This window comes from Azospirillum sp. B2RO_4 (assembly GCF_051124815.1).
Classification (GTDB): Bacteria; Pseudomonadota; Alphaproteobacteria; order Azospirillales; family Azospirillaceae; genus Azospirillum.
In genome coordinates, this window is record NZ_CP118489.1 from 337,365 (window position 1) to 393,215 (window position 55,851).

General features: G+C 66.9%; 53 protein-coding genes (2 of these 53 running past the window's edge). 28 read left to right on the forward strand and 25 right to left on the reverse strand.

The features are described from left to right. The 4 genes in view from PWS46_RS25145 to PWS46_RS25160 are tightly spaced (at most 3 nt apart) and all read left to right on the forward strand, a layout consistent with a single transcriptional unit that may run on beyond the window. Positions 1-981, forward strand: the 3' portion of a protein-coding gene (locus tag PWS46_RS25145; protein ID WP_434623578.1) for an MBL fold metallo-hydrolase. It extends 639 nt beyond the left edge of the window; the window shows 981 of its 1,620 coding nt (coding positions 640-1,620); its start codon lies off the left edge, out of view; it ends in the stop codon at positions 979-981. Next, positions 978-2,201, forward strand: coding sequence for an HlyD family secretion protein (locus tag PWS46_RS25150; protein WP_434623579.1), 1,224 nt, complete (start codon positions 978-980; stop codon positions 2,199-2,201). Before PWS46_RS25145 ends, PWS46_RS25150 begins: the two co-directional genes overlap by 4 nt. Beyond that, the gene (rbbA, locus tag PWS46_RS25155; RefSeq protein WP_434623580.1) at positions 2,198-5,005 is read left to right on the forward strand and encodes a ribosome-associated ATPase/putative transporter RbbA; all 2,808 of its coding nucleotides are present in this window, start codon (positions 2,198-2,200) and stop codon (positions 5,003-5,005) included. Before PWS46_RS25150 ends, rbbA begins: the two co-directional genes overlap by 4 nt. Before the next feature lie 3 nt (positions 5,006-5,008). Continuing rightward, a complete protein-coding gene (locus PWS46_RS25160) occupies positions 5,009-6,136 on the forward strand; it encodes an ABC transporter permease (protein ID WP_434623582.1) in 1,128 nt (375 codons plus the stop codon). Positions 6,137-6,280: 144 nt separating this feature from the next. Here the strand turns inward: PWS46_RS25160 and pgmG are convergent, their stop codons facing one another. From pgmG to galU, 3 genes are all read right to left on the reverse strand, one after another. After that, the gene (pgmG, locus tag PWS46_RS25165) at positions 6,281-7,684 is read right to left on the reverse strand and encodes a phosphoglucomutase/phosphomannomutase PgmG (RefSeq protein ID WP_434623583.1); all 1,404 of its coding nucleotides are present in this window, start codon (positions 7,682-7,684) and stop codon (positions 6,281-6,283) included. A 38-nt stretch (positions 7,685-7,722) separates the two neighbouring features. Further along, positions 7,723-9,054 (reverse strand): UDP-glucose dehydrogenase family protein, encoded by a 1,332-nt coding sequence (locus tag PWS46_RS25170; protein ID WP_434623585.1) that lies wholly within the window; start codon positions 9,052-9,054, stop codon positions 7,723-7,725. Positions 9,055-9,255: 201 nt separating this feature from the next. Further along, positions 9,256-10,125 (reverse strand): UTP--glucose-1-phosphate uridylyltransferase GalU, encoded by an 870-nt coding sequence (gene galU, locus PWS46_RS25175; RefSeq protein WP_434623586.1) that lies wholly within the window; start codon positions 10,123-10,125, stop codon positions 9,256-9,258. Positions 10,126-10,537: 412 nt separating this feature from the next. Here galU and PWS46_RS25180 point away from each other — a divergent pair, with 412 nt between their 5' ends. Together PWS46_RS25180 and PWS46_RS25185 are read left to right on the forward strand one after the other, a co-directional pair. Then, on the forward strand, positions 10,538-11,320 hold the full coding sequence (locus PWS46_RS25180; protein WP_434623587.1) for an RluA family pseudouridine synthase: 783 nt from the start codon (positions 10,538-10,540) through the stop codon (positions 11,318-11,320). 92 nt (positions 11,321-11,412) lie between these two features. Next, entirely contained in the window at positions 11,413-11,685 is a 273-nt protein-coding gene (locus PWS46_RS25185) for a GNAT family N-acetyltransferase (RefSeq protein WP_434623588.1), read from the forward strand. Positions 11,686-11,781: 96 nt separating this feature from the next. On the opposite strand, the gene PWS46_RS25190 is transcribed toward PWS46_RS25185, so the two are convergent. From PWS46_RS25190 to PWS46_RS25200, 3 genes are all read right to left on the reverse strand, one after another. Further along, on the reverse strand, positions 11,782-12,222 hold the full coding sequence (locus PWS46_RS25190) for an STY0301 family protein (protein ID WP_434623589.1): 441 nt from the start codon (positions 12,220-12,222) through the stop codon (positions 11,782-11,784). Then, positions 12,219-12,695: a BPSL0067 family protein gene (locus PWS46_RS25195; RefSeq protein WP_434623590.1), complete on the reverse strand. Its 477-nt coding sequence runs from the start codon at positions 12,693-12,695 to the stop codon at positions 12,219-12,221. The genes PWS46_RS25190 and PWS46_RS25195 overlap by 4 nt, the downstream gene beginning before the upstream one ends. A 144-nt stretch (positions 12,696-12,839) precedes the next feature. Beyond that, positions 12,840-13,256, reverse strand: a complete 417-nt coding sequence (locus tag PWS46_RS25200; protein ID WP_434623591.1) for a hypothetical protein — start codon at positions 13,254-13,256, stop codon at positions 12,840-12,842. A gap of 111 nt (positions 13,257-13,367) precedes the next feature. Between PWS46_RS25200 and PWS46_RS25205 the strand changes: the two genes are divergently transcribed. Together PWS46_RS25205 and PWS46_RS25210 are read left to right on the forward strand one after the other, a co-directional pair. Beyond that, complete coding sequence (locus PWS46_RS25205) at positions 13,368-14,672, forward strand: O-antigen ligase family protein (protein ID WP_434623592.1); 1,305 nt, start codon at positions 13,368-13,370, stop codon at positions 14,670-14,672. Beyond that, positions 14,669-15,607, forward strand: coding sequence for a glycosyltransferase family 9 protein (locus PWS46_RS25210; RefSeq protein WP_434623593.1), 939 nt, complete (start codon positions 14,669-14,671; stop codon positions 15,605-15,607). Before PWS46_RS25205 ends, PWS46_RS25210 begins: the two co-directional genes overlap by 4 nt. On the opposite strand, the gene PWS46_RS25215 is transcribed toward PWS46_RS25210, so the two are convergent. Beyond that, on the reverse strand, positions 15,604-17,229 hold the full coding sequence (locus tag PWS46_RS25215) for a phospholipid carrier-dependent glycosyltransferase (protein ID WP_434623594.1): 1,626 nt from the start codon (positions 17,227-17,229) through the stop codon (positions 15,604-15,606). The two genes, PWS46_RS25210 and PWS46_RS25215, sit on opposite strands and share 4 nt — an antisense overlap. A 259-nt stretch (positions 17,230-17,488) precedes the next feature. On the opposite strand from PWS46_RS25215, the gene PWS46_RS25220 reads away from it, so the two are divergent. After that, entirely contained in the window at positions 17,489-17,926 is a 438-nt protein-coding gene (locus PWS46_RS25220) for a DUF2934 domain-containing protein (RefSeq protein WP_434623595.1), read from the forward strand. Positions 17,927-18,007: 81 nt separating this feature from the next. Further along, entirely contained in the window at positions 18,008-18,352 is a 345-nt protein-coding gene (locus PWS46_RS25225; RefSeq protein WP_434623596.1) for a four-helix bundle copper-binding protein, read from the forward strand. A 26-nt stretch (positions 18,353-18,378) separates the two neighbouring features. On the opposite strand, the gene PWS46_RS25230 is transcribed toward PWS46_RS25225, so the two are convergent. Genes PWS46_RS25230 through PWS46_RS25240 form a run of 3 tightly spaced genes read right to left on the reverse strand, consistent with a single transcriptional unit; the run spans position 18,379 to position 21,558 of the window. Next, positions 18,379-19,923, reverse strand: coding sequence for a DHA2 family efflux MFS transporter permease subunit (locus tag PWS46_RS25230; RefSeq protein ID WP_434623597.1), 1,545 nt, complete (start codon positions 19,921-19,923; stop codon positions 18,379-18,381). A 12-nt stretch (positions 19,924-19,935) separates the two neighbouring features. Next, positions 19,936-21,057, reverse strand: coding sequence for an HlyD family secretion protein (locus PWS46_RS25235; protein WP_434623598.1), 1,122 nt, complete (start codon positions 21,055-21,057; stop codon positions 19,936-19,938). A 36-nt stretch (positions 21,058-21,093) separates the two neighbouring features. Beyond that, on the reverse strand, positions 21,094-21,558 hold the full coding sequence (locus PWS46_RS25240; RefSeq protein WP_434623599.1) for a MarR family winged helix-turn-helix transcriptional regulator: 465 nt from the start codon (positions 21,556-21,558) through the stop codon (positions 21,094-21,096). Positions 21,559-21,839: 281 nt separating this feature from the next. On the opposite strand from PWS46_RS25240, the gene ilvD reads away from it, so the two are divergent. Next, entirely contained in the window at positions 21,840-23,705 is a 1,866-nt protein-coding gene (ilvD, locus tag PWS46_RS25245; protein ID WP_434623600.1) for a dihydroxy-acid dehydratase, read from the forward strand. 238 nt (positions 23,706-23,943) lie between these two features. Then, positions 23,944-27,084 (forward strand): ATP-binding protein, encoded by a 3,141-nt coding sequence (locus PWS46_RS25250; RefSeq protein ID WP_434623601.1) that lies wholly within the window; start codon positions 23,944-23,946, stop codon positions 27,082-27,084. 25 nt (positions 27,085-27,109) lie between these two features. Here the strand turns inward: PWS46_RS25250 and PWS46_RS25255 are convergent, their stop codons facing one another. Next, positions 27,110-27,409, reverse strand: a complete 300-nt coding sequence (locus PWS46_RS25255) for a ribbon-helix-helix domain-containing protein (RefSeq protein ID WP_434623602.1) — start codon at positions 27,407-27,409, stop codon at positions 27,110-27,112. A 164-nt stretch (positions 27,410-27,573) separates the two neighbouring features. On the opposite strand from PWS46_RS25255, the gene PWS46_RS25260 reads away from it, so the two are divergent. From PWS46_RS25260 to PWS46_RS25280, 5 genes are all read left to right on the forward strand, one after another. Then, on the forward strand, positions 27,574-27,771 hold the full coding sequence (locus PWS46_RS25260) for a hypothetical protein (protein WP_434623603.1): 198 nt from the start codon (positions 27,574-27,576) through the stop codon (positions 27,769-27,771). A gap of 120 nt (positions 27,772-27,891) precedes the next feature. After that, positions 27,892-29,163 (forward strand): YcaO-like family protein, encoded by a 1,272-nt coding sequence (locus tag PWS46_RS25265; RefSeq protein ID WP_434623604.1) that lies wholly within the window; start codon positions 27,892-27,894, stop codon positions 29,161-29,163. Beyond that, positions 29,160-29,912 (forward strand): TfuA-like protein, encoded by a 753-nt coding sequence (locus PWS46_RS25270; protein WP_434623605.1) that lies wholly within the window; start codon positions 29,160-29,162, stop codon positions 29,910-29,912. The genes PWS46_RS25265 and PWS46_RS25270 overlap by 4 nt, the downstream gene beginning before the upstream one ends. Positions 29,913-29,989: 77 nt before the next feature. After that, a complete protein-coding gene (locus PWS46_RS25275; RefSeq protein ID WP_434623606.1) occupies positions 29,990-30,700 on the forward strand; it encodes a Crp/Fnr family transcriptional regulator in 711 nt (236 codons plus the stop codon). Positions 30,701-30,807: 107 nt separating this feature from the next. Continuing rightward, positions 30,808-31,188 carry a ribbon-helix-helix domain-containing protein gene (locus PWS46_RS25280; RefSeq protein ID WP_434623607.1) on the forward strand — a complete coding sequence of 127 codons (381 nt, stop codon included), beginning with the start codon at positions 30,808-30,810 and terminating at the stop codon, positions 31,186-31,188. A gap of 70 nt (positions 31,189-31,258) precedes the next feature. On the opposite strand, the gene PWS46_RS25285 is transcribed toward PWS46_RS25280, so the two are convergent. From PWS46_RS25285 to PWS46_RS25300, 4 genes are read right to left on the reverse strand one after another with little or no spacing between them, the layout of a single operon-like run. After that, a complete protein-coding gene (locus PWS46_RS25285; RefSeq protein ID WP_434623608.1) occupies positions 31,259-32,047 on the reverse strand; it encodes a 3-hydroxybutyrate dehydrogenase in 789 nt (262 codons plus the stop codon). Positions 32,048-32,053: 6 nt separating this feature from the next. Continuing rightward, positions 32,054-32,707 (reverse strand): 3-oxoacid CoA-transferase subunit B, encoded by a 654-nt coding sequence (locus tag PWS46_RS25290; RefSeq protein ID WP_149198832.1) that lies wholly within the window; start codon positions 32,705-32,707, stop codon positions 32,054-32,056. A gap of 17 nt (positions 32,708-32,724) precedes the next feature. Continuing rightward, complete coding sequence (locus PWS46_RS25295; RefSeq protein WP_434623609.1) at positions 32,725-33,384, reverse strand: CoA transferase subunit A; 660 nt, start codon at positions 33,382-33,384, stop codon at positions 32,725-32,727. Between the two features lie 2 nt (positions 33,385-33,386). Further along, positions 33,387-34,778, reverse strand: coding sequence for a GntP family permease (locus PWS46_RS25300; RefSeq protein WP_434623611.1), 1,392 nt, complete (start codon positions 34,776-34,778; stop codon positions 33,387-33,389). A gap of 428 nt (positions 34,779-35,206) precedes the next feature. Here PWS46_RS25300 and PWS46_RS25305 point away from each other — a divergent pair, with 428 nt between their 5' ends. Further along, positions 35,207-35,407: a heavy-metal-associated domain-containing protein gene (locus PWS46_RS25305; protein ID WP_109073298.1), complete on the forward strand. Its 201-nt coding sequence runs from the start codon at positions 35,207-35,209 to the stop codon at positions 35,405-35,407. A gap of 91 nt (positions 35,408-35,498) precedes the next feature. On the opposite strand, the gene hemP is transcribed toward PWS46_RS25305, so the two are convergent. The 4 genes from hemP to ftsE all read right to left on the reverse strand — a co-directional run bounded on the left by hemP (position 35,499) and on the right by ftsE (position 38,082). Then, complete coding sequence (gene hemP, locus PWS46_RS25310; RefSeq protein ID WP_085091948.1) at positions 35,499-35,666, reverse strand: hemin uptake protein HemP; 168 nt, start codon at positions 35,664-35,666, stop codon at positions 35,499-35,501. 140 nt (positions 35,667-35,806) lie between these two features. Next, positions 35,807-36,448, reverse strand: coding sequence for a YdcF family protein (locus tag PWS46_RS25315; protein WP_434623613.1), 642 nt, complete (start codon positions 36,446-36,448; stop codon positions 35,807-35,809). A gap of 10 nt (positions 36,449-36,458) precedes the next feature. Then, positions 36,459-37,352, reverse strand: a complete 894-nt coding sequence (locus tag PWS46_RS25320) for a cell division protein FtsX (protein ID WP_434623615.1) — start codon at positions 37,350-37,352, stop codon at positions 36,459-36,461. A gap of 4 nt (positions 37,353-37,356) precedes the next feature. After that, on the reverse strand, positions 37,357-38,082 hold the full coding sequence (ftsE, locus tag PWS46_RS25325; RefSeq protein WP_434623617.1) for a cell division ATP-binding protein FtsE: 726 nt from the start codon (positions 38,080-38,082) through the stop codon (positions 37,357-37,359). Between the two features lie 172 nt (positions 38,083-38,254). Between ftsE and PWS46_RS25330 the strand changes: the two genes are divergently transcribed. The 4 genes from PWS46_RS25330 (at position 38,255) to PWS46_RS25345 (ending at position 42,372) form a co-directional block, all read left to right on the forward strand. Then, positions 38,255-39,037, forward strand: coding sequence for a lysophospholipid acyltransferase family protein (locus tag PWS46_RS25330; RefSeq protein WP_434623619.1), 783 nt, complete (start codon positions 38,255-38,257; stop codon positions 39,035-39,037). A gap of 123 nt (positions 39,038-39,160) precedes the next feature. Continuing rightward, complete coding sequence (locus PWS46_RS25335) at positions 39,161-41,008, forward strand: DUF2491 family protein (RefSeq protein ID WP_434623621.1); 1,848 nt, start codon at positions 39,161-39,163, stop codon at positions 41,006-41,008. 25 nt (positions 41,009-41,033) lie between these two features. Further along, a complete protein-coding gene (locus PWS46_RS25340; RefSeq protein WP_434623623.1) occupies positions 41,034-41,459 on the forward strand; it encodes a DUF350 domain-containing protein in 426 nt (141 codons plus the stop codon). Positions 41,460-41,601: 142 nt separating this feature from the next. Continuing rightward, a complete protein-coding gene (locus PWS46_RS25345) occupies positions 41,602-42,372 on the forward strand; it encodes a hypothetical protein (RefSeq protein WP_434623625.1) in 771 nt (256 codons plus the stop codon). A gap of 118 nt (positions 42,373-42,490) precedes the next feature. On the opposite strand, the gene PWS46_RS25350 is transcribed toward PWS46_RS25345, so the two are convergent. Beyond that, positions 42,491-43,207 carry a hypothetical protein gene (locus tag PWS46_RS25350; RefSeq protein WP_434623627.1) on the reverse strand — a complete coding sequence of 239 codons (717 nt, stop codon included), beginning with the start codon at positions 43,205-43,207 and terminating at the stop codon, positions 42,491-42,493. A gap of 184 nt (positions 43,208-43,391) precedes the next feature. Here PWS46_RS25350 and PWS46_RS25355 point away from each other — a divergent pair, with 184 nt between their 5' ends. The 3 genes from PWS46_RS25355 to PWS46_RS25365 all read left to right on the forward strand — a co-directional run bounded on the left by PWS46_RS25355 (position 43,392) and on the right by PWS46_RS25365 (position 45,812). Further along, entirely contained in the window at positions 43,392-43,535 is a 144-nt protein-coding gene (locus PWS46_RS25355; protein ID WP_434623629.1) for a hypothetical protein, read from the forward strand. Positions 43,536-43,549: 14 nt separating this feature from the next. Next, positions 43,550-44,068, forward strand: a complete 519-nt coding sequence (locus PWS46_RS25360) for a DUF2442 domain-containing protein (protein ID WP_434623631.1) — start codon at positions 43,550-43,552, stop codon at positions 44,066-44,068. Between the two features lie 451 nt (positions 44,069-44,519). Then, a complete protein-coding gene (locus PWS46_RS25365) occupies positions 44,520-45,812 on the forward strand; it encodes a hypothetical protein (protein WP_434623633.1) in 1,293 nt (430 codons plus the stop codon). A gap of 424 nt (positions 45,813-46,236) precedes the next feature. Here PWS46_RS25365 and PWS46_RS25370 read toward each other — a convergent pair whose 3' ends face one another. Next, positions 46,237-47,637 (reverse strand): replication initiation protein, encoded by a 1,401-nt coding sequence (locus tag PWS46_RS25370; protein ID WP_434623634.1) that lies wholly within the window; start codon positions 47,635-47,637, stop codon positions 46,237-46,239. Positions 47,638-48,347: 710 nt separating this feature from the next. Next, complete coding sequence (locus PWS46_RS25375; protein ID WP_434623636.1) at positions 48,348-49,100, reverse strand: TSUP family transporter; 753 nt, start codon at positions 49,098-49,100, stop codon at positions 48,348-48,350. Positions 49,101-49,216: 116 nt separating this feature from the next. On the opposite strand from PWS46_RS25375, the gene gcvA reads away from it, so the two are divergent. From gcvA to PWS46_RS25390, 3 genes are all read left to right on the forward strand, one after another. Further along, entirely contained in the window at positions 49,217-50,092 is an 876-nt protein-coding gene (gene gcvA, locus PWS46_RS25380; protein WP_434623638.1) for a transcriptional regulator GcvA, read from the forward strand. Positions 50,093-50,380: 288 nt separating this feature from the next. Next, positions 50,381-51,589 (forward strand): MFS transporter, encoded by a 1,209-nt coding sequence (locus tag PWS46_RS25385; RefSeq protein WP_434623640.1) that lies wholly within the window; start codon positions 50,381-50,383, stop codon positions 51,587-51,589. Between the two features lie 24 nt (positions 51,590-51,613). Then, positions 51,614-52,567, forward strand: a complete 954-nt coding sequence (locus tag PWS46_RS25390; protein WP_434623643.1) for an aldo/keto reductase — start codon at positions 51,614-51,616, stop codon at positions 52,565-52,567. 21 nt (positions 52,568-52,588) lie between these two features. Here the strand turns inward: PWS46_RS25390 and PWS46_RS25395 are convergent, their stop codons facing one another. The 3 genes from PWS46_RS25395 to PWS46_RS25405 all read right to left on the reverse strand — a co-directional run. After that, positions 52,589-53,959 (reverse strand): chloride channel protein, encoded by a 1,371-nt coding sequence (locus PWS46_RS25395; protein WP_434623645.1) that lies wholly within the window; start codon positions 53,957-53,959, stop codon positions 52,589-52,591. Between the two features lie 136 nt (positions 53,960-54,095). Further along, positions 54,096-54,293, reverse strand: a complete 198-nt coding sequence (locus PWS46_RS25400) for a hypothetical protein (RefSeq protein WP_434623647.1) — start codon at positions 54,291-54,293, stop codon at positions 54,096-54,098. A gap of 525 nt (positions 54,294-54,818) precedes the next feature. Further along, on the reverse strand, positions 54,819-55,851 hold the 3' end of the coding sequence (locus tag PWS46_RS25405; protein ID WP_434623649.1) for a right-handed parallel beta-helix repeat-containing protein. 1,223 nt of this gene lie beyond the right edge of the window; only the last 1,033 of its 2,256 coding nucleotides appear in the window; its start codon lies off the right edge, out of view; the stop codon is at positions 54,819-54,821.

The window sequence follows — 55,851 nt, forward strand, 5'->3', positions numbered from 1 at the left end:
TGGATGGTGCTGGAGACCACCTACGGCGACCGCGACCGCACCGACCTGGACGAGGCCGGACGGCAGGCGGTTCTGCGCGCCGAGGTGTCCACCGCCCTGGCCGCCGGCGGCGTCCTGCTGATCCCGGTCTTCGCGGTGGAGCGCACGCAGGAACTGCTCTACGACCTCGACTGCCTGTTCGACGGCGGCCAATTGCCGGCGGTGGACGTCTTCCTCGATTCGCCGCTGGCGGATGCGGTGACCGGCGTCTTCCGCCGCCATCTCGACGATCTGGAAACCGACGGCGACCCCTTCACCCGCGCCAACTTCCACCATGTCCGCAGCGTGCCGGAAAGCCAGCGCCTCAACACCCTCTCCGGCGGCGCCATCATCATGGCGGCCAGCGGCATGTGCGACGCCGGCCGCATCCGCCACCATCTGAAGAACCGCCTGTGGCGTCCGCAGGACACGGTTCTTCTGGTCGGCTATCAGGCCCCCGGCACGCTGGGCCGCCTGCTGCAGGAGGGCACCCCCCGCGTCCGCATCCATGGCGAGGAGATCGCGGTGAAGGCGAAGGTCCGCTCCATCGACGTCTATTCCGGCCATGCCGACCGCTCCACGCTGCTGGACTGGGTGGAGGCCCGCCATGGCGTCGGCCACGGCCTGTTCCTGGTCCATGGCGAGGAAGCCGCCCGCGCCTCTATCCGGCAGGCCCTGCTCGACAAGGGCTGGCCGGCGGAGCGCATCGCCCAGCCGGCGCTGGACGACCGCGTCGACCTCGCCGCCCCGCGCCCGCTGGTGCCGGCCGACCGTCACCCCCGCCTCGGCCCCGCCGATCTCGCCGCCGGTCTCGACTGGCACAACCATTATGCCGAGGCTCTGCTGGCGCTCCGCCGCACGCTCGACGCCGCCCCCGACGATGCGGCGCGCGAACGCATCCTGGCCGGCGTGATGGGCGCTCTCGACACCAACGAGAAAGCCGGGAAAGGAACCCAGCCATGACCGTCAAGCGCATCCTCATCGCCCTGGCCCTGCTGGCGCTGCTCGGCGCCGGGGCGGCCTATGGCTGGCGGGCGATGCAGGGCAACCGGCTGCCCGCCGGCTTCGCCTCCGGCAATGGCCGGATCGAGGCGAACGAGATCGACATCGCCACCAAATACGCCGCCCGCGTCCTGACCATCCCGGTGCAGGAGGGCGATCTTGTGGAGGCCGGCGCCGTCATCGCCACGCTCGACACCCGCGACCTCGAAGCGCAGCTCCGCTCCGCCGAGGCCCAGCTGCGCCAGTCCCGCCGCAGCCGCGACGAGGCCGTCGCCCTGGTCGCCCAGCGCGCCAGCGAGGCCGATTTCGCCGCCAAGGAGATGGAGCGGGCGCTGGTGCTGTTCGGCAAGGGCCATGTCTCCGAACAGCGCGTCGATCAGGCCCGCAACAGCCGCCGCACCGCCGACGCCGCGCTCGACGCCGCCAAGAGCCACCTCGCCAGCGCCGACGAGGCGATCACCGCCGCGGCCGGCGATGCCGACCGCCTGACCACCCTGGTCGCCGACGGCGTTCTGAAGGCGCCGCGCAAGTCCCGCGTCCTCTACCGTCTGGCCGAACCCGGCGAGGTTCTGGCCGCCGGCGGCAAGGCGGCGACGCTGCTCGACCTGTCGAATGTCTACATGACCTTCTTCCTGCCGACCGACACGGCGGGAAACCTCGCGCTCGGCGCCGACGCCCGCATCCTGCTGGACGCCGTTCCCGACACCGCGATCCCCGCCGCCGTCACCTTCGTCGCCCCGCGCGCCCAGTTCACGCCCAAGCAGGTGGAGACCAAGTCCGAACGTGACCGCATGATGTTCCGCGTCAAGGCCCGCGTTCCCGAAGCCTTGGTGACCCGCTACATCGAGCGGGTGAAGACCGGCCTGACCGGCATGGCCTATGTGAAGCTGGACGACAAAGCGGTCTGGCCGGACTGGCTGGAATCGAAGCTGACGCGGGAAGCGGCCTCTTCCCCCGCCTTATCCCCCTCTCCCCCCCAACACAAGCAAAGCTTGTGTTGCCGACAGGCGAAGCGCAGCTTCGCCGAAAGGCGGGGAGAGGGTCGGGGTGAGGGGGACGCACAGCATGATTTCGCCGAAAATCAGCCCCTCTCCGCCCCCCAATCCACCCCACGCTCCCCCCTCACCCTAACCCTCTCCCCGGGGGGGAGAGGGGACAACCCTGGGGACATGCGATCATGACCCCCGCCCCCGCCGTCTCGCTGTCGGGCGTGCGGCACCGCTATGGCGGGACGGTGGCGCTGGCGGACGCTTCCCTCGACATCCCCGCCGGCACCAGCGTCGCGGTGATCGGCCCGGACGGCGTCGGCAAATCGACCCTGCTCGGCCTGATCTCCACCGCCAGGAAAATCCAGCAGGGCAGCGTCCGCGTGCTCGGCACCGACCTCGCCGACCGCGTTGGCCGCGCCGCGCTCCAGCCGCGCATCGCCTACATGCCGCAGGGTCTCGGCCGCAACCTCTACGCCAACCTCAGCGTCGCCGAGAATCTCCAGTTCTTCGGCCGCCTCTTCGGCCTCGACGCCGCGGAGCGCCGGCACCGCATCGCCGACCTGCTGGACGCCACCGGCCTCGCCCCTTTCCCCGACCGGCCGGCCGGCAAGCTGTCGGGCGGCATGAAGCAGAAGCTCGGCCTCTGCTGCGCCCTTCTGCACGACCCCGACCTGCTGATCCTCGACGAGCCGACGACCGGCGTCGATCCGCTCTCCCGCCGGCAGTTCTGGGATCTGATCGCCCGCATCCGCGCCGGCCGCCCCGGCATGACCGTGCTGGTCGCCACCTCCTACATGGACGAGGCCGAGCGGTTCGACAGCGTGGTGATGATGAACGCCGGCCGCCTGCTCGCCCACGACACCCCCGCCGCGGTGAAGGCGCAGACCGGGGCCGCCGATCTGGAGGAGGCCTTCGTCGCCCTGCTGCCGGAGGATGCCAAGCGTGGCCATGAACGCCTGACCGTCCCGCCCCGCCCGCCCGAGCCCGCCGGCGCCGAACCGGCCATCGAGGCGATCGGCCTGACCCGCCGCTTCGGCGATTTCACCGCGGTGTCGGACATCAGCTTCCGCATCGGCCGCGGCGAGATCTTCGGCTTTCTCGGCTCCAACGGCTGCGGCAAGACCACCACGATGAAGATGCTGACCGGCCTGCTGCCCGCCAGCGCCGGCGAGGCGCGGCTGTTCGGCAAGCCGGTGGATGCCGCCGATCTGGAGAGCCGCCGCCGCGTCGGCTACATGGCGCAGGCCTTCTCGCTCTACGGCGAATTGACGGTGCGCCAAAACCTCGACCTGCACGCCCGCCTGTTCGACCTTCGCGACGCCGAAACCCGACTGACCGAACTGGTGGAGCGCTTCGGCCTGTCGCCCTACATCGACGCGGTGGCCGACCGCCTGCCGCTCGGCGTGCGGCAGCGGCTGTCCTTGGCCGTCGCCATCCTGCACGATCCGGAGCTGCTGATCCTCGACGAGCCGACCTCCGGCGTCGACCCGGTGGCGCGCGACCAGTTCTGGCGCGACCTGATCTCGCTATCGCGCGACCAGGGGGTGACGATCTTCGTCTCCACCCACTTCATGAACGAGGCGGCGCGCTGCGACCGGGTGGCCTTCATGAACGCCGGCCGCGTCATCGCCGCCGGCCCGCCCGACGAGCTGCGCCGCCAACAGCAGGCCGACAGCCTGGACGACGCCTTCATCGGGTTCATGGAGCAGGCGGAGGGCGCCCCCCCTCTCAACCACCCTATTCCCCCTCTCCCCCCCGGGGAGAGGGTCGGGGTGAGGGGGATGCGTGGCGGGCCTTCGACAAAAATCCAGCATGTGCGCCCCCCTCACCCTAACCCTCTCCCCGGGGGGGAGAGGGGACTTAACTCCTCTCCCCTCTCCCGCCGCCGCCTGCTCGCCTACGCGTGGCGCGAAACGCTCGAACTGCGCCGCGACCCCGTTCGCCTGACCGTCGCCCTCCTTGGCACCGTCCTGCTCATGCTGGTCTTCGGCTTCGGCATCACCATGGACGTCGAGAACCTGACCTTCGCCGTGCTCGACCACGACCGCACGCCGGAAAGCCGCGCCTACATCGAGCAGTTCGACGGCTCGCGCAGCTTCCGCGCCACGCCGCCGGCCATCGACGCCCGCGATCTGGCGCTGCGCCTGCAACGGGGCGAAGCGTCGCTGACCATAGAGATTCCCGAAGGCTTCGGCCGCGACCTCCGCCGCGGCAGAACCCCGGAGGTGGCGGTGCGCATCGACGGCGCCATGCCCTTCCGGGCGGAAACCATCCAGGGCTATGTCGCCGGCCTGCACCAGCGCTTCATCCAGGATGCCGCCACCGCCGCCGGAGCCACCCTGCCCGCGTCGCCCGCCAATCTGGAGATGCGTTACCGGTACAACCAGGCCTTCCGCAGCCTGGACGCCATGGTGCCCAGCACCATCGGCCTGCTGCTGGTCTTCATCCCCGCGATCCTCGCCGCCCTCGGCGTGGTGCGGGAGAAGGAGTTGGGCTCCATCACCAACCTCTACGTCACCCCGGTGACGCGGCTGGAATTCCTGCTGGGCAAGCAGTTGCCCTACATCGCGCTGGCTGCCTTCAACCTGCTGCTGATGGTGGCGATGGCCGTCACCCTGTTCGGCGTGCCGGTGAAGGGCAGCCTTGCGGGGCTTTTGCTGGGCGGGCTGGTCTATGTGGTGGCGACCACGGCCTTGGGGCTGCTGATCTCCGTCTTCACCGCGACGCAGACAGCGGCAGTGTTCGGCACCGCCATCGTCACCATGCTGCCGGCCACCCAATTCTCCGGCATGCTGCAGCCGGTGGCGACGCTGGAAGGCGGGGCGTGGCTGTTCGGCACGCTGTTCCCGACCACCCATTTTTTGAAGATCTCCGTCGGCGCCTTCACCAAGGGTCTGGCCTTCCCGGAGCTTCTCCCCTTCATCCTGGCGACCGCCGCCTTCATCCCGGTCTTCCTGGCGCTCGGCGTCGCTTTCCTGCCGAAACAGGAGCGCTGAACCATGACGCGCTTCCTCCGCAACAGCCTGACATTGGCGCGCAAGGAGTGGATCAGCCTGCTGCGCGACGTCTTCATGCTGGGCTTCGTCGTCTATTCCTTCACCTTCTCCGTCTACAGCGAGGCGACCGGCATCTCGCATGACCTGCGCAACGCCGCCATCGCCATCGTCGACGAGGACCGCTCGACCCTGTCCCAGCGGCTGGTCTCCAGCTTCCACGGGCCGGAGTTCCAGACGCCCGCCATGATCGGCCATGCCGAGGTCGATCCGGCGATGGATTCCGCCCGCTACACCTTCGTCCTCGACATCCCGCCCGATTTCCAGGCCGACGTGCTGGCCGGCCGCAACCCGACGGTGCAGCTGCTGATCGACGCCACCGCGATGATGCAGGCCGGCATCGGCGCCGGCACCATCGAGGGCATCGTCGAGGATGAGGTCGGCCGCTTCGTCCGTCACGAGGCCGAGGGGACCGCCGCCCCGGTCAGCCTTCAAATCCGCGTCGCCTACAACGAGGCGCTCGACACCAAATGGTTCACCGGCACCATGGCGGTGGTCAGCAACGTCACCATGCTGGCGGTGCTGCTGGCCGGCGCCGCCCTGATCCGCGAGCGCGAGCACGGCACGCTGGAGCATCTGCTGGTGATGCCGGTGCGCCCGGCCGAGATCATGGCCGCCAAGGTGCTGGCGAACGGCGCGGTGATCCTGGTGCTGACGCTGGTGGCGCTCTACGTGGTGCTGCGCGGCCTGCTGTCGGTACCGCTGGCCGGCTCGGTCCCGCTGTTTCTGGCCGGGACGGCGCTCTACCTGTTCTTCGCGACGGCGCTCGGCATCTTCCTCGGCACCGTGGCGCGCTCGATGCCGCAACTGGGCTTGCTGTTCATCCTGATCGTGCTGCCGATGAACATGCTGTCCGGCGGCTTCACCCCGCTGGAAAGCGAGCCGGAATGGCTGCAGACGGCGATGCAGCTGTCACCGTCCACCCATTTCGTCGCTTTCGCCCAGGCCATCCTGTTCCGCGGTGCCGGCTTCGACGTGGTCTGGCCGCGCTTCGCCGCGACCGCCGGCATCGGCGCGCTGTTTTTCGCCTGGAGTTTGGCGCGGTTCAGGCGGCATTTGGCGAGTTTCAGGTGAGGGAGCGTTAGACCCCCACCTAGCCTCCCCCGCCGGGCGGGGGAGGGACTGCCGCCCTCTCCCGAACAAGCACCAATCCCCTCCCCCGCCCAGCGGGGGAGGGTTAGGGTGGGGGCACCGTCAGCCGACGACTCCCCCCCAACCTCAGTGCGCCGACCCGCCGCCCTCGAACGACGGCGCGCTCAGCCCCGACGCCACCAGCTGCTCGATCAGCGCGCCCTTCAGCCGCTCCAGCCCTTCCTGGCTGTAGGACTCGGCGCGGGCCACCAGCACGTCCTGGGTGTTGGACGCGCGCAGCAGCCACCAGCCGTCGTCGGTCGTCACACGGACTCCGTCGATGTCGTTGACCTTGGCGCCCGACGCCTTGACGCGGCCCTTGACCTCCTCGACCACCGCGAACTTGCGTTCCTCGTCGATCTGGAAGCGGGTCTCCGGCGTGTTGACCATGTCCGGCAGGCCGTCGCGCAGGTCCGCCAGCGTGGTGCCCAGCTTGCTGACCAGCCCGACGAGGCGGACGCCACAATAGAGCGCGTCGTCGAAGCCGTACCACTTGTCGGCGAAGAAGATGTGGCCCGACATCTCGCCGGCCAGCGGCGAGCCCGTTTCCGCCATCTTGGCCTTCAGCAGCGAGTGGCCGGTCTTCCACATCAGCGGGTTGCCGCCATGCTTGGCGATCTCGTCGAACAGGGCCTGGCTGGCCTTGACGTCGGCGATGATGGTGGCGCCCGGATGGCTCTTCAGCACGTCGGCGGCATAGAGCGCCACCAGCTGGTCGCCCCACACCACGCGGCCCTTGTGGTCGATGGCGCCGATGCGGTCGCCGTCGCCGTCGAAGCCGATGCCGATGTCGCAGCCATGCTCCGCCACCGCCTTCTTCAGGTCGACCAGATTGGCCTCGACCGTCGGGTCCGGATGATGGTTGGGGAAGTTGCCGTCGATGTCGTCGAACAGCAGGACATGCGTGCCCGGCAGCTTGGCGGTCAGGCGGCGCAGGATCTCGCCCGACGCGCCGTTGCCGGCGTCCCAGGCGATCTTCAGGTCGCGGGTGCCGTCGTAATCCTTCAGCAGGCGGGTAACGTATTCGTCCTGGACGTCGATCTTCTCCGACGAGCCCTGGCCCTGCTCCCAGTCGGCCTTGGCCGCCATGGTGCCGAGGTCGAGGATCTGCTGGCCATAGACCGGACCCTTGCCCAGCATCATCTTGATGCCGTTGTAGTCCGGCGGGTTGTGCGAGCCGGTGATCATGATGCCGGCCGCCGCCTCGCGGTCGCGGGTGGCGAAATACAGCATCGGCGTGGGGCCGAGCCCGATGCGCAGGACGTGCAGGCCGGTGGAAACCAGCCCCTCGACCAGCGCCTCCTCCAGGTCCGGCGAGGACAGACGGCCGTCATAGCCGACGCAGACCGTCTTGCCGCCCTTGCGCACCACCACGGTGCCGAAGGAGCGGCCGACCGCGCGGGCGTCGGCGGGAGTCAGCGTCTTGCCGACGATGCCGCGGATGTCGTACTCGCGCAGCACCGTGGGGTGGAAGGTATGGGCTTCGCTCATCGTCTCGTTAGTCCTCTGTTGGACGCCGTCTCAGGACCTTAACCGCGGTCCATTCCACCCGCCGGCGACGGCCGGCCGATGGAGCTGTAGGTGAAGCCGGCCTTCGCCATGTCCTCGGGGTTGTAGATGTTGCGCAGGTCGATCATCACCGGCCGCTTCAGCATCGACTTGACCCGACGCAGGTCGAGCGCGCGGAATTCGTTCCACTCCGTGAGAATAGCGACGCAATCGGCCCCTTCCAAGGTGCCGTAGGCGTCCTTGGCCCATTCCACGCCGGGAAGCAGCTTTTCGGCCTCGTGCATCGCCGCCGGATCGAAGGCGCGCACATGGGCGCCCGCCGCCTGCAGCGCCGGGACGATGTCCAGCGACGGGCTGTCGCGCATGTCGTCGGTGTTCGGCTTGAAGGCGACGCCCAGCACCGCGACGGTCTTGCCGTCCACCGACCCGCCGCAGGCGGCGATGATGCGCTCCGCCATCTGCTTCTTGCGCTTGTCGTTGATGTCCACCACCGTCTCGATGATGCGCAGCGGGCTGCCGACCTGCTGGGCGGTGCGGACCAGCGCCAGCGTGTCCTTGGGGAAGCAGGACCCGCCGTAGCCCGGACCCGGGTGCAGGAACTTCTTGCCGATGCGGCCGTCCAGCCCGATGCCGCGCGCCACGTCGTGGACGTTGGCGCCGACCTTCTCGCACAGGTCGGCGATCTCGTTGATGAAGGTGATCTTGGCCGCCAGGAAGGTGTTGGCGGCGTATTTCGTCAGCTCCGCCGTCTCCAGCGAGGTCACCACGATCGGGGTCTCGATCAGGTAGAGCGGCCGGTAGAGCCGGCGCATCACCTCGCCCGCGCGGTCGGACGTGGCGCCGATGACGACGCGGTCGGGCCGCATGAAGTCGCCGATGGCGGAGCCTTCGCGCAGGAATTCCGGGTTGGAGGCGACGTCGAACTCGGCATCGGGGCGGGTGCGGCGGATGATCGCCTCGACCTCGCGGCCGGTGCCGACCGGCACCGTCGACTTGGTCACCACCACCGTATAGTGGTCGAGATGCTGGGCGATCTCCTCGGCGGCGCCGTAGACATAGGAGAGATCGGCATGGCCGTCGCCGCGGCGCGACGGGGTGCCGACCGCGATGAACACGGCGTCGACGCCCTGCATCGCCTCCTTCAGGTCCATGGTGAAGGACAGGCGGCCGGCGGCGACGTTGCGGGCGACCAGATCGTCCAGGCCGGGTTCGTAGATCGGAATCTCGCCGTTCTTCAGCCGCTCGATCTTGCCTGCGTCCTTGTCGACGCAAGTGACGTGCACGCCGAATTCCGAAAAGCAGGCGCCGGAGACCAGGCCGACATAGCCCGTGCCGATCATCGCTATGCGCATCGCGTCCCCCTCATGTCCTTAAAAGGAAACCTGTATGTCTCTGGGATGCCCTACCGGGGGGCGTTCCTCACGGCCGGTCATTTCGACTGTCCGGCTCTTCTCATCGTTCAGCAATCGGACGCGCAGCCCAAACGCACGCGCCCGCCACCGTCCGGATCAGGGGACGGGGGCGGGCACGGCATCAGGACTGCAGCCCGTCGCTCAGCAATATTTGCGCAGCATCTCGCGCACCTTGTCGGCCATGTCCGGCCGGTTCAGTGCGTGGGCCAGCGTCGCCTCGATGAAGCCGACCTTGTCGCCGCAGTCGTAGCGGGTCCCTTCGAAGCGCAGGCCGTGGAACGGCTGGGTGCCGATCAGGTTGGCCATGGCGTCGGTCAGCTGGATTTCGTTGCCGGCGCCGCGCTGCTGCTTTTCCAGATGGTCGAAGATTTCCGGCTGCAGGATGTAGCGGCCGATGATCGACAGGGTCGACGGCGCGTCTTCCGGCTTCGGCTTCTCGACGAGACCGCGGACGGTGGCCAGCCGGCCGTCGTCCTTCTCGACGTCCAGGATGCCGTAGCTGCTGGTCTTTTCGCGCGGCACGTCGACGACGGCGACGATGTTGCCGCCGACCTCCTCGTACGCCTCGACCATCTGCTTCAGGCAGGGGGTCTTGCCCTGGACGAAGTCGTCGGGCAGCACGATGGCGAACGGGTCGTTGCCGATCAGGGCGCGGGCGCACCACACGGCGTGGCCGAGGCCGAGCGGAACCTGCTGGCGGGTGTAGAAGCAGCGGCCGGGAGCGATCTCGCTGTGGCGGACCTCCTCCAGCGCGTCCATCTTGCCGCGCTCTTCAAGCGTGCGGTTCAGTTCGGTGTCGGCGTCGAAATGGTCTTCGATGGCGCGCTTGGACCGGCCGGTGACGAAAACGAAATCCTCGATGCCGGCGGCGCGCGCTTCTTCGACGGCATGCTGCAGCAGGGGGCGGTCGACCAGGGGCAGCATCTCTTTCGGGATGGCCTTGGTGGCCGGCAGGAAGCGCGTGCCGAGACCGGCGACCGGGAACACCACCTTGCGCACGGGTTTCCGCATTGGACGTCTCTTGTGGTTGAGGCGAAGTCAAAATCCATTCGCCACGGAAGACCCGACCGCAAGCGGAGCCGGCGGAGGCACGACCGTGGTTCCGGCTTTCTGCCACGCCTTCCGCGACTGCGCAACAAACCTTCCGAGACCGGGCAAAAGGCTAGTCCCGGCGGCCGAAATCAAAAGAAAACCGGCCGAATGTCCTCGTACAAGCCGATCTTTATCCGCAAGGTCCGAAGTCGGCCCGGACCTTTCTCATAGGCAGTAACGCTTGGAAAAGCGCGGCAAACCACGGGCGCGACACCGTGCCGCTGGCATTCCGCCGCCATGCTTTGGCTATCGAACTTTCCGTATGACGCTCGATTGCGGATCTTGCGCGAATACTTGCGCAAGCGGCCCGCCGGCGGCCATGGTGCCGGCCATGATCTCCGACTCGCGTACCTCCTTCTTGCCGCCGCCGCCCTCGGCCACCCCACCCTCTTTGACGGCGGCCCAGTTGCATGCCCGCGTCCTGCACCGGGATACGGAGTGCTTCGTCATCGACAAGCCGGCCGGTCTGGCCGTCCACAAGGCCGGACGCATCACCGACCATCTGGAACTGTACCTGCCCCATCTCGCCGAGGCGGACGGCGACGGCCTGATCGGCGAGCCGCCGAAACTCGCCCACCGGCTGGACCGCGACACCGCCGGCTGCCTGATCCTGGGCCGCACCCCCTGGGCGCTGAAGCGCTTCGGCCAGATGTTCGCCGCCGGCCATGTGGAAAAGACCTATTGGGCGGTGGCGGAGGGCATCCCCGACGCCGATGCCGGCGTCATCGACCTGCCGCTGCTGAAGCGGATCGAACCCAAATCCTCGTTGGGAGCCTCGCGCTCCTCCTGGACCATCCTGCCCGACCCGGCCGGCCAGCCGGCGGTCACCGACTACCGGGTGCTGGGCACCAGCGCCGACGGCCGTTCCTGGCTGGAACTGCGCCCGCGCACCGGCCGCACCCACCAGATCCGCGTCCATTGCGCCGCCATCGGCTGCCCGCTGGTGGGGGAGCCCTTCTATGGCCCCGAACGCCGGCCGCCCGGCAACCTGCATCTGCTGGCCCGCTCCGTCGCCTTTCGCATGGCCTTCGAATTCTCTCCGGTCAGCGCCGTCGCCCCGGCGCCGGAGCATATGCGGGACGCCCTGTCGGTCTGCGGCTGGCAGGGAGCGTAAAGGCGCCCGCCGCGAAAAAAAGGGGGCTGCCGACCTGTTCGCCGCATCCCATTGTTAAGGGGAAAGACCCCACAACCGACGGAGCGTACAGGATGGGACAGGCGGTCACCAACAACCGCGAGATGAACCGGTTCGAACTGGCGGTCGGCAGCCAGACGGTTTTTGCCGACTACCGCCGCAACGGCCGGACCCTGGTGATTTCCTATGTCGAGGCCCCGCCCTCGCTGCGCGGCACCGGCGCCGCCGGCCGCCTGATGGCAGGCGTGGTCGAGACCGCCCGCACCGAGGGGCTGAAGATCGTCCCGCTCTGCGGCTACGCCGCGATGTGGATCAGGCGCAACCGGCACGACGATTTGCTGGCGTGAGGGGGGCTGACATTGTGTACACTGATGGGCCAGCGGGAACCGGGCACCACGCTTTTCCAATTGGCGAGTTGCCTCTGTTCGAGCAGATACGCACGATTAATCGCACTGCATGCCCGATAACGTCACATCGCTACGCGACTTTTGGAATCTCGCTGTGCAGGATTTCGTTCCACTGGGCAGCATGAACAGCAGATAGCCACTCGGATCATTGTACCGACAGATAACCATTACGCCGTCGCTGATCTCCTCTGAATTGAATAGCCAAGTCGTCGTAACTCTATCCCGTTTGCGTGTTTCCTTACTTGGAACAAGGATGATGGGGAATTCCGCCAACTCGTCGTTAGGATGACCATTAATCACCGCAGTTTCCGTCAGCGCGGCGCCAACCGGCAAACTGCCCTTCATTACCAAATAGGGAGAAAGGGAGCCTCCGATCTCCGTCGGACATGACAGATTAACAGCATTAGAACTGGCCGTTGGTGAAGCGGCTGCCACCGCGAGGCCAATCAAAGCCCGACGGATCGCTAATCCAATCATTTTTTTGGGCCATGCATCTTGTCACTCAGCACAACTGAATAATTTTCTGGATGATTAACAATGTTCGAGCTTTTACTCTTAATGCTGATTGTTCTTTTGCTAGGTTTGTGACCCAGCCATTGATCAATGACATGGATTCCATCTTTATCTTGCCCCATATATATCGCGGCATGGTTGCCGCTGCTCATACTTGGGTACTTGCCGTTAATAAATGTCGCAATGGCGGTTCCAACAGGAATGGTGGCGTTACCCCAGACATCTGGTCCTTTAATCCATTGCGATGTCGGGGGAGCGCCGGTGGCCTTCTGGACCAGTGCAACGCATTGCCCACTACCGACCGCTTTTCCTGCCTTCACATATGAGTCGGGATCGCTGGCAATATACATGCTCATGTGTTCCGCGGCCTTCTGAACACCGTCGGAAACCTTTGAAATTATTCCACGCAACGAAGAAATCATACCATTGTATTGCATTGAGTTTCTCCAAAAACAAAATTCATACAAATAAGAAACATAAATTTCGATTATAAATTTTCTGTTAATTTCATACTGTAATCTTTGCGCTTAATGATTTGTTTTTGAAAAATTTCCTACCTGCACCATGCCCGGTGGTTATCCTCAACGGAACCAGCTGGAAGCGTATCGAGCATCATCTGGATTCAGCATCTTTGACATTTCCCGAATCTTAAAACCGTTTCGCGTGAGGTTTTCAAAAACACCCACGCCGCTCCCGAAGCGGAAGAAGAAGTCGAACGCGATCGAGGCGGTCTTCCGATTTTTCACCCACCCTTTCCCCGTCCATCCAAATTCATGATAGGAACGCTGTCCTGAATTCGCCAAGAGGAAACCGCCATGCCCCGCCGGATGCCGCTCCCCCGATCTGCGTTCCCCACCAACGGCTTCACCCCCGATGAAATAGTGGAACAGCCCCCGGATTCCTGTTTCACACTGTTCCAAACGTTCCAACCGGCGCGGCCGGCCGGCCACCCCACCGCCGGATGAAACAATGGAACAGCACCCGCAACCCTGTTCCACGCTGTTCCAAATCCCCGGCCCGGCATCCCTTGCCGCCGACCGCGCGCCGTTGCTTTCGCGGCGGGAGTGCGGTTAAGTCCCCGCCGGTTTCCGCTGATCCGCGTCGAGTTCATGCCCGTCGAGTCCCTGGACGCCACCGCGTCGCGCCCCGCTCCCCCGTCTCCCGCCCCGCCCCCAGCCGGAAGCGGGGTCGATGCCGCGTTGCGGGGTCTGGCCGGGGCCGCCGCCCTGGTGCTGGGGCCGCTGGCGGCACTCGCCCCGCGCGGGCTGCCGGTCTGGGCCATCCTCGTGCTGCTGCTGTCGCTGGCCGGACTGGCCCGCCGTGGAGGATTTGGGCGCGGCACCTTCAGGCGCATCCTGCGGCTGACCCCGCCGGTCGCCGCGGTGGCGGCCTTCCTGCTGCTGGCACTCGTCTCCAGCCTGTGGAGCCCGTCCGACCGCGCGCTGGAGACGGTGCTGGAGATCGGCTACATCGCGCTCGGCACGCTGGCCGGCGGCGCCTGGATCGCCGGATTGCCGGCGGCCGACGCGCGGCGGCTGGGCGGGCTGTTCCTGGCCGGCGGGCTGGCCGGCGGGCTGCTGTTCGCGGTGGAGGCGGCGCTGGACTTCCCGCTGAACCGCTGGTGGAACGCCGTCCCCGACGACCAGTTGCCCAACCTGCTGAACGGCAATGTGCCGAAACGGACGGCGGCGCTGCTCTGCCTGCTGGTCTGGCCGGCCGCCCTGGCGGTCGACCGCTTCGGGCGGCGGACGCTGGCCCTGCTGGTGCCGGTGGGCTATGCGCTGGCCTGCCTGCCGCTGACCAGCCGGTCGGCCATGCTGGGCATCGCCGCCGGGCTGGTCACGCTGGCCGCCGCCCGCGCGTCGGCCCTGTGGACCCGCCGGCTGTTCGCCGCCGTGGTGACCGCCGCCTTCCTGCTGGTGCTGCCCGCCGCCCTGCTGTTCGCCGGCCCGCTCGACCTCGACCATTCGCCGCTGCTGTTCCGCTCCGCCCAGCACCGGGTCGAGATCTGGGGCCATGCGGCGGATCGCGCGCTGCGCACGCCGGTGTTCGGCCAGGGCATCGACGCCTCGCGCTCCCTGCCGCCGGAAGGGGCGGTGTCGGAGTTCTCGCCGATCGGCGACAGCCTGTTGCCGCTGCATCCCCACAACGCCTTCCTCCAGGTCTGGCTGGAGACCGGCGCGGTCGGGGCCGCGCTGGCCTTGGCCGTCATGCTGCTGCTGCTAGCCGCCACCGCCCGGCTGGACCGCCGCGACCAGCCCTTCGCGCTCGCCCTGTTCGCCACGGCGATGGCGATGGGCAGCACCGCCTACGGCATCTGGCAGCCCTGGTGGATGGCAGGTTTCCTTTCCGCCGCGCTGATGCTGCGGCTGGCAACCCGCATCGGGGCCCGTATCGGGGACAAGAATCGATGAACAAGCGCCCGCTCCGCATCCTGGTCATCAAGCTGGGCGCCTTCGGCGACTTCTTCCTGGCCCAGACGACCTTCGCCGCCATCCGCCGCCACCATGCCGGCGACCGTGTGACTCTGCTGACCCTGCCGTCCCTCGCCCCGCTCGCCCGGATGAGCGGCCTGTTCGACGAGGTGCTGGAGGACCCGCGCGAGCGCTCGCTGTCGGCCTATCTGGCGATCCGCAAGACTCTGCGCGCCCACCGCTTCGACCGCGTCTACGACCTCCAGGCGCAGACGCGCACCGACCTGTACCACCGGCTGCTGTTCCCCGGTCCCTGGCCGGAATGGTCGGGCACCGCCCATGGCGCCTCCCATCCCGACCGTTACGAGGGCCGGCGCAAGGTGCCGGTGCGCGACCGCTATGTCCGCCAGCTCGCCCCCTTCGGCATCGTGCCGGACGAGACGCCGGACCTGTCCTGGCTCGACGCCGACATCTCCAGGTTCGGACTGCCGGAGCGCTTCGCCCTGCTGGTCCCCGGCTCCTCCCCCGGACGGCCGGACAAGCGCTGGCCGGTCCGCCGCTATGCCGAGGTGGCGGCGGCGCTGGCCGGGCGCGGCGTCATTCCGGTGGTGATCGGCACGGGCATCGAGAGCGACCTCGCCCGCGGCATCGCGGAGTACTGCCCGCATGCGGTGGACCTGACCGACCGCACCAGCGTGCCGGAACTGGGCGGGCTGGCGCGCCGGGCCTGGGGGGCGGTCGGCAACGACACCGGCCCGACCCACCTGATCGCCGCGGTCGGCTGCCCCACCGTGGTGGTGTTCTCCGACGCCTCCGACCCGATCCACAGCACCGGCCCGCGCGTGCTGATCCACCACCGCCCCGACTTCGCCGACATCGACAGCGCCGGCGTGGTCGAGGCGCTGGACCGTGCGCGGGAGATGGGCGTCACCTAACGGCAGAAGGGAAACGGCGCCACCTTGGGCATGTAGATCGGGATCCACTCGCAATGGGTCGCCGGGTTGGGCAGCTTGCGGGTCTCGATGATCGGCCAGGCATGGGCGGCAATCACCACCAGCGCCACGCCCCCCAGGATCCAGCGCCGCGGCTTCTTGCCGTCCAGCAGCCCCGGCATCCGCGCCAGCACCCAGGCGGCCGACAGGATCGCCAGCGGATCGGTGTAGGCGGCATAGGCGCGCTGGAACCCGCGCAGCGAGAACAGCGCCTCCAGCCCCCAGGCGACCAGCAGCAGGAACAGCGCCTGCACCGCGGCCAGCCTCTCCCCCCGCCGCCACAGCACCACCGCCCCGGCAAGCGCGAACCACTCCACGATGATGGTCTGCGGGATGTTGTCGGGGTGCAGGACGATGGTGCGGATCGCCAGCGTGCGGCCGATGCCGGCCAGCAGCAGCGCCAGCGTCCCCTGCCCCACCACGTTGCCCTGCCCCTGCAGCTCCGCCCCATGCCGCCAGGAGGAGAAGACGAACATGTGCTCGACGAAGTTCGCCACGGCGATGGCGTTCTGCTCGTTCCAGCGGATGTCGAGCGCCAGCAGCCCGGCCGCCAGCCCCAGCAGCACCGCCGCCGCTCCCGCCACCGTGCGGGCGACCGGCACCCGGTGCACCGCCGCATGGACCAGGATGCCGACCAGCACCCAGCCGGCGACGATGCTCTGGTATCCACCGCCCGACAGCCCGCCGCCGACGGGGGTATAGGGATAGACCGCCCGCCCCCAGCCGGCCAACCCCGCCTGGATCAGCCCGAAGGCCGGCACCGCCGCCGCGGCCGCCAGCAGCCCGACCACGGCCGCCACGCCCCAGGCCGGTACGGGCGCGGTCTCAGGCTCTGCGCGCCGCCCGAACAGGATCGCCGCCACCGGCAACCCCATCGCCAGGAACACCGCCTGCACCTTGGTCACCATGGCCAGCCCGACCAGCAGACCGCCCAGCGCCAGCTGCAGCAGCGACGCGCCGCCGCACGGCCTGCCCTCCGCCGGCCGCACCGCCCGCAGGACCAGCAGCAGCCCCAGCACGACGAAGCCCGCCGACAGCAGGTCGGTGCGCATCTGCCGCCCCTGCGCCGTCAGACCGACACCGAAGGCCAGCAGCACCCCGGCCAGCAGCGCCACCCGCCGATCGCCCAGCAGCCCGCGCAGCAGCGTGGCGTAGCTGACGGCGAAGGCGGCGGTCAGCAGGATCGACAGCGCGCGTCCGGCCTGGACCAGCGACTGCCAGACCGCCTGCGTCGCCGCCACGTCGCTGCCCGGCGGCAGGGCCGACAGGGTGGCGACCGGCAGCAGACCGACCGCATGCAGCAGCCGGTACCAGACGTCGATCACCAGGAAATAGCCGTAGCCGGGATGGTCGAAATACTCCTGCGGCAGCCCGTCGCCGAACAGCAGCCCATGATAGGCAAGCACCAGATCCTGGTCCGAATGCACCCAGTAGGGCAGCCGGAACCCGACCAGCAATACCGACAGCGCCATCGCCGCAGCCAGCCCCAGGCACAGCAGCCACCAGGGCGCCGCCGCGACACGGTCGAGCAGGGAGGGACGGGCGACGGAGTGTGCAGGCGTCATGATGGGCTGCGCTCACGGTTCAGGTCGGCGGGCGCCTTGTGGCATGGAAATGAAGGATTGGGAACCATCTCCCGTTCCCGCTGGGAACCAGTCCGATCCTTGCGGTGTTGCCCTCATGAAACGGCGGAGTCGGGAGTCTCCGCCTCTTTCGTGGTGCCTCGCACGAGTGGCTTTGCAACGTCGGCGGGTCGCTGCCACAAAATGCGGTATGGCAGGCGCGCCGGGCAGACAAATGCCGGACAGACACATGGGGGACTCGATGGCCGATACCGACGACATCCTGGAGCGTATCCGACGCCGCGCCCACGAGTTGTGGGAAAGCGAAGGCCGTCCGCACGGCCGCGATTCCGATCATTGGACCCAGGCGGAAGCGGAAATCCGCGGCGCCGGCGCGCTGGAGCCGACCGAAAAGGCTGCCGGATCGCGCAAGAAGCCTCCCATCTCCAAGGCCACTTCCAAGGCCGCCGGCAAGAGCACCCGCGCCGCCGCCGAATCCCTGTCCGAAGTCGCGAGCACCCCGGCGGAGAGCGCCAAGCCCGCCCCCGCCAAGCCGGCGAAGGCCAAACAGAACGCCCCCAAGGCGAAGGCCGAGGATGCCCCCAAGGCAGCGGCCGGCAAGACCACCGCCAAGACAACCCCCACCAAGTCTCCGCGCAGCCCGAAGAAGGACGGCGGCAAGAGCGCATCGGCCGACTGACGCCACCACCCGCCGGCGGAACCCTGCGGCCCCGGAGCCGGTTGTCAGGTCCATCCTGCAATCTTCTCCGGAGGACCTGTCATGGCCGGCACGCCGTCGATGGACGACTGCATCCGCAACTGCACCGACTGCCACACGATCTGCCTGGAAACCGTCGCGCATTGCCTGAGCAAGGGCGGTGCGCATGCGGAGGCCGGGCATATCCGCCTGCTGCTGGACTGCGTCGACATCTGCCGCACCAGCGCGGATTTCATGATCCGCGGCTCCCGCTTCCATCACCTGGCCTGCGGCGCCTGCGCCGAGATCTGTGCGGCCTGTGCCGACGACTGCGACCGCATGGCCGACGACCCGATGATGAAGCGGTGCGCCGAGATGTGCCGCCGCTGCGCCGAAAGCTGCCGCTCGATGTCGACCATGGCCGCCTGATCCGGCCATCCGATTGCGGCGGTCCCCTACTCCATCACCGCCGCTTCCTCCGGCGCCGGAGCCCCCGCCTTCGGCCGCCGGAGCAGCAGCAGCATCGGGATCACCAGCAGCGCGACATACATCATCAGCTTGAAGTCGTCGATGTAGGCGATCATCGCCGCCTGCTGCGTGACCTGGGCGTTCAGCATCGCCAGCGCTTGTGGTGAGGCTGTGAGCTGCTCCGTCATCGCCTGGGAGAACGGTGTCAGGTGCGCGGACAGGCTGGCATGGTTGACCTGGGTGTTCTGCGACAGCAGGGTCATCACCACCGAGATGCCGACGCTGCTGCCCAGGTTGCGGACCAGACTGAACAGGCTGGCGGCGTCGGTGCGCAGCCGCGGCTCCAGCGTGGCGAAGGCGATGGTGCTGAGCGGCACGAAGACCAGGCCCAATCCCAGCCCCTGCACCACGCCGCTGATGATGACCGGCTCGCGGTCCATCACGATGGTGAAGCCGGTCATGGACCACAGCGACCAGCTGGTCAGCAGCACGCCGGCCAGGATCAGCAGCCGCGCGTCCACCTTGCGCACCAGCCGTCCGACCGCCAGCATCGAGATCATCGTACCGACGCCGCGCGGCGCCAGCACCAGCCCGGTGGTGACCGTGGGGTAGCCCAGCAGGTTCTGCAGCATCGGCGGCAGCAGCGCCATGGTCGCCAGCAGGATCACGCCGATCACGAAGATCAGGATCAGACCGGTGACGAAGTTGCGGTCGCGCAGCAGCGCCGGGTCGATGAAGGGCTCGGTTCTCGTGTTGCCGTGGGCGGTGGCGATGTGGATCGCGAAGATCCAGAAGGCGCAGGCGGCCAGCGCCGTCTCGATCCAGATCTCGGTCGCACCGAACCAGTCCAGCTGCTCGCCGCGGTCCAGAAGCATCTGGAAGGCGCCGACCGCCAGCCCCAGCATGGCGAAGCCGAAGAAATCGAAGCCGCGCTGCCGGCCCTTGGTCTCGTGCAGGAAGACCAGCATGCCGAAGAAGGCCAAGAGCCCGACCGGCAGGTTGATGTAGAAGACCCAGCGCCAGCTGAAGCTGTCGGTCAGCCAGCCGCCCAGCGTCGGCCCGGCGATGGGGCCGACCATGATGCCGGCGCCCCACAGCGCCATCGCCTGCCCGTGCCGCTCCTTCGGGTTGATGTCCAGCAGCACGGACTGCGACAGCGGCACCAGGGCCGCCCCAAAAATGCCCTGCACCAGCCGGAAAGCGACCATCTGCGTCAGGCTGCCGGCCAACCCGCACAGTACCGACGCCGCGGTGAAGCCCGCCACCGCGATCAGGAACAGCCGCTTGCGTCCGAACCGGTCGGCCATCCAGCCGGTGGCCGGCGTCGCGATGGCCGCGGCGACGATGTAGGAGGTCAGCACCCAGGTGATGGTGTCCTGCGCCGCCCCCAGGCTGCCCTGCATGCTGGGCAGGGCGACGTTGGCGATGGTGGTGTCCAGCACCTGCATGATGGTGGCGAGCATGATCGACACGGTGATCATGCCGCGGTGCTTCACCTCATGCGGGGCGGCAGGGGATTGGGGGACGGCCATGGATGGAGTGCCTTACCGGATCGCCGCGACCGCGCTGCCGATCACGCCGGGCAGCGGCCGGCTGTAATGGGTGTCGACCTCCACATCGGCGCTCAGGCCGGTGCGCAGCGGCACAGCGGCGGCATCGGTTCCGTCGATGCGCAGACGAACCGGCACGCGCTGCACCACCTTCACCCAGTTGCCGGTGGCGTTCTGGGCAGGCAGGACCGAAAATTCCGATCCGGTGCCGGCGCCTATGCTCTCGACATGGGCGGTCAGGGTGCGCCCGGAATAGGCATCCAGCACCACGGTCGCGGTCTGGCCGACCGCCATGTGGGTCAGGTCGGTTTCCTTGAAATTGGCCTCGACCCAGCTCGACCCGCTCATCACCAGACTGACCGCCGACAGCCCGACCGAGGCATATTGCCCGACCAGCAGCCGGTCGGTCTGGCTGACCACGCCGTCGGCCGGCGCCGTCACCACCGTGTGGTCCAGGTCGCGCTGCGCCGTCGCCTTCTTCGCCAGCGCCTCCAGCACCATCGGATGGCGGTCGGTGGGAATGTCGGGATCGCCGCCCAGCGCGGCGCGGGCGCTGACCACCGCCTGCTTTTCCGTGTTCAGGTCCTGCTGTGCCGACATCAGGTCGTGGCGCACGGAATCATAGGTCGCACGCGCGGCGACACCGGTCTTCAGCAGGTCCTGCTGGCGCTGGAATTCGCGCTGCTCGAAGGCGACCTTCTCCTCCGCTGCGGCCTGCTTGGCCTGCGCCTCGCCCAGGTCGGCGCGCAACTGCTCCACCTTCAGCCGGGCCGAGGCGAGCGCGGCGTCCGCCTGCTGCAACGCCAGCCGGTAAGGCTCGTCATCGATGCGGAACAGCAGGTCGCCGCGATGGACCGGCTGGTTCTCGCGCACCGCCACCTCGACGATACGGCCGGAGACGTCCGGGCTGATCGTCACCTTGTCCTGCTGGACATAGGCGTTGTCGGTCGAGACATAGCGCCCGCCGACGACATACTCATAGCCGCCGCCGACCGCCACCAGCAGCGGCAGGGCGGCCATCAGAACCCAGCGGCGCCAGCGCGCCCTGCGGACGGGCTTGGCGGCCGGTTGAGCGGCAGGACGGGTTTCGGTATCGCGGTCGGTCACGGCGGTCATTGCGGTCGGGTCCCGAAGGAAGAAAAACGGAATGCGTCAGGCTTTGGCAGCGATCTTCTCGGCCGCCTTCTTCTCGGCGGGTTCGGTCCGGCGGTCGGACAGGTTGGCGCGCATGTGGGCCAGCATCTCGACCAGCTTGGCCTCGGCATCGGACGGCAGACCGGCCAGCGCCTCCGCATAAATCCCGGTGGCGAGCGCCCGGCCCTGCTCCAGCACCGCATGCGCCTTCGGCGTCAGGTGCGGCAGCCGGGCGCGCCGGTCGGTCGGATCGGCGCGGCGTTCGATCCAGCCGCCCTCCTCCATGCGGTCGATCTGACGGCAGAGCGTGATCGGCTCGATCTCCAGCAGATCGGCCAGCGCCGCCTGCTTGATCCCCTCGTTCCGCGCCAGCGTGGCGATCACCGACCACTGCGCGCGGGTCAGTCCGAGATGGCGGGCGCGCTGGTCGAAACGGACGCGCATCATGCGCGCCGTATCGGTCAGGACTGCACCCAATGTCATCGAATGGGGGCTCATCGAGTGAGGGTTTGCAGAGCGGGCATCGGCGGAGGCGGACATCGGCATATCATAAGCTTGCTTATCGGTATCGATGAATTAATAAGCCTGCTTATCATCGGCAATCCTCGCGGCGCGCATGGCAGGGCCACGCCGATGTCGCGCCTCCGGCGCCTGAGAAAGGATTGCGCCTCTGGCGCGCGCGACAGGAGATTGCTAAGGTGCCCACCCGTTTCGTTCCATTCCTTTCGCCAACTCGCCCAAATCGACCAGCTGAGGACCGATCCATGCCGCACTACCGTTCCCGCACCTCCACCCACGGCCGCAACATGGCGGGCGCGCGCGGCCTGTGGCGGGCGACCGGCATGAAGGACGGCGATTTCGGCAAGCCGATCATCGCCATCGCCAACTCCTTCACCCAGTTCGTCCCCGGACACGTCCACCTGAAGGATCTGGGCCAGCTGGTCGCGCGCGAGATCGAGAAGGCCGGGGGCGTGGCGAAGGAGTTCAACACCATCGCGGTCGACGACGGCATCGCCATGGGCCATGGCGGCATGCTGTACAGCCTGCCCTCGCGCGAGCTGATCGCCGACGCGGTGGAATACATGGCGAACGCCCACTGCGCCGACGCGCTGGTCTGCATCTCCAACTGCGACAAGATCACACCCGGCATGCTGATGGCCGCGATGCGCCTGAACATCCCGGCGGTCTTCGTCTCCGGCGGCCCGATGGAGGCCGGCAAGGTCAAGTGGCGCGGCAAGGTCAAGTCGGTCGACCTGATCGACGCCATGGTCGCCGCCGCCGACCCGACCGTCTCCGACGAAGAGGCGGCGGAGATGGAGCGCGGCTCCTGCCCGACCTGCGGCTCCTGCTCCGGCATGTTCACCGCCAACTCGATGAACTGCCTGACCGAAGCGCTGGGCCTGTCGTTGCCCGGCAACGGCACCATCCTGGCGACCCATGCCGACCGCAAGGAGCTGTTCCTCGCCGCCGGCCGCCTCGCCGTCGATCTCTGCCGCCGCTGGTACCAGGAGGAGGACGCCACCGCCCTGCCGCGCGGCATCGCCACCAAGGCGGCCTTCGAGAATGCTATGACTCTCGACATCGCGATGGGCGGTTCGACCAACACCGTCCTGCACATCCTGGCCGCGGCGCAGGAAGGCGGCATCGACTTCACGATGGCCGATATCGACCGGCTGTCGCGCCACGTCCCCAACGTCTGCAAGGTCGCCCCGGCGGTGTCCGACGTCCATATCGAGGACGTGCATCGCGCCGGCGGCATCTTCGGCATCCTGGGCGAACTGGACCGCGCCGGCCTGCTGAACCGCGAGGCGCCGACCGTCCATGCCCCGACGCTGGGCGACGCGCTGGACCGCTGGGACGTGATGCGCACGCAGGACCAGTCCGTCCACACCCTGTACCGGGCTGCGCCCGGCGGCATCCCGACCGTCGTGCCCTTCAGCCAGGAACGCCGCTGGCCGGAACTGGACCTCGACCGTGAGAAGGGCGTGATCCGCAAGGCCGAGAACGCCTTCAGCCAGGACGGCGGCCTCGCCGTGCTGTACGGCAACATCGCGGAGAACGGCTGCATCGTGAAGACGGCGGGCGTCGATGCCTCCAACCTCGTCTTCGCCGGCCCGGCCCGCGTGTTCGAGAGCCAGGACGACGCCGTCGCCGGCATCCTGGGCGACGTCGTCAAGGCGGGCGAGGTGGTGATCATCCGCTACGAGGGTCCGCGCGGCGGCCCCGGCATGCAGGAAATGCTGTACCCGACCAGCTACCTGAAGTCGAAGGGGCTGGGCAAGGCTTGCGCGCTGGTCACGGACGGCCGCTTCTCCGGCGGCACGTCGGGCCTGTCGATCGGCCATGTCTCGCCGGAAGCGGCGCAGGGCGGCGCCATCGGCTTGGTGCAGGACGGCGACCGCATCGAGATCGACATCCCCAACCGCATCATCCGCCTTGCCGTCGAAGACCAGGAGATGCAGCGCCGCCGCGATGCGATGAACGCGAAGGGTGTGGATGCCTGGAAGCCGGCCAGCCGCGACCGCGTGGTCTCTCCGGCGCTCCGCGCCTACGCCGCCCTGACGACCAGCGCCGACCGCGGCGCCGTGCGCGACGTTTCCCAGGTGGAGAATATCGCCGTCCGGCGCTGAGCCGGGTTTGCCCGGCCAGCGTCAACCGCGGCCGAGTCAGGCACAACGGATATTCATCACAAGTAACAATCAAGGCGCCGCGCAAGTCGCGGCGCTTTCTTTTTGCCCCGAATTACATACACCGATATGTTGGCTTCCGCCTGCGCGAAAATCTTAGGGCGATACATCGCTCGGATGTTCGCAAAATTCGAATTGCATGCTCTAATATGCCAACGCGAATTCCGCAAAGGGGGCGGACATGGCGGACACCATGTTGGGCACAGCGACGGACGAAGGCCGTCCTTGGCAGGATGCATCACGCCTGCCGGGCGACAAGCCGCGCGAGCGCAAGGTGGTAACGGCGATGTTCGTCGACATCGTCCGCTCGTCCGCCATCGTGGCCGGCCGTGATCCGGAGGATGCGGACGACCTGCTCCTCTCCATCCTGGATCGCGTGACGGAGGCGGTGCCGCGTTTCGAGGGCACGGTGACGCAGATGCTGGGCGATGGTTTCCTGGCGACCTTCGGCGCCCCCGGCGCCAAGGAGGACCACGCCCTGCGCGCCTGCCTGGCCGCCCAGGACATCCTCAGCGCCACCCGCGACGAGCATGGAAAGCCGCTTTTCCAGATCCGCATCGGCATCAGTTCCGGCGACGCCGTGACCCATGTCGTGACCAACGGCCTGTGGACCGACTATCGTGCCGTCGGTGAATGCGTGCACATGGCCGCCAAGCTGCAGCAGCGCGCCGCCTCCGACACCGCTCAGCTCAGCCGCGACACGCTGGACCTGATCCCCGTCGGCGTGACGGCACGCCCGATGGGAAGCCTGCGTTTGTCCGACGAGGTGGAGCCGATGCCCGCCTTCCTGCTCGACGGAGCCCGCGCCGTCCGCCGCACCGCCACCGACCTGCTGTCCGCCACCGACGCCCCCTATGTCGGCCGCGAGCAGGAGGTGGCGACCCTGTTCGCCATCGCCGATTCGGTAGAGGCCGGGGCGCCGGCCCAACTCCTGCTGCAAGGGGATGCCGGGATCGGCAAATCGCGGCTGGTGGGGGAGTTTCTGCGCGATCCGCGCAGCCGGCGCTGGACGCTGCTGCAATGGCCGCAGATGCCGATCCGCCGGCTGGCCGATCCCGACGACCTCGAAGCGGTTGCGCTGAGCCTGGCGGAGCAGGTCGCGGGCCGTGCCAGCGAGGAAGGCGTCGGCTGGGTGTGCGAGGCCGCAGGCCGCCGCTCCGGTTCGCTGGCGGGCGACGCCGTGCGGGCGCTGTTCGGCCTGCCGGGGCTCGACCCGCTGTGGAGCGGCCTTGATGCGGCGCAACGCCTGTCGCTGGGCATCGAAGGGCTGGTTGGGGCGACGCTTGAACTCGCGGGTCCGGTTCCAACGCATGATGTCGCCGAGACCGATGGCGAGGGGGTCGTGGGCCGGCCGCTGCTGGTGCTGGTGGAGGATGCGCATTGGGCGCGGCCAGTGATGGTGCGGCTGCTGGATCGGCTGGCGGAGGCGCTGCCGGGGTCCGGGTCGCGCCTGCTGCTGCTCGCCACCCGGCGACCGCCGCCGTTGGGGCCGGAATCGCGGGAACAGGGCTGGAACGGCCGGCCGGGCGGGCGGCGCATGGAATTGGGCATGCTGTCGCCGGATCAGGTACAGAGTTTCCTGGCCCATTGGCTGGGGCCGGACTGGTCGCTGGTGGAGTTGAAGGCCCAGGTCGCCACCCGCTGCCAGGGCGTTCCGCTTTATCTGGAAGAGGTTCTGCGCACGCTGGAGACAGCCAATGCCATCGAAGGCACGCCGGGCTCCTACCGGCTGATCGACCCGCTGGTGGTCGACAAGTTGCCGCGCACGCTGCATGCGCTGCTGGGCGAGCGCATGGACCTGATGACGCTCGAGCGGCGCCGGCTACTGATGAATGCCGCCGTGATCGGAACCACCTTCGATGTCGGGCTGCTGCAGGCGCTGACCTGCCTGCCCATGCCGGTCCTGTCCGACATTCTGGCCTATCTGGAGCGCGCCGGCTTCGTGCTGCGCACCCGCCTGCTGCCCAACCTGGAATATTCCTTCAAGCATGCGCTGATCCAGGAGGTCGCCTACGCCACCCTGACCAAGTCCGACCGCCGGGCGCTTCATGCCCGCGTGCTGGAGGCGCTGCGCCACCGCCGCGACGCCGACCTGCCCAACCGCCTGGACCTGCTGGCCCACCACTCCTTCAAGGCGGAAAACTGGCCGGCCGCACACCTGTTCGGCCGGCGGGCGGGCGTGCGGGCGGAACTGCGCTCCCGGTTGGAGGACGCAAGCCGGCATTACCGAAACGCCTTGACTGCGCTTGACCGCTGCCCGGACACGCCACGCAACCGACTGCGGCGGATCGACGGCTCCATCGCTTTGGCTCGCGCCAATCTTCCGCGCGGCCTCACCGACTCCAACGAATTGCTTGAACGGGCGCGACAACTAGCTCTATCGATCCCCGATGCAAGACGGTATGCAAGGACCTCGTCTATGCTCGCTGCCATTGAATGGCCCCATGGCCACATTGACCGAGCTATCGAATTCAGTCAGCAAGGCTTACAGGCTGACGATGGGAATTTTGATCTGAACACCCGCATTCAGCTGTTAAGTCGGCTTGGCGGCATCCTGACAGAAAAAGGCCATTTCACCGAAGGTCGGGACATTTTGCAGGCCGCGCGGCATCTGCTCGCAATGGATCGCAAGCTTGAGAGATTCGGCCTTGCTGTCATTGGTAAGGTAGGAATTTGTGCAAATCTCGCCCGCAGCCATGCTGAGATCGGTGAGTCCGATGAAGCCATTGCGGCCGCGGTAGAAGCCGTTGAAGCCGCAGAAAAAAGCTTGCACAATTTTTCCATGCTTTTTGCTTATGAGCATATGGGTTGGTCTTGCCTACTGTTAGACAAGCCGGAAAGTGCCCTCTCGTACCTCACGTTAGCACATGACCTTTGCGAAATCACAAAATCAAAATTGCACAAGGCATTTCTGCTTGGCGCAAGTGCCTATGCACACGCCTTGAGTGGCGACATAGAAAATAGCATGCGGCTTTTTTCTCAAGCGCTCTTATTTGCACAGCAAGAGCGAGCATGTGCCTACCTGAACCAAGTTCATTTATGGTACGGAGAAACATGTCTGCTCACAGGGGATACGCAGAACGCCCGCCAATACGCGCGCTTAGTCCAGGCATCCGCTGAAAAAACTGGTCGAATCGGCTATTCAGTAAAAGCGGTGGCACTTGATGCCCAAGCAGCTTTTATCTGTAATCACGGCGATAGGCAAACGGCCGAAGCCTTAAAACGGGCGGAACGAAGTGCATTGAACCTATCTATGAACCGGCTTGCCGCCCGTTGCACGCGCTTGCGCATTTCAGAGGTGATCGACGGTTATCACTACTAATTCAGAGACAATTTGCGCTCTATTTTTAAATCTGATTATTTCTTTCAGATCTTCTATAATAATCGAGCACATAGCTCCGGATTGCACTTGTCAGCGGCGTAGTCGAGGGCCTTAGCGCATCCACTTCGATGCACAACTCTCGAACCGGACGACGTTCTTTTTGTGCAATGTCGTCCAGACCGCTCCAGACCGCAGTTTCCAACCGAAGGCGTGCACGCCGGTCTTTCAGCGGAATTGTACGCGAAACTATAGAGGGCCAAGTCATCAAAGCACGGAGGTCAATAATGCCGGACATACAATCGGCAGACTTTTTTTGAATGAACATGATGCCCCCGCGTGCCGAATTGCAACATTATGAACCGCGCAACCTCATCTGCAGATATCCTTTACACCCCCAACAGAGCCTAGCACTGTGAAATTTTTCACAGCGAAACATTCCTTCGAATGTGAAGAGTTCGTTCGTCACCACACACTTGAAGGAGAAGCTTCATGAACGTTTCGATCTCCCATGCTTCGATGATCCGCGGCGCCGATGGCCGTCTCTACGCGGTGACCGCCCATGGCGTGTCCGAGGTCGCCGACAGCGCCATCGCCACCGCCCGCACCCATGTCCGCTCCGGCGACCGCGCCGGCTTCCAGTCCGCCGACCATGAAGCCTCCCGCGTCATGATCGCTCCGGGCGCCTGATCGGGTTCCCGGTTCCGGTTCTTCGGACCGTGGCCACCAGCACCGAACAGGCGCTGACCGGCCACGGACCCGGGAACGGGACGCGCCCTCTCGATTCCCCTCCGCCCCGGACAAGCCGCGATGCCCTTCGATCTGCTCGATGTCAAAGCCTCCGCTTCGGATGCGGTGAAGGCCCACACGGTCGGCACCCACCGGGTCATGGCGCCCGAACAGACCCTGGCGCGGGTCGCCCCGTTCCTGCCGATCATGGGGATCACCCGGGTCGCCAACGTCACCGGGCTGGATGCCGTCGGCATTCCGGTGGTGATGGTGACGCGGCCGAATTCCCGCTCCATCTCGGTGTCGCAGGGCAAGGGGGTGACGCTCGCCGCCGCCAAGGCCTCGGGGGTCATGGAGTCGATCGAGAGCTATCACGCCGAACGGATCACCCTGCCGCTGAAGTTCGCCAGCTTCGAGGAGCTGCGCTGGACCCATCCGGTGGTGGACGTCGACCGCCTGCCCCGGCTGTCGACCGGCAGCTTCAACCCCAACAGCCCCATCCTGTGGATCGAGGGGCAGGACCTGCTGAACGGCGGCCCGAAATGGGTTCCGTTCGAGATGGTCCACCTGAATTTCACCGTGCCGATGGCCCCCGGCCATGGCGCCTTCCTGGCCGGCTCCAACGGGCTGGCGTCGGGCAACCACAAGGTGGAGGCGATCAGCCACGCCGTCACCGAACTGGTGGAGCGCGACGCGACCACCCTCTGGCGCCTGCGGGACCCAGTCGCCCAGGCGGCGACCCGCATCGATCTGGACAGCATCGACGATCCGGTCTGCCGCTCGCTGATCGACCGCTTCGAAGCGGCCGGCGTCGCCGTCGGCGTGTGGGAGACCACCAGCGACGTAGGACTGCCCGCCTTCCTCTGCCGCATCGTCGAACGCGAGGAAATGCCTCAGCATTCCATCCGTCCGGCCACCGGCATGGGCTGCCATGCGGCGCGCGAGATCGCCCTGTCCCGCGCCCTGACCGAGGCGGCGCAGAGCCGCCTGACCTTCATCGCTGGCGCCCGCGACGACATGCCCCGTGCCGAATACGAACGCCACCTCGACCCTGCCCATCACGCCCGCTGGAAGGCGATGATCGTGGAGGGTGCCGGCCGGCGCTCCTTCCACCATTGCCCGACCAGCACCGCCCCCACCATCGAGGCCGACCTCGCCCACCAGCTCGACCGGTTGCGCGCGATCGGAATCGAGGAGGCGGTGGCGGTCGACCTTACCAAGCCCGAATTCGGCATCCCCGTCGTGCGCGTCGTCGTGCCGGGGCTGGAGGGTGCCGACGAATCCCCCGATTACCTGCTGGGCGAACGCGGCCTGCGCGCGCTGGGCACCCAAGCCATGGAGAAGGCGGCATGAGCGGCGTCTATATCTTCCTCGGCCCCACCCTGCCGCGCGAGGATGCGGCGTTGGAGCTGGACGCCACCTATCTGCCGCCGGTCGCCCAGGGCGACGTTCTGCGGCTTTGTGCGGAAAAGCCGGCGGCCATCGGCATCATCGACGGCTTCTTCGAAAGCGTGCCGTCTGTCTGGCACAAGGAAATCCTCTATGCCATCCATGCCGGCATCCCGGTGTTCGGCGCCTCCAGCATGGGGGCGCTGCGCGCGGCGGAGCTGTACCCCTTCGGCATGATCGGCGTCGGCGCCATCTTCGAGGCGTTCCGCGACGGCCGGCTGGAGGATGACGACGAGGTTGCGGTGATCCACGGCCCGGCCGAGCTGGGCTACACCTCCCTGTCGGAGGCCATGGTCAACATCCGCCGCACCCTGTCCGACGCCATGGCCGACCGGGTGCTGACCGCCGAAACCGCCCTGCGCCTGGAATCAATCGCCAAGGAACTGCCCTACCGCGAGCGCGGCTATGGCCGAATGCTGCGGCTGGGCGCCGATATCGGCCTTTCGGCGACCGAATTGGCGGCTTTCCGCGGTTGGCTGCCGCATGGCCGGTTCGACCAGAAGCGCGAGGACGCCAAGGCCATGCTGCGCGCCATGGCCCGGCGTCTCGGCCGTCCGACCGGTGACGGTGCGGCGCCGGAGGCCCGTTTCCACTTCGAGCGCACCGTCCTTTGGGAGCGTGCCCTGCGCGACGCGGCTCCGCTCGCGATGTAAGGGCGTATCCGCTAGACTGATCGCGTCGGGGTGGCGATGACCGCCAGCCCGGCGCGAAACTGTGCCTGGACGGACGGATGAACGCGCCGATGGATGTTGCGGCGGTGCTGAGGCGCAACCGGCTGCTCGGGGAACTCGATGCCGGACAGATGGCGGAAATGCTGAAGCTGGGTCGCATTGCCCGCTTCGATGCCGACCAGATCATTTTCGACAAGGGAGATCCGGGCGACAGCCTGTTCGCCGTGTTGAAGGGACAGATCGCCATCCGCACCTCCTCGGCGGACGGCAAGACGATGCTGCTCAACATCCTGGAAGCCGGCGATGTCCTGGGCGAGATCGGCCTGATCGACGGACGGGAACGCACGGCCGCCGCGATCGCCCTGCGACCGGTCGAGCTTTACCGCATCGACCGCGCCGACTTCATTCCCTTCCTGGAGCGTCACCCGCGCCTGTGCACCCGCATGATGATCGTCCTGTGCGACCGGCTGCGCTGGGTATCGGAAAACATTGAGGACGCGGTCTTCCACGACGTGCCGCGCCGGCTGGCCCGCAGGCTGCTGCTGCTGTCCGACAGCTATGGGCAGCAGACTGCGACCGGCCTGCGGCTGACCCTGCCGTTGTCTCAGGAAGCCCTGGCCAACATGTTGGGCGTCACCCGTGAAATGGTGAACAAGTGCCTCGGCGCCCTGCGAAAGGCCGGAGTGGTGACATATGCCAAAGGGTTTATCGTCATCAATGATCTGACACTACTAAAGGACATGGCCGGTGACCCTGAACGGGTTCCCTAGGGGGAATCCTTACCTGCCTAAAGTTTTGTTCCCAAAATGGGTTGTGGTCGCGTTATAGTGTGCATGCGTTGGGGGCAATCGCACGGGTAGCACGAGGGCTTAAGAGCATGTCGAGCGAAGGGAACAGGAAATCCAGCGTCGATCAATTCACGGGCGTCGCTTCACTGACTTCCCGCACGCTCAAATTGTCCGGGCGCGATGTCACGATCCGATTGGAGCCGTCGTATTGGGAAGGGCTTGAAGAAATCTGCCGTCGGGAGGATCTGACGGTGGACGACCTCTGCTACGACGTCCGTGATCGCATGGAGCAGCAGGGCCGCCGCGCTTCCCAAGCGGGCGTGTCGCTTGCCAACGCCCTGCGCGTGTTCGTGGTCGGCTATTTCCGGCAGGCGGCGACCGAACGCGGCCATGCCCGTGCCGGTCACGGCCAGGGCCGCCCCTTCATCGCGACGCCCTTCGACCTCGTCCCCATCACCGGCGACAGCTGACACCTGAAAAAAGGTCGTGATGCATGGGGACTGGCCTGTCGACCCGCCCCCATGCGTCACGCCGCCAGTCTTATTGGGCGGTCCAGCCGCCATCCATCGTCAGGGCCGCACCACGCATGTTGCCGGCGGCCTCCGAGCACAGGAACACCGCCAGTTCACCCAACTGTTCCGGCGTGACGAAGGACTTGGACGGCTGCTTCTCGCTCAGCAGTTCGCGCCCGGCCTCCTCCACCGACAGGTTGCGCGAGGCAGCCAGCGCGTCGATCTGCTTCTGCACCAGCGGGGTCAGCACCCAGCCGGGGCAGATGGCGTTGCAGGTGATGTTGGTCTCCGCCAGTTCCAGCGCCGTCACCTTGGTCAGGCCGATCACGCCATGCTTGGCGGCGACATAGGCCGATTTGTTGACCGAAGCCACCAATCCATGCACCGAGGCGATGTTGATGACCCGGCCCCAGCCGCGCGCCTTCATGCCCGGCAAGGCGGCGCGGGTGCCGTGGAAGACGGCCGACAGGTTGATGGCGATCACGGCGTCCCAGCGTTCCACCGGGAAGGCGTCGACCGGCGCCACATGCTGGATGCCGGCATTGTTGACCAGCACGTCCAGCCGGCCATAGGCTTCCTCGGTAGCGGCGACCATCGCCTCGATCTCATCGGGCTTCGACATGTCGGCGCCGTTGTGGGCGATGCGCACGCCGAACTCCGTCGACAGCGACCGGCACAGCTCGGCGATATAGCCGGCATCGCCGAAGCCGTTCAGCATCAGGTCGGCGCCCTGCCCCGCAAGCTGCCGTGCGATCCCAAGGCCGATCCCGCTGGTGGACCCAGTCACGAGCGCGGCCTTCCCCTTCAGATTGGTCATTCTTCTTTATCCTTCGATCGGCATGGAACGGAGGTCCGGGGCGACGATCAACTCGCACCCGGTGTTGGCGATCACCTGCTCCACCGTGACACCGGGGGCGGTTTCCTTCAAGACGAGGCCGGCATCGGTCGGCTCGATGACGGCGAGGTCGGTCACCACCAGGTCGACTCGGCGGACCGAGGTCAGCGGCAGGGCGCAACGCTCAACGATCTTTGCCTCGCCCTTGGCGCTGTGCTGCATGGCGACGATCACCCGGCGGGCGCCGGTGACAAGATCCATCGCCCCGCCCATGCCCGGCACCATCTTGCCCGGCACCATCCAGTTGGCGAGCCGCCCCTCGCGGTCCACCTGCAGGCCGCCCAGCACGGTGACGTCGAGATGGCCGCCGCGGATCAGCCCGAAGGAGAGGGCGCTGTCGAACGACGCCGCCCCCGGCAGGGCCGAGATCGGCGAGCCGCCGGCGTCGGTCAGGTCGTGGTTCTCCGCCCCGGTGATCGGGCCGGACATGCCGACGATCCCGTTCTCCGACTGGAAGAACACATGCCGGCCGGCGGGGACGTAGCGGGCGACCAGGGTCGGCAGGCCGATGCCCAGGTTGACGAGGTCGCCGTCCTTCAACTCCAGCGCGACGCGCTTGGCGATCAGGGTCTTTTCATCCATGGCTCGATACTCCCCGATCAGCGCGGCTTGGAGGTGACGATGTGGTCGACCAGCACCGACGGCGTCATCACCGCATCGGGCGGGATGCAGCCGACGGGCAGAATGTCCTCGGCCTCGGCGATGACGGTGGCGCCGGCCATCGCCATCAGCGGGTTGAAGTTGCGTGCGGTCAATGCATAGGTCAGATTGCCGTACAGGTCGGCCTGCTTGGCGGCGACCAGCGCAAAGTCGGCCTTGATCGGCATTTCCAGCAGATAGGTCACGCCGTCGATCTCGACCTTGCGCTTGCCCTCCTCCACCGTGGTGCCGACGCCAGTGGGGGTCAGCACGCCGCCCAGCCCGACGCCGCCGGCACGGATGCGCTCGGCCAGCGTGCCCTGCGGCACCAGCTCCACCTCGATGTCGCCGGCGATCATCTGCTTTTGCGTCTCGGGGTTCAGGCCGATGTGGCTGGTGACGACGCGGCGCACCAGCTTCTCCACCACCAGCTTTCCCAGGCCGTTGTTGGGCCGGGCGGTGTCGTTGGCGATGATGGTCAGGTCGCGCTTGCCCTGGCGGATCAGTTCGTCCACCAGCCGGTTGGGGCCGCCGACGGCCATGAAGCCGCCGATCAGCAGGGAAGCGCCGTCGGGAATGCGCGCGACGGCCTCTTCCAGGGAAACGAGTTTGTTCTTCATGATCAGACGATCCCGGTCAGGTAATAGACGGCGATCACGAAGAAGACCGCCAGCGTCTTGATGCAGGTGACGGCGAAGATGTCGCCATAGGACTGCCGGTGCGTCAGCCCGGTGACGCCCAGCAAGGTGATGACGGCGCCGTTGTGCGGCAAGGTGTCCATGCCGCCGCTGGCCATCGAGGCAACGCGGTGCAGCACCTCCATCGGGATGCCGGCGGCGTTGGCGGCGGTGATGAACTGGTCGGCCATCGCCGCCAGCGCGATGCTCATGCCGCCGGATGCCGACCCGGTGATGCCGGCCAGCGCGGTGACCGTCACCGCCTCGTTCACCAGCGGGTTGGGGATGGCGGACAGCGCGTCGCGGATCACCAAGAAACCCGGCAGCGCCGCGATCACCGCACCGAAGCCGTATTCCGACGCCGTGTTCATCGAGGCCAGCAGCGACCCGCCAATGGCGGCCTTCGTGCCCTCGGCGAAGCGCTGGGACACCGGCTTCCAGGCGAAGGCCAGCACCAGCAGGATGCCGCAGAGCAGCGCCCCTTCCACCGCCCAGATGCCGGCGACGGCGGAAACCTGAGTCACCAGCGGCTTGGCGCCGGGGGTCAGCGCCACCTCGCTCGTGGCACCGTACACGCTGGGGATCGCCATGGTGAACAGCTTGTTCAGCACGCCGACCGCAACCAGCGGCGACAGCGCCAGGATCGGGTTCGGCAGCAGTTCGGAAGCCACCGGCTCCGGCTCGTTGGTGTGGCCGCTGCCATAACCCTCGCCGCGCGCGATGGCAGAGCGCACCCGCCATTCCAGATAGATCAGACCCAGGGTCAGGATGAAGATCGAACCGATCAGGCCCAGCCAGGGAGCGGCATAGGCGTCGGTCTTGAAGAAGGTGGTGGGGATGATGTTCTGGATCTGCGGCGTGCCCGGCAGTGCGTCCATGGTGACGGTGAAGGCGCCGAGCGCCACCACGCCGGGGATCAGGCGTTTTGGAATGTCGCCCTGCCGGAACATCTCCGCCGCGAAGGGATAGACGGCGAAGACCACGACGAACAGCGACACGCCGCCATAGGTCAGCAGCAGGCAGACCAGGACGATGGAGGTCACCGCCCGCTCGCGCCCGACCAGCTTGATGACGGCGGAGACAATCGACTTGGAGAAGCCGGACAGTTCGATCACCTTGCCGAACACCGCGCCCAGCAGGAAGACCGGGAAGTACAGCTTCACGAAGCCGACCATCTTGTCCATGAACAGCCCGGTGAAGACAGGCGGCACGGCGGATGGGTCGGTCAGCAGCACCGCCGCCAGCGCCGCCACCGGCGCGAAGAGGATGACGCTGAAGCCCCGGTAGGCGACCAGCATGAGGAACGCGAGCGCTCCCAGGCAGATCAGGAAACTCATTTGGACGATGCTCCCTCGGTTGTTCTTTTCGGAGGTCCGACGTCAGGGATGTCGGTTCCGGGCATTGCGGCGGAGACAGCCGGCGCAGCCTCTCATGGTGGACCCGGCTACGGATGCATGCATCAATTAGAGCAAAGGCCATGCCAATGACGGGGAGCACAGTCGTCGCAGGCGAAACCTTTGACATTGCGGATTTTTTGCACTGCACACAAAGCCATGAGCCAACCCAACGTCTCCTTATCGAGACAATTGACGGCCAGAAAGTCTCTTTTTTGAGATGCGGTCTCTATATTTAGACGAAAATACCCCGGGGACGATTCCGCCCGCCATCGGTTGAGCGGGCCGATGGAATGCCGCTTGACCTTCCAATCACTGGAAGGCGCAGCCTGTCCCAATCAAGCATCGCACGCCATCAAGGGAGAGCACCCATGCTGACACTGAAGGTATCCGGAATGACCTGCGGCCACTGCGCCCAGACCGTGACCAAGGCCGTGGAAGCCGTTCCCGCCGTGGACCGCGCGCTGGTCGACCTGAAGGCTGGTCAGGTCGCCGTCGAAGGCAACGCCGATGAATCCGTCATCCGGCAAGCCATCGAGGATGCCGGTTATGAGGTACAAGGCCGGGCGTGAGACGTCATCACAAAAAAGAAAATGGGCGCCGGACCATGTGGCCGGCGCCCATTCTCGGTGACGTCTTCCCGGAAGGTTCGTTGAAGGTCTTTTATTTGGTCAGAATCAGCTTGTTGGCGCGGGTCACGCGCAGGCGGTAGCTCTGCCCGGCGTGCTGGATCACGATCTCGCGGCTGCCCGACATCAGACGGGCGGATTCGACCACCGGCAGGGATGCGGCGATGAAGGAGGCGGGAGCGGAGACGGCGCTGTCGTGCATGGCGTGTCTTTCTTGCTGGACGGACGTTGCGGTCGGCGGTGTCCGGGCGTGAACCCTGAACCGGACCCTACCTCCGCCCGCCATCAATTGCAAGTCATTCTCATTCGCTTTTAGGGCGCGCCACTCCGATTTCCTTGGGGTCAGTCCCGGAACAGGCTGCGCACCATCCAGCGCAGGCCCACCACCAGCAGCTTGTTGTATTCGTTGACCAGCAGGTTGGCGGTGCCCGGCCACATCCACCAATCGTCCAGATGGACGGTGGGAGCGACGACGGGATGGGGAACCAGTTCCACGTCGGGCATCGCCATCGACAGTTCCAGCATGCTGCGGCGCATGTGGTAGTTGGCGGTCACCAGCCGCAGCGACCGGAATCCCTGGTCGCGCATCCAATCCGCCGTCTCATAGGCGTTGCCGATGGTGCTGTCGGCGGAATAGCCAAGCGTGATGCAGCATTCCATCTCGGTCGGGGAATGGCGGGAGAGCTTCAGCAGTTCCTGCACCTCCACCCCGTCATAGACGCCGGACACGAACAGCTTCTTCGCCCGCCCGGCGGCCAGCAGTTCCAGCCCGGTGACCAGCCGGTTGCTGCCGCCGGTCAGCACGACGATGGCGTCCGTCTTCCGCTCGGCATCGGCGCCGGTGGGCGGCAAGCGCGGCACGTCGGCCGCGTACCAGAACAGTCCAGCCAGCCAGGCGACCGCCAGCACCAGCGCGCCGGTGAACAGATGTCCGACCGCCCGCGCCATCACCCCGCTGCCGCGCTGCCGGTGGATGAGGCTCATCGCGACCCCGTCACGGCATCGACTCCAGCGTGCGCAGCACGGTCCAGCGCGCGGTCGCCAGCGCCAGCAGGGCCAGCGCCGCCGGCACCAGCAGCAGAACCGCCCATTGCCAGGGCTCCAGGGCCAGGTCCGGCAGCAGGCTGGCCCGCAATCCCTGAGAGGCGCTGTGCAGCCCATACATGGTGCCGCCGGCCAGCAGCAGACCGATCCCGCCGCCGCGCAGGCTCAAGGACACCACGTGGCGTTCGAACTGGCGGGAGACATAGCGGTCGGTGGCGCCCATCAGATGCAGCAGTTCCACCACCGGCCGATGGATGGCAAGGCCGGTGCGCACGGCGAAGACCACGGTCATCACCGCCGCCACGCCGATCAGCAGCACCACGCCCAGTGCCGCCAGCCGGATCGCCCCGGCGAAGGAGCGCAGGTCCGCCAGCCAAACCGCATGGTCGTCCAGCGTCGCCCCCGGCGCCGCGGAGGTCAGGCGCAGGCGCAAGGCCGCAATGTCCACCGGCCCGTCGGCGACGACGTCGATCATCCGCGGCATGGGCAGCAACGGGTCCGAAGCCCCCGATCCCAGCCAGGGCTCCAGCAGCCGGGCGATCTCGCCCCCGCTCAGCAGGGTCGCCGACCCGATTCCGGGGGTGGAGCGCAGCACGGTCAATGCCGCCTCCGCCCGCTCGTCCAGCGGCGCCACGGGAGCGCCCGGCATCGGCGCCACCTGCACGGTCAGCCCGCCGGCCAGCCCGCTGTCCCAGCGTTGCGCCATGTCCGACACCAGCATGGCGCCGGCCAGTGCCAGGGCCGCCAGGAACGCCATCAGCGCGGTGATCCAACCGAGAAAGCGCGAGGACGGATCGACCGCCAGCGGCAGGTCGGAACGGGGACGCACGGGACGAAGCGCCATGCCGCTACTCCCACCTTGCATCGTTGGACCGCCCGTCCTGCGCCCGGCCCTGTTGGACCTGACTGCCGCGCGAGGGAACGACCATCAGCCGGCCATTGTCGAGATGCAGGCGCGGATGATCGAAACGGCGGATCAGCGCCTCGTTGTGGGTGGCGATCACCACGGTGGTCCCCAGCTTGTAGAGTTCCTCGAACAGATAGAGCAGCCGCATGCCGATGCCGTCGTCGACGTTGCCCGTGGGTTCGTCGGCCAGCAGCAGACGCGGCCGGTTGATGACCGACCGGGCGATGGCGACCCGCTGCTTCTGCCCGCCCGACAGGGTCGAGGGCTTGGCGTGCAGATGGTTGCCCAGCCCAACCCAGCGCAGGATCTCACTGCAATGGGCGACCACGTCGGCCTCCGGCGTACCGGCCATGCGCAAGGGCAGCGCCACATTGTCCAGCGCCGAGAGATGATCGAGCAGGGCGAAATCCTGGAACACCACGCCGATCTGGCGGCGCAGTTCCGGCAGGTCGCGGCGGGTCACCATCGCCATGTCGCGGCCGAACAGGGTGACCAGCCCGCGCGAGGGCCGGTGGGCGAGATACATCAGCTTCAGCAGCGACGATTTGCCCGCGCCGCTGGCGCCGGTCAGGAAATGGAAGGAACCCGGCTGAAGGGTAAAGCTGATGTCGCGCAGCACCTCCGCCTCGGTGCCGTACCGCAAGCCGACATTCTCGAAACGAATCACGGTCCCACCACAGCTCGTCAACCCCTCCACGCCGGCGACAATGCACCCGGCGGGGGGCGGAGTCCACCCCGCCCCGCAACCTGCCCCGCAACCTGCGACGATGTCCCCCTGCCCCCTCTCTGGCCACGCGGAATACTTGAGAAGTCGATAAAGACCTGACAAGTTGCCGGCCATGATCTGGATCCGGTCCCTCGCCTTCAACATCGCGTTCCATCTCTGGACCGCGCTGATGTGCTTCGCCCTGCTGTGGATGCTGCTGCTGCCGCGCCCGCAGATGGTGGCGGTCGTGGTGTGGTATCTGCGCACGGTCGGCTGGCTGGAGCGCAGGCTCGTCGGCATCCGCTATGAGGTGCGCGGGCGCGAGAACCTGCCCGACGGTCCCTTCCTGCTGGCGGCCAAGCACCAGTCGGCGTGGGAGACGATGAAGCTCCACCTGCTGGTGAAGGATCCGGCGATCATCCTGAAGCGCGAGCTGATGTGGATCCCGATCTGGGGCTGGTACGCCGCCAAGGCGAAGATGATCCCGGTCGACCGCGGCGCCGGCGGGGCGGCGATCAAGTCGCTGATCCGCAACTCCCGCCCGGTGCGGGACGAGGGGCGGCCGATCGTGATCTTCCCGCAGGGCACCCGCGTCGCGCCGGGCACCTACCGGCCCTACCGCATCGGCGTCGGCGTGCTTTACGAAAGCCTGGGCATTCCCATCGTGCCGATGGCGCTGAATGCCGGGCTTTATTGGCCGCGCCACAGCTTCCTGAAGTATCCCGGCACGGTGGTGGTGGAATTCCTGCCGCCGATCATGCCCGGAATGCTCCGCGCCGAGGCGATGCGCGATCTTGAGGAGAGGCTGGAGGCCGCGAGCGACCGTCTGGTCACCGCCGCCGGCGGGCCGCCGACCCTGCGGCCGCCGCAGCCGGAGGCGGAACCGGACAAGCGGACGGTGTCCGCCGTCTCCTGAGCGGCGCCATGAGAGCCGGCCACGACGGTTATCCTTGAGCATGGAGGCGTATCTGCCTAGGCTCGCGCAACGAATCGCCGGAAGGGCCGGTTGAACCGGCTCCGGAAGACGCGCGAGAGGAAGATGACGCAAACCGAGAAGCCCCAAAGGCCCACCCGGCGTCAGGACCGCTGGACGGAGCGATGGCGCGCCCTCGCCGTCGCCCTTCTGATGACGGTGCAGCCGCTGTCGGTCCCCGTCGGCGCGATCCTTACCGCTCCCGCTGCCCCCGCTCCGCTCGCCATCGCCGCCATGGCCGCCGCCGTCACCCTGATGCCGGGAGAGGCCGAAGCCCGTGCCGGCTCCAGAAGCCGGTCGTCGGGCGGCTATTCGCGGCCATCGCGCACACCGTCCATCGGCGGCGGCAGCGGCGGCTACACCCGTCCCTCCGCCCCGCGCACACCCTCCACCGGAAGCGGCGGCGGCTGGTTCTCCGGTGGTTCCTCCAATTCCAGCGGCGGTTATGCCCGGCCGGGCAAAAGCGCCCCGCCGGTCGCAGCGCCGCCCAGTTCGGCCGGTGACCGGACCTTCAGCCAGCAGGGCTCGGCCGACGCGCTGAACCGCTACCGCACCAGGCAGGAGAACGACCTCAACCCGCCGGCGCAGCCGGGCGCGCCGCCGCCCGCCGCCTCCACGCAGGGCCGCAGCGGCGGTTCCAGCGGTTGGGGGTGGGGCTGGGGATCGGGCGGGTCCTCCTACCGCACCCCGTCCACCCGGCCGGCGCCGGCCAATCGCTATGGCGGCTATGGCTGGAGCCCGCCGCCCTACGCCTACAGCGCGCCGCGCCGCTTCGGCATCTGGGACGGGCTGTTCCTGTGGTTCATGCTCGACACGCTGACCCGGCCGGGCCACGCCGCCTTCTTCCACAACAACGCCGAGGACCCCGGCTATCGCGAGTGGCGGCAGGAGGCCGACCGGCAGGCCCGCGACAATGCGGAGCTGCGCGGCAAGCTGGACCAGCTCGACCAGTCGATGGCCGCCCAGGCCGGAACCCCGCGCGAGGCGGGACAGCTGCCGCCCGACGTGCCGGCGGATCTGGCCCGCGCCGACTCCGCCAGTTCGGTGGACAGCGCCAGCGCGGCGCAGGCGTCGGGCAACGCCGGTGGCGGGGCCGGCGGGCACGGCTTCTGGTGGTGGGGTTTCCTGCTGCTCGGCGTCGCGGTGCTGTTCCTGCTGTGGCGGGCGCGGCGCCGGATGGAGTCGCCGCCAAAATCGGGTCCAGTCGCCAACAGCCCTGTATCCAAGGGCTCTGGCTCCAAGGGAGGATCGGACGTGCCCCTGTTCGGAACGCTCGGCAATTACGTGAACCAGAAGCTCAGCGGCAAGGGCTACAGCCCGTCGCTGTTCCGGCTGGGCATGACCGTCACCATCGACCCCACCCCCTTCCTGCTGGCGGAGGGCGCCACCAAGGTCAAGGCGCCGGACACCGGCACCGACCGGCTGGTGTCGATCGAGGCGGTCGGCACCGTCACCTCCGGCCCGGCCACCGTCTACCGCCTGCATATTCCGGGGGGTGGCTTCTTCCAGATCCATCTCGGTCCCGACGGGCAACCGGACGAGTGCCGCTATTTCACCCCCATCGACAGCGTCACCCCGTCCGACGAGGATGAATGGGGATTCTGGCTGGACGATGCGGAGGGGATGATCGGCTGGCCGGAGTTCCAGACCAAGGACGGCAAGCTCTATCCGCGAGTCTGGCAGCCGGGCGCCAGCCGCATCCAGCCCTTCACCCTCAGCGAGGCGCGCCAGACCCTGCGCGGGACCGAGACTGTGGTCAGCCAGTCGATGCTGTATGGCGCCCCCACCGGCGCGGCGTCCCCCGCGCCCGCCACCGAATATATCCTGGTGGAGGCGGTAGAGCGGTCCGGCCGCGCGTCGGTCGAGATCGCCGCCGGCATCGACGTGAACCCCGCCTCCCTCTCCCTGTCCTAACCCACACGACAAGAGTGCCGGCCCCATGGAAAGCACCTTCGGTTCCATCCTGACCGCGCTCGGCACCGGCCTTCCGGTGCTGCTGGTCCAGCTCGCCGTCACGCTGGCGCTGCTGGTGGCGGGCGTCGCCGTCTACACCCGCATCACCCCCTTCGACGAGCGCCGGCTGGTGGCGGAAGGCAATGCCGCCGGCGGCCTGACGCTGGCGGGGTCCATCGTCGCGCTCGCCATTCCGCTGGCGGCGACGCTGGCGACCAGCGCCTATTGGCTGGACATCCTGCTGTGGGGCGTGGTGGCGCTGATCCTGCAGCTGGTCGCCTTCGCCGTGGCGACCCTGCTGATCCGCGACCTGCGCGGCCAGATCGAATCGGGCAACGTCGCGTCGGCCGCGGCGCTGGTCGGCGTCCAGCTGGGGGTGGCGGTCATCAACGCCGCCGCCATGGCGGGATGAGGGGGACCGGACAGCTCGCCCCCGAGAGGTAAGGATGGGGGTCTGGTTCCGGGATCGCCCCCTCCCCATCTGTGCAGGCGAAGCGTCCGCCGCCCCGGTGCGGGGGACGCCTCCAACAACCCTCCTTCGACAGGAATCAGCCATGCTTGCCTTCATCCGCAACCTTATGGGTGTCAAGACCGACCAGGCCGTCCAGGGCGCCATGGAGGCGCTGGTGCGCTGGGATCCGAAGTCCGCGACGGAGGCGGAACTGCGGACCATGGAGCAGCATCTCGACCAGCTTGGCCTGCAGGTGGCGGAAGCCCGCGCCATCCATGACCGCGAGCAGCGCGAGGCCGACGAGATCAAGGCGCTGTCGAACCAGCGCATGGCCGCCGCCGAGCATCTGCAGCGCCAGATCGACGGCGAGAGCGACCCGTCGCGCAAGGCCGCGCTGGAGAAGAGCCTGGAGACCGTCGTCGGCATGCTGGAGGAGATGGCTCCGGAGATCGACCGCGAGGTCCGCGATGCGGTCGAGGCGCGCGAGTTCCTGGAGATGCTGGAAAAGAATTATTCCGAGGCCGGCGCCAAGCTGAAGGCCGCCCGCGCCGAGCTGACCCGCGCCCAGCGCGACATGGGCCGCGCCGACCAGCAGCGCGCCATGGCCGAGCGTCAGGCCGAAGCCGCCCGTCAGGCCGCCGGCCTTGCCGGCGCCACCAGCGGCCTGACCGTGGCGCTGAAGGCGATGCAGGACACCGCCGCCAAGGATCTGGCCGCGGCGGAGGCCGCCAACGCCAAGGCCAAGCTGCTGCGCCCGTCGGCCCCGGAGAAGGAAGACCCCAACATCGCCGCCGCGCTCGCCGCCGCGTCGGGCAAGACCGCGCCGACCAGCCTGTCCGACCGTCTGGCGGCGCTGAAGGCCAAGCAGGGCTGAGGGTGACGGGATCGGCGGGGGAGACTCCGCCGATCCTTACTGCTTGGGGGCCTTTGGGGGGATGGAACGGCGTGGAACACTTTCCGGCGGCTGTTCCATGTTCACCGGCCCGCATGCCTCACAGACGGCCGAAGGCGGCCTTTCCGCCCTGACGTTCCAGCGCCGAGCCGAGGTTGGGATAGGGATCGTCGGGGTTGAGGGTCCAGGGATAGACACCCTTCGGCCCGGTCGATTCCGGGCGGGCCAGAATGGCGGCGACGGCGCGCGGATCGGGCGGGGTACGCTCCCGGATGGCGCCGGGGATGTCGTCGTCATCGTCCAGTTCGGGGACGATCTCGGCGGACGGGTCGGCAGACAGGTCTTCCGACGGCTGCCGGGTTTGCGGTTGTCGAGCCGGCTGGGCTCCGAGCCCGTCGAGGATGCCGAGCCGGTCGAGGATGCCGAGCCGGTCGAGGATGCCGAGCCGGTCGGCCAGCCAGCGCACGGTCGACGGATCGCCGGAGGAAACCAGCCGCTCGATCTGCTCGACAACCAGACTGCGCAGCGACGACAGGCGGAGGTCGGCCTCGCGGCTCAGGGCCTGCCGCTCCCACCAGACCCTGTGACGGAAATCCTTGGAGCCGTAATAGGCCCGCCACAGGGTGGTGCGGCTGCAGCCCATGGCGCGGGCGACATAGAGGAAGCTGCTGCCGCGCGCCAGCATGCCGGCGGCCATGATCCATTGCTCCTCATGGAACTGCGAACCGGGAACCAGCGAGCCTTCGGACGGCACCGGCGGCTCCTCGGCCCAGAGGGGGAAATGGTCGTTCTGAAGGGTACGGCTGTCGAGGGGCATGGGGTGGCTCCGCAGGATGATGGACGAGGTGCGGAGAGGTTATAGGAAAGTTGTCTTTTCGTGGCGCGTTTTTGCGAAATCCGTTGCGAGCCAAACGGGCGGGCCGTTGCGTGACCTTCCGCCCACCTTCTACGGCTTCACACAAAGCTTGTGTTCCTCACACCCAATATTGGGAGCATGTTTAGTGGCTCGGCGGCGGAGGCGCGATAGGTACGCCGGCGACCTGCCCACCGCCATCCGCAAGGAGGTCCAGAGCTGGGCCGCCGCCAACAAGGACCGGCTGGTGAGCGAGTGGAACGCCTGGAACCCCACCATCCCCTTCGCCTGAAAGGAGGCGCGCCCATGATCCCGCCCGTCCTGCCGCAAGGCCCCCGCAAGGTCCCGCGTCTCGCCGCGGTCGCGCCCGCCGCGGGTGCCGTCCTGGCGCTGACCTGGGACGACGGTCGCGTCGACCGCGTCGACCTGACCGGCTGGCTGGAGTCCGGACACCCCTATTTCCACCAGCTGCGTGACCCTGCCGTGTTCGCCTCCGCCCGTCTGGTCGATGCCACAATGGTGGAGTGGAACGGCGACGAGGATCTGGCCATCGACAGCATGCACTTGGCGCTGCTGGCCGAACAGCAACGCCCCTTCGGCCAGCCCGAACTGATCGCCTGGCAGAATCGCCACGACCTGTCCAACCAGGAGGCGGCCGATCTGGTGGGGGTGCATGTCAACACCTGGTCGAACTGGCGCACCGGCGCCACCGCCGTGCCGGCGATGCTCGGCATCGTCTGTCGCGCCTTCAGCCGCGATCCCCTGCTGTTCGCCGCCCGCTACCGCCCCCGCCGGCCCGGCCGTCCGCCGGCAGCGGCCGAATAGGGGAAGGACATCCTGCCGGCGGTCGGCTGCGGCCGTCGTAATGCTGTAACGAAAGGGAGAGCTGGAGCGCTGCTCAATCAAGGTCATGCGCTCTGTGCGACCGGATCAGCCATTGGCGTACCGGCGGAAGAACTGAGCCGCAGTCCGCGCCTCATAGGATGATGACACGTAGGTGCTCAGATAGATTGTGGTTTGAGGACATAGTAAGAACATGCGCTTTAGTTGCTCATAGGGCCATTTTGTCATAGCCTACGGTGCCTGTTTTACGTGGAGGCAGCGATAGACTGCATAATCCAAGCGTAGCAAACCGAATACGTGTATATCCTCCCATAAATGGTGGGGCGGATATGGTGTTGCAGAAATGGGAGGTCGAGCGGTTAGTGGCTTGGTTTAAGAGTAGCCCGATGCATTGGGGCGAAGTGCGGCATGAAGAAATTGAAAGGATAGAATCATGAAAGAAATTGGTTGCGTATACTACCCGTACTCCCGTCCAAAAAAGTTTATTACGCTAAAAAAATCGGCACTGTTATTTGATAAAGTTTCATTTTTGGACGGACAGCCAACATTTATAAGAAAAGAAATTGCGATCATTGAGGCAAATGATCATCAAGAAGACCAGCGTGAAGTTGATAGAGTTTACTCAGCCATCGAAAAGCTAGAAGAGGAGGGGATAGCTCAAACGCTGGATGCGGCAGTGGTCGCAGAGAGCCTCGGGGAATACCTGACAGAGAATGTCGTATATGACGTGTCAGACAATGAATTCTGTAAAATGGCAATGGAGGAGGATGTTTCTACGTGGCGAATCCAAGGGAGCCGTCTACCGAAGGGGTTTGTAGGCGCATTCTATCCTGGGGCTGGGAGGTTCTCCGAAGCAATTTCACTACAGTCTCTTATAAAATCAAAAGGAACTCTTGATAATGTTAATGAGAGCATAAAGAGTTTTGCTGAGTTTCGATGGAAAAACCTTCCAAAGGACCGCCACCTTGAGGTCTTTCTTTCGAGCTTCCGCTATGTCATCGGCGGAAACCCTCACGCGAAGCATATTGAGCTTGAGGCATATCAAGTTCCACATCTACAGGCTGCAAGCCTTCGCATCAACGAAGCTCTTCTTGTTGCAGCAGCTCAAGGGCTCGTACCTTTTACCGATAGCACTCATCATGACAGGCTTCTTCGGCGAAAGGTTGCTCGAACATTGGGGGATGCTTCAACCGACGGGACTTTGAAAAAAGTAATCGATGGTCTAGAGTCGCAAAAAGACCTTGAATCCCACCTAACATTGTTTCTTGTAGATAAAGTTGTCTCGCCGGAGAGGTTGGCTGAAATGTCTATCGACGAGATTCTGCGCTATCGTAATAAATTCGAAAAAGCAAGAAGTCGCCTGCGGGAGCGCGTAGAAGAAATCGCGTATAGCTTGCGCGAACATGCGTATTCTGAAAAATTAACTGATCAGCTTGACCGCATAATTAACGAAAAGGTTCAGCCCGTGCTTCTTTCAGCACGCGAAGAAATGCAATCTAATTTCGAAGAGGCGGTTGGAAAGGTGTCCGCCCATACCATAGCCGCCATGCTTTCATTCTTGGCGGCGACGCACTTCAATGGCATGGATGCTTGGCAAATATTGGCGGCAGGCGCCGCTGCTGGAGGTGCGCTGATATCCACTAAGGGCGTTGATGACCTATTGGAATTGTGGAAGTCAAATCGCAAGGTACAACGACATGGCTTCTCCTATCTTACGAGTCTTTAAGTGTGAATAGCGCGTCCACTTGATGAGCCGCCCTCGCATTGGCACACCAATTCTCGGATGAACACTTCAATTGGTCCGCGCCTGACGCTCGTTTAGCTTTGTTGATGCTGGCGATGATGCGGTCGAGATCGACGGTTCAAACGAGGCGCTAGGCCGTCTTGTTGTGCTCGGCAATGAAGCGATGGATGGTGGACTCGGTAGAGGGTGAGAGATAGCGCAAGAATCCCGAACCGCATGGTTCCTTGGATCACCCCTCACCCTTCCCACCGCTTCGCGGCGGGCCCCGATGTCGCTCGCAAGCCTCGCGACCGCATTCCGCCTAAGATCGCCTATCGGCGCTCTTCCGGCCTTCGGCCGGCGGCTCCACGCCCTCTCCCGGGGCGGGAGAGGGGATTGTCCGGACAGGCACGCCTACCCCCAATCCTTACGTCTCGGGGGAGGCCGCCTTCGCCGCCTTCGGCTTGCGGGCCGCGACCTCGAAGGCGACGTCCTCGATCATGCCGGCGGTCAGCGAGGACAGGGCCGACTTCAGGCTCGGCCAGTGGTTCATGCGGGCGGTGTCGGCGACGGCGGCGTTCTTGGCCTTCAGGACGAGGCGGCGGCCGCCCTGGGGGGCTTCCTCCACCCGTTCCGGTTCCAGTTCGGCCAGCAGCGGGGCGGGGACCTTGCCCTTCAGGGCGTGCAGGACGGCGGCCCACAGGGCGGTCACGTCGTCGGCGTCGGGCAGCGGGCCGAGATCGGCGAGGCCGGAGTCCACCGGGTCGGCGGGGGCGACGGTGTCGACCTTGCCGATGCGGCGGGCGCGGCGGCCGGCGCTGTGGCGTTCGCGCTCCAGATAGGTCTCGGCCGCCTCCTCCTCGTCCTTGGCGTCGAAATCGAGGGTCACCGCCTCGATCTTGCGGCCTTTCCGCTTCATCTTGTCTTCCGGCATGCTGACGCGGAAGGGGGCGAGCTGGTTCACCTCGGAGATGGCGCGGTCGATGGTGCGGGTGCGCAGGATGCCGAAATCCTTGTAGGCGCCCTCCGGCACGTTCATCAGCTTGCGCAGCGTGTCGATGTCCAGCTCCAGCGACGGATAGTCCATCTGGTAGCGCTGCATGCCGATCTCGTAGAGCTTCAGCGCGTAGGTGCTGGTGACCTTGACCATCGCCGGCCCGGACAGCTTGGCCCACAGCTGCGACGAGCGCTGGATTTCCAGGAAGGCGTCGGTGAACTGGAAATGGATGTCGGCGGCGTCGCTGTCCTCCTCCTCCTCCGGCCGGACATAGCTGGAGAGGATGCGCAGCTCGGCGCGCGACCGGCGGCCGCGGAAGGGGCCGATGACCACGAGGCTGGAGTCGAAGATCTCCTTCAGCGCGTCGAAGATCCGCTCGTTGCCCTTGTGGTTGCCGCGCACCACGCGCTTGGGCAAGCGGTAGAGCTTGTTGGCGAAGTTCTGGCTGCCGGCCAGATGGATCATGAAATTCAGCATCTTCTGCGCCGGCAGCGACAGGCGCGTGCCGTTGGCCGGATAGCTGTAGACCGCCTCCGCCGCCTTGATCAGATGCTTGTAGCCGTCGCGCTCGAAGGTGGCGCTGGCGACGCGGGCGGTCAGGCCGGCGACCGGGGCCGCGGATTCTGGGCCGACCGCCGGCAGAGTGGCCGCGGCACCGTCGCCGTCGATCACAGCACCGCCGGCCAGATCCTGCGGACCCAGAACGACGAGATTCGGAGCGGCGGTCTTCGCCGTACTGGCCGTGTTCGCCCTGGTGGGCGCAGCCGCGTCCGACGGGACGGACTCCTCCGTCACCGCACCGCGCGCCTTCCTGCGCCCCGTACCCGCCATCGCCGTCCTCCCGCGAAATCGAGCGAGGCTAAATCAATCCTTACCCCAAAAACAAGTAAGGAAAGGGTCGTGCCGAAGAATCCCGATCATCCTTACACCCTGGGGGCGGAACCCTTACGCCCCGGGGGGTGTGCGACTCGCCCCCACCCGGTAAGGCTGTTTCCCCCACCCTGTAAGGAAGATTCGATGCGACTCGCGGACTCTCCTTGGGATTCGCGCCGACGAATCCTCTTAAAAGGGAAAGGGAGAGGCGAGCGCACGCTAAGTGCCGGATCTGCCAGCGCTTCCCAAGTGCGAATCTCAGCCGGACAGACCGGTGGGGAGGCCTTCATGGTGCGAATCGCGGCGACTCGAGTCTGCGGAGCGGGGTTATGGGAGGTGCTCTATCCTTACTGCCTGGGGGCGTTCAGGCATTTTTGCTGTTCGGGGGTCGGTGGACAAGCGCAATCCTTACGGCTTGGGGGCACCCAATGCCGGATCCAGGCCCCCAGGAGGTAAGGATGGTGGGAGTCTGCGGAGTTGAGAGTCCGATTCTGGAGCGTGTCAGGAGTCTCAAGGGCTTACCCGCCCCCAGGATGTAAGGAAGCCCGCCCCCAAGCCGTAAGGATTGGAGAGACGGGCTTTGCGACGGCTTCGGGGCGGGATCTGGCCCCCAGGGAGTAAGGATGGAAAAAAGGAATGGGATAAACAGTTGATTTAAAATGCATTTTTCAATGTGCCGCCAGCAGGAACAGGCCCTGGCCGAGATAGACGCCGGCGGTTCCCATCACCAGATAGCGGCTCCACAGGCGGAACTGGGCGTCGCTCATGCGGTCCAGAACGCGGCGGGAGAGATTCGTGCCGAGCAGGGCCATGGCGATCGACATCAGGATCACCGTCCACTCCACAGTCTCGTCGGCGCTGCCGGCCACCAGCGGGGCGAAGTAAGCGATCTTGACCAGATGGCCGACCGACTGGATGGCGGCCTTGGTGGCGACCACGCTCTGGCGGGTCATGGTGCTGCGGATGAAGAAGGCGTCGAGCAGGGGGCCGGAGATTCCGGCGAGCAGCTGGATGCCCATGCAGAGGAAGCCGCCCAGCAGGCCATGCAGCGGCTTCTGCGCGTTCAGCGCCCAGCGGGCGGGGATGGCGAGCGCCAGGAAGGGCGTCAGTCCCAGAATCAGCAGCGAGACCGCGCGGTCGGGCACGGCACCGGCCAGGGCGAACAGCAGGCCGGCCACGGAGCCGCCCAACGCGAATCGCAGGATGATCGGCCAGACCACATGGCGCCGCCACAGCCATGCCCGCCAGCCGTTGGAGGCGAACTGGGTCACGCCATGCAGCAGCATCGCCGACGGCACCGGCAGCAGGATCAGCAGCAGGCCCATCAGCACCATGCCGCCGGCCATGCCGAACAGGCCCGACAGAAACGAGGTCACGAGAACGGTGAGGCCAAGCCCCACCATCAGCGGAAGCGTCAGCATGATCTGCCTGAATGTCGGAGATGATGGGGAAAATTCGCACGCGCGCGGTTGCGCCGCAAACGGCATTGTTCGATGCTCAGCCTCAGGAAAAGTTGGGGTGAAGTAAGGATGAGACCATGCGCCGACTGCCCTCGCTGAACGGCCTGCGCGCGTTCGAGGCGGCGGCGCGCCATGGCAGCTTCACCGCGGCGGCGGCGGAGCTGCATGTCTCGCAGGCGGCGGTCAGCCGGATGGTGAAGCTGCTGGAGGAGCGGTTGGGCTTCGCCCTGTTCGACCGGCGGGCCAACGCGCTGGTGCTGACCGAACGCGGGCGGGCGCTGCAGCCGACGCTGACCGACGCCTTCGACGGCATCGCCCGGCGGGTGGAGCAGGTGTCGGCGATGCGGGCCGGGCCGGTGCTGACGGTGGGGATGGGGGCGACGGTGGCGGTGCGCTGGCTGATTCCGCGCCTGTCGAGTTTTCATCTCGCCCATCCGGAGATCGAGGTGAGGATCGCCACCGGCGGGGCGGGGGCGCCGATGAACGACGATTGGACCTGCGCCGTCCTGCTGGGCGACGGCCAGTGGCCGGGCTATGAGGCGGAGCGGCTGTTCTCCTCCAGCCTGCAGCCGGTCTGCGCGCCGCGGCTGGCGGCGGAACTGCGACGGCCGGCGGATCTGGCCGGTGCCACCCTGCTGCATGTGTCGCATTGGGGGGAGGACTGGCCGCGCTGGCTGGCCGCCGCCGGGGTGGCGGATTCGGGAACAAGGGGGCTGTCCTTCGGCAGCTATGCCATGACCTTGCAGGCGGCCATCGACGGCGTCGGGGTGGCGCTGGCGCCGAGGCTCTATATTTTGGACGACATCGCCGCCGGGCGGCTCGCCACGCCGTTCGGGCTGGCGGTGCCGATGGTCCATTCCTGGTATCTGGTCTGTCGCGCCTCCCGCCGCGACGATGCAGGCTTCGCACCGTTCCGCGACTGGCTCTATGCGGTGTGCGCCGAGGTGGGGTGAGAGGTCGTGGGTTTTTATGCTTCGTATCGGATCTCATCACGAGCTTCCTTCGACCGTCATTCCCGCGAAGGCGGGAATCCAGACGTTTCAGCCGCTTCATCGCGGAGCTTCCTGGATCCCCGCCTTTGCGGGGATGACGGCCGAGAAAAGCCGATAGAAACTTACAAGCTCTGAAAAGACGCATGGCCGGGCGGCGCAAATGACCGATGCGCGGGCCGCAGGTGCCGACTTAGGCTGCGCGCTGTTTTGTGCCCGTTCCAAGCAGTCACGACCCTACAGGACCGCGCGATGCCGCCCACCGCTGTTCATGCCACCGAAGACGCTGCCCACCCTGCCCTGTCCCGCTCGCTCGTCGTGCTGATGGCGCTGGCCTGCGGCGTGGTGGTGGCCAACATCTATTATGCCCAGCCGCTGGTCGGGCTGATCGGGCCGGCGGTCGGGCTGTCGCCGGAGACCGCCAGCCTCGTCGTCACCCTGACCCAGGTCGGCTATGGCGCCGGGCTGGTGCTGCTGGTGCCGCTGGGCGACCTGCTGGAGAACCGGCGGCTGGTGGTGGCGACGCTGTGCAGCACGGTGGTGGCCCTGCTGGTGGCGGCGGTCGCCCCCACCGCCTCGCTGTTCCTGACGGCGGCCTTCCTGATCGGCGTCACCTCCGTCGCCGTGCAGATGCTGGTGCCGCTGGCCGCCCACATGGCGCCGGAGGCCTCGCGCGGGCAGGTGGTGGGCAATGTGATGAGCGGGCTGCTGCTGGGCATCCTGCTGGCCCGCCCGGTGTCGAGCCTGATCGCCGACAGCCTGGGCTGGCGCGCGGTGTTCGCCCTGTCGGCGGTGGCGATGGTGGGCTTTGCGGTGCTGCTGTGGCGGGTGCTGCCGCAGCGGCGGCCGAGTGGGCAGTCCAGCTATGGCGCGCTGCTGGGGTCGCTGGGGCGGCTTCTGGTGCGGACGCCGGTGCTGCAGCGGCGGACCTTCTACCAGACCATGATGTTCGCGTCCTTCAGCCTCTATTGGACCTCCGTCCCGCTGCTGCTGATGGGGGCGCCCTTCCATCTCAGCCAGCGGGGGATCGCGCTGTTCGCCCTGTCGGGGGCGGCGGGCGCGCTGGTCGCCCCCATCGCCGGGCGGATCGCCGACCGCGGCTGGACCCGGCCGGCCACCGGCTTCGCGCTGGCGATGGCAGCCTTGTCCTTCTTCGTCGCACGGGCCGGGGAGGGCTCCATCGCGCTGCTGGTGCTGGCCGGGCTGCTGCTCGACATGGGCGTGCAGATGAACATGGTGCTGGGGCAGCGCGCCATCTATTCGCTGGGGGCGGAGACTCGCAGCCGGATGAACGCCATCTATATGGCGATCTTCTTCCTGGGCGGCGCGGCGGGCTCGGCGCTGGCGGGCTATGCCTTCGCCGTCGGCGGCTGGGCGCCGGTGACCTGGATCGGCTTCGCCTTTCCCGCCATCGGCCTGCTGTTCTACCTGACCGAATTCCGTGGGCGGCACGCCGCCTGACCTGATATCCGAGGAGACGATGCAATGGATCAACGCCCGCTTGGCCGCAGCGGCCTGACGGTGTCCCCGCTCTGCTTCGGCGGCAACGTGTTCGGCTGGACCGCCGACGAGGCCACCTCCTTCCGGCTGCTCGACGCCTTCGTCGATGCCGGCTTCAACTTCGTCGACACCGCCGACGTCTATTCGGCCTGGGCGCCCGGCAACTCCGGCGGCGAGTCCGAGACCATCATCGGCAAATGGATGAAGAGCCGCGGCAACCGCGACCGCATCGTGCTCGCGACCAAGGTCGGGTCGGAGATGGGACCGGGCAGGAAGGGCCTGTCGCCGGCCTGGATCCGGACGGCGGTGGAGGATTCGCTGCGCCGGCTGCAGACCGACCGCATCGACCTCTACCAGTCCCATTGGGACGATCCCGAAACCCCGTTCGAGGACACGCTGGGCGCCTACAAGGAGCTGATCGACCAGGGCAAGCTGCGGGCCATCGGCGCATCCAACCTGACGGCGCCCCGCCTGCGCGAGGCGCTGGCGGTCAGCGCCCGCACCGGCCTGCCGCGCTACGAGACGCTGCAGCCGGAATACAACCTCTACAGCCGCGAGGGCTACGAGGCGGAACTGGAGGGGATTTGCCGGGAGAACGGGTTGGGCGTCATCACCTACTATTCGCTGGCCGCCGGTTTCCTGACCGGCAAGTACCGCTCGGACGAGGATGCCGGCAAAAGCGCGCGCGGCGGCGGGGCGGTGTCGAAGTATCTGAACGAGCGCGGGCGGGCGATCCTGGCGGCGCTGGACGAGGTCGCCGGACGGCATGGGGCGACGCCGGCCCAGGTGGCGCTCGCCTGGCTGATCGCGCGACCCTGCCTGACGGCGCCCATCGCCAGCGCGTCGAAGCCGGAGCAGATGGGCGACCTGATCGCCGCCGCCAATCTGCGGCTGGAAGTCGAGGACATCTTGCGGCTGGATCGGGCGAGCGCTTATTGAGGGACGCCCAGGGAGAGGGCGTTAGGGAGTGGGGATCGCGGCGGCTTTGGGCGGGGCCGGCTTGCCGGCCGCGTCCGTCTTCAGCACCGCCAGGAAGGCGTCGGCCATGGCGTGATAGACCGAATGCGGGCAGACCAGCCGGGACAGGGTGGTGGCGAGCGCGGCGCTCAGCATCAGCGGCAGCAGCATCTCGGGCGAGGCGCTCATCTCCATCACGATGACGACGGCGGTCAGCGGCGCCTGCACCACGCCGGCGAAATAGGCGACCATCGACAGCAGAACCACGGCGCCCAGCGAGCTGTCCGGCAGCAGCCCGCCGACGATGGAGCCGATGCCCGCCCCGACCGACAGGGAGGGCGAGAAGATGCCCCCGGGAATGCCGCAGATGCCGGACAGCACGGTCGCCAGCAGCTTTGCCGGGGCATAGTACCAGGGCAGCGTCTCCACCCCGTCGAGCACGGCGCGCGCCTGCTCGTAGCCGGTGCCGAAGGTCAGGCCGCCGGTGACGGTGCCGATTACGGCCAGGGCCAGCCCGCAGACCAGCGCGACCACCACCGGGCGGCGGGCCACCCGCCCGCCGAGGCCGCAGCGGATCCAGCGCGTCAGGAACAGCAGCAGCGAACTGAACCCGCCGCCGGCCAGACCGCCGACGATGCCGGTCGCCAGCACCGCCTTCCAGTCGTGCCAGCTGGCCGAGGCGGCGGTGTGGCCGAAATAGGCGTAGTTGCCGAGCATGGAGACGGCGACCAGACCGGCCGCCACCACCGCGATCAGCACGAGGCTGCTGGTCCGCTTCTCGAAGCTGCGGGCCATCTCCTCGATGGCGAAGACGATGCCGGCCAGCGGCGTGTTGAAGGCCGCGGCGACTCCCGCCGCCCCGCCGGCGAGGATCAGCCCCGGCTCCCGTCCCAGCCCGGCGAGGGAGCCGGCCAGCAGCATGATCGAGGCGCCGACCTGCACCGTCGGCCCCTCGCGCCCGATAGAGGCGCCGCAGGCCAGCCCGACCAGGGTCAGCAGGATCTTGCCCACGGCGATGCGCGGCGACAGCAGCCGGCGCTTGGCCGCCGGATCCTGGACATGGCGTGCGGCGATGGCCTGGGGAATGCCGCTGCCCTGCGATCCCGGCACGACCTTCAACGCCACCCAGGCCGAAAAGGCCAGCCCCAGCGGGGTCAGCAGGAAGGGCAGCCAGGGCGATGCTGACTCCGCCAGCCGGAACAGCTGCTGGGCATAATCCGCGGCGACGGCGAACAGCACGGCGACCAGCCCGACCGCACCGGCACCGGACCAGAACAGCAGGCGGCGCCGCCAGTTCCTGGGTGACATCCAGACATGGCGGGGCCGGCGCAGCCGGTTGGGCAGCGGGTGGTGCGGGCGATTGGCAGAAGGCATTGGATGGGGCCGGAAGCGGGGGAAAAGGACGGATGAAACGGCAGGGGGCCGAGTTTAGGTCCGTTTTTCTCCGCAGGTCCAGCCACGCTCGCGCAGATCTGGCCCGAATAAGCCGATAATGCGCGAAAAACCGGCTTTAGCGGCGGGCTGTGCTGCCCGGATGGGGATGTTGGGGGCGGGTGGAGCGGCCGCGGGAGGCGATGGCGGCGCCCTGCAGGGTGCGCTGGCTGCGGCGCGCCTGCGCCTGTTCGACCTCGCGCCGGAAGTTGGGGCCGAGAGCCTCGTAGGCGGCCTTCAGCTCCGGGTCCTTCATCCAGAATTCCTGGCGATCCATGGTTTCCTCTTGAATTGGCTGGCCGCCGGCCGAATGCCGGGCAGACCTGCGGCATGCCGCCCCTGCGGAAGTTGCATCGCGGGCGGGTCATCCGATGTTTTTTTCGGGATGACGCCCGCCTTCCTTTTCGAAGGCGGGGTCAGCATGACAACTGACAGGTTGGGGTGGCTGGTCTTCACTTCAAGATATGCCCGGTGTCGGATCGGGCGACTTTCTGAAAGCCATAACGCCCTGTTCACCCCAAGGTTCCAGCCGGGTCTCCCTCGGCCGCAGGTTCTAGGACCGGGAGATCTCCCTCTCCCCCCGGGCAGGGCAATCGCATATGGCAATCATGATCCTATACAAGGAAGCACGTCATTCCCGCGAAGGCGGGAATCCAGGCTTTTCCATCAGATCCGCCTTGCGAACTCTGGATCCCCGCCTTCGCGGGGATGACGGAGGTCCCTTCCAAGGAATATGAGTCGCATAAGCGATTACCCTCTCCCCGCGGGGGAGAGGGGATCGCTCGTCGTTGGTGAGTGTGGATCAGGCCAGCAGGCCGATGTCGCCATAGGCGATGTGGTCGAAGCCGTGGGCGTAGACCGGCGAGGTCGACGACAGGCTGAAGTCGTCCGCACCCGGATTGACGAAGCCCGGGTTCAGCATCATCGACCCCTTGTCGTAGCCGGCGGCCTGCCAGTTCGACAGGGTGCCCCAGGCGCCGCTGGACATCACCTGCGGCCAGGCGTCGAACTCCTTCTCGGCGGTGTTCAGGCTGCTGTAGAAGTTGTCGTGCAGGTTGCCGACATTGGCCGGGCCGTAGATGTGGACGGCCGTGCCCTCGCGCACGTCGATGACGTTGCCGGAAATGTCGTTGCCGGTCATGGCGTGACCCTTCCAGCCGCTCCAGGCGACCGGCTGCTGCAGGCCGATCTGGGCGCCGCTGTTGCCGGCGATCACGTTCTCGGTGACCGTGTTGTTCCAGCCGCCATGCAGGAAGACGCCGCCGATGTTGTCGTGGACGACGTTGCCCTTCACCGTGGTGCCGCTGGTCCAGTCGTCGAGATAGATGCCCCAGCTCGCCACCTGCCCCGTGGGATTGGTCGCGGTGGTGCCGGACACGTCGTTGTTGATGACGGTGTGATTGGCCAGATCCTGCTGGCGGTTGATCAGGTAGATGCCGCCGCCGTCGTTGGACTCCAGGTTGGCGTTGATCACCTTGTTGTAGGAGATGGTCACGCGATAGGCGGCGTCGCTGCCGTCGGTCTGGACCGAGCCGACCGCGATGGCCTTCTCCGGCGAGTTTTCGATCTGGTTGTGGGTGACCTTGACGTCGGAGCTGCCGTTGACCCAGATGCCGGCGTCGCCGCGGTCGGCGGCGTTCGGGTGCCGGATCAGGTTGTCGGAGACCAGCGTGGCGTTGGAGCCGGCCTTGACGAAGATCGATTCGGCGCCGGTGTTGTCGAACTGGTTGCCGGTGACCTTGCTGTTGGCGCTGTTCTGCACCGTGATGCCGTAGCCGCCGCCCTTCACCACATTGTTGGCGAAGGTCAGGCCGGCGGCGTTGTCGGCGAAGACG

Bases quoted from the DNA above. Each gene is read 5' to 3' on its own strand.
- PWS46_RS25195 (WP_434623590.1), bottom strand. From the start codon at position 12,695: ATGCAATACAATGGTATGATTTCTTCGTTGCGTGGAATAATTTCAAAG.
- gcvA (WP_434623638.1), top strand. From the start codon at position 49,217: ATGCGCCGACTGCCCTCGCTGAACGGCCTGCGCGCGTTCGAGGCGGCG.
- PWS46_RS25365 (WP_434623633.1), top strand. From the start codon at position 44,520: ATGAAAGAAATTGGTTGCGTATACTACCCGTACTCCCGTCCAAAAAAG.
- PWS46_RS25360 (WP_434623631.1), top strand. From the start codon at position 43,550: ATGATCCCGCCCGTCCTGCCGCAAGGCCCCCGCAAGGTCCCGCGTCTC.
- PWS46_RS25185 (WP_434623588.1), top strand. From the start codon at position 11,413: ATGGGACAGGCGGTCACCAACAACCGCGAGATGAACCGGTTCGAACTG.
- hemP (WP_085091948.1), bottom strand. From the start codon at position 35,666: ATGCACGACAGCGCCGTCTCCGCTCCCGCCTCCTTCATCGCCGCATCC.
- PWS46_RS25345 (WP_434623625.1), top strand. From the start codon at position 41,602: ATGCTTGCCTTCATCCGCAACCTTATGGGTGTCAAGACCGACCAGGCC.
- PWS46_RS25320 (WP_434623615.1), bottom strand. From the start codon at position 37,352: ATGGCGCTTCGTCCCGTGCGTCCCCGTTCCGACCTGCCGCTGGCGGTC.
- PWS46_RS25275 (WP_434623606.1), top strand. From the start codon at position 29,990: ATGAACGCGCCGATGGATGTTGCGGCGGTGCTGAGGCGCAACCGGCTG.
- PWS46_RS25240 (WP_434623599.1), bottom strand. From the start codon at position 21,558: ATGACATTGGGTGCAGTCCTGACCGATACGGCGCGCATGATGCGCGTC.
- PWS46_RS25270 (WP_434623605.1), top strand. From the start codon at position 29,160: ATGAGCGGCGTCTATATCTTCCTCGGCCCCACCCTGCCGCGCGAGGAT.
- PWS46_RS25375 (WP_434623636.1), bottom strand. From the start codon at position 49,100: ATGCTGACGCTTCCGCTGATGGTGGGGCTTGGCCTCACCGTTCTCGTG.
- PWS46_RS25290 (WP_149198832.1), bottom strand. From the start codon at position 32,707: ATGGATGAAAAGACCCTGATCGCCAAGCGCGTCGCGCTGGAGTTGAAG.
- PWS46_RS25370 (WP_434623634.1), bottom strand. From the start codon at position 47,637: ATGGCGGGTACGGGGCGCAGGAAGGCGCGCGGTGCGGTGACGGAGGAG.
- PWS46_RS25230 (WP_434623597.1), bottom strand. From the start codon at position 19,923: ATGGCCGTCCCCCAATCCCCTGCCGCCCCGCATGAGGTGAAGCACCGC.
- PWS46_RS25160 (WP_434623582.1), top strand. From the start codon at position 5,009: ATGACGCGCTTCCTCCGCAACAGCCTGACATTGGCGCGCAAGGAGTGG.
- PWS46_RS25215 (WP_434623594.1), bottom strand. From the start codon at position 17,229: ATGACGCCTGCACACTCCGTCGCCCGTCCCTCCCTGCTCGACCGTGTC.
- PWS46_RS25280 (WP_434623607.1), top strand. From the start codon at position 30,808: ATGTCGAGCGAAGGGAACAGGAAATCCAGCGTCGATCAATTCACGGGC.
- PWS46_RS25205 (WP_434623592.1), top strand. From the start codon at position 13,368: ATGCCCGTCGAGTCCCTGGACGCCACCGCGTCGCGCCCCGCTCCCCCG.
- PWS46_RS25190 (WP_434623589.1), bottom strand. From the start codon at position 12,222: ATGATTGGATTAGCGATCCGTCGGGCTTTGATTGGCCTCGCGGTGGCA.
- PWS46_RS25265 (WP_434623604.1), top strand. From the start codon at position 27,892: ATGCCCTTCGATCTGCTCGATGTCAAAGCCTCCGCTTCGGATGCGGTG.
- galU (WP_434623586.1), bottom strand. From the start codon at position 10,125: ATGCGGAAACCCGTGCGCAAGGTGGTGTTCCCGGTCGCCGGTCTCGGC.
- PWS46_RS25250 (WP_434623601.1), top strand. From the start codon at position 23,944: ATGGCGGACACCATGTTGGGCACAGCGACGGACGAAGGCCGTCCTTGG.
- PWS46_RS25225 (WP_434623596.1), top strand. From the start codon at position 18,008: ATGGCCGGCACGCCGTCGATGGACGACTGCATCCGCAACTGCACCGAC.
- PWS46_RS25235 (WP_434623598.1), bottom strand. From the start codon at position 21,057: ATGACCGCCGTGACCGACCGCGATACCGAAACCCGTCCTGCCGCTCAA.
- PWS46_RS25385 (WP_434623640.1), top strand. From the start codon at position 50,381: ATGCCGCCCACCGCTGTTCATGCCACCGAAGACGCTGCCCACCCTGCC.
- PWS46_RS25305 (WP_109073298.1), top strand. From the start codon at position 35,207: ATGCTGACACTGAAGGTATCCGGAATGACCTGCGGCCACTGCGCCCAG.
- PWS46_RS25150 (WP_434623579.1), top strand. From the start codon at position 978: ATGACCGTCAAGCGCATCCTCATCGCCCTGGCCCTGCTGGCGCTGCTC.
- PWS46_RS25315 (WP_434623613.1), bottom strand. From the start codon at position 36,448: ATGAGCCTCATCCACCGGCAGCGCGGCAGCGGGGTGATGGCGCGGGCG.
- PWS46_RS25295 (WP_434623609.1), bottom strand. From the start codon at position 33,384: ATGAAGAACAAACTCGTTTCCCTGGAAGAGGCCGTCGCGCGCATTCCC.
- ilvD (WP_434623600.1), top strand. From the start codon at position 21,840: ATGCCGCACTACCGTTCCCGCACCTCCACCCACGGCCGCAACATGGCG.
- PWS46_RS25255 (WP_434623602.1), bottom strand. From the start codon at position 27,409: ATGTTCATTCAAAAAAAGTCTGCCGATTGTATGTCCGGCATTATTGAC.
- PWS46_RS25330 (WP_434623619.1), top strand. From the start codon at position 38,255: ATGATCTGGATCCGGTCCCTCGCCTTCAACATCGCGTTCCATCTCTGG.
- PWS46_RS25300 (WP_434623611.1), bottom strand. From the start codon at position 34,778: ATGAGTTTCCTGATCTGCCTGGGAGCGCTCGCGTTCCTCATGCTGGTC.
- pgmG (WP_434623583.1), bottom strand. From the start codon at position 7,684: ATGAGCGAAGCCCATACCTTCCACCCCACGGTGCTGCGCGAGTACGAC.
- rbbA (WP_434623580.1), top strand. From the start codon at position 2,198: ATGACCCCCGCCCCCGCCGTCTCGCTGTCGGGCGTGCGGCACCGCTAT.
- PWS46_RS25220 (WP_434623595.1), top strand. From the start codon at position 17,489: ATGGCCGATACCGACGACATCCTGGAGCGTATCCGACGCCGCGCCCAC.
- PWS46_RS25285 (WP_434623608.1), bottom strand. From the start codon at position 32,047: ATGACCAATCTGAAGGGGAAGGCCGCGCTCGTGACTGGGTCCACCAGC.
- PWS46_RS25390 (WP_434623643.1), top strand. From the start codon at position 51,614: ATGGATCAACGCCCGCTTGGCCGCAGCGGCCTGACGGTGTCCCCGCTC.
- PWS46_RS25170 (WP_434623585.1), bottom strand. From the start codon at position 9,054: ATGCGCATAGCGATGATCGGCACGGGCTATGTCGGCCTGGTCTCCGGC.
- PWS46_RS25340 (WP_434623623.1), top strand. From the start codon at position 41,034: ATGGAAAGCACCTTCGGTTCCATCCTGACCGCGCTCGGCACCGGCCTT.
- PWS46_RS25180 (WP_434623587.1), top strand. From the start codon at position 10,538: ATGATCTCCGACTCGCGTACCTCCTTCTTGCCGCCGCCGCCCTCGGCC.
- PWS46_RS25395 (WP_434623645.1), bottom strand. From the start codon at position 53,959: ATGCCTTCTGCCAATCGCCCGCACCACCCGCTGCCCAACCGGCTGCGC.
- PWS46_RS25400 (WP_434623647.1), bottom strand. From the start codon at position 54,293: ATGGATCGCCAGGAATTCTGGATGAAGGACCCGGAGCTGAAGGCCGCC.
- PWS46_RS25350 (WP_434623627.1), bottom strand. From the start codon at position 43,207: ATGCCCCTCGACAGCCGTACCCTTCAGAACGACCATTTCCCCCTCTGG.
- PWS46_RS25260 (WP_434623603.1), top strand. From the start codon at position 27,574: ATGAACGTTTCGATCTCCCATGCTTCGATGATCCGCGGCGCCGATGGC.
- PWS46_RS25210 (WP_434623593.1), top strand. From the start codon at position 14,669: ATGAACAAGCGCCCGCTCCGCATCCTGGTCATCAAGCTGGGCGCCTTC.
- PWS46_RS25335 (WP_434623621.1), top strand. From the start codon at position 39,161: ATGACGCAAACCGAGAAGCCCCAAAGGCCCACCCGGCGTCAGGACCGC.